Source organism: Ruminococcus sp. 5_1_39BFAA (assembly GCF_964240875.1).
GTDB lineage: Bacteria > Bacillota > Clostridia > Lachnospirales > Lachnospiraceae > Blautia_A.
Window position 1 is genome coordinate 173,015 of record NZ_CAXSVO010000003.1, and the last position, 57,671, is coordinate 230,685.

Genomic DNA, 57,671 nt, shown 5'->3' on the forward strand with positions numbered 1-57,671 from the left:
TCTCACCGTATTTCAGGGTGATATGGAGTGTTTTGATAACTCCATCTTCGATCAAGTCATATTTTGCAATATATCCTTCATCTACAAGGATGTTTGCAATAGCAATTTTCATTTTGGATGCCGGAACATCTACTGTGTCGTGTTTTGCAGTGTTTGCATTACGGATTCTTGTAAGCATATCTGCAATCGGATCGCTCATTGTCATGTTAGTTTCCTCCTCAATCAGACTTTACATGTCATTTATAATTTGTAATTTGTGTAAATACAGGTTTTTCAAGTCACTACACATCCCTCAACTAAATTCGCACTGCGCCTTTCGGCTTGCGCTCATTAAGGTTCGGGATGAACCTCGCGCTAAATTCGCCCGGCGCGCAAGCGCTTGGGCTCATTAAGCTGCTTTCGGTTACCAGGAAGCCTTCTTAACTCCCGGGATCTGGCCTTTGTATGCTAATTCACGGAAGCAGATTCTGCAGATTCCGTATTTTCTTAAATAAGCATGTGGACGTCCACAAATTCTGCAGCGGTTGTACTCTCTTGTGGAGAATTTAGAACCGCGCTGCTGTTTGATTTTCATTGCTGTTTTAGCCATGAACCGTTCCTCCTATCAGAATGGTATGCCTTTGCAATTATTTAGCAAAAGGCATATTGAATAATGTCAGTAATTCACGAGCTTCTTCGTCAGTCTTTGCTGTTGTAACAAAGATAACGTCCATACCTCTTACCTTGTCAACCTTATCGTACTCAACTTCCGGGAAGATCAACTGCTCTTTAATACCAAGAGCGTAGTTTCCTCTGCCGTCGAATGCGTTTGGATTAACGCCGCGGAAGTCACGTACACGCGGAAGAGCCAGGTTGATCAGACGATCAGCGAACTCATACATCTTTTCGCCTCTCAGTGTAACTTTACATCCGATCGGCATACCCTCTCTGATTTTGAAGTTAGCGACAGATTTCTTTGCCTTTGTAGCGATTGCTTTCTGTCCTGTGATCAGCTCCATATCTGCGATAGCGGAATCCAGAAGCTTAGCGTTTTCTTTGGCTTCACCAACACCCATGTTGATAACGATCTTATCGAGTTTTGGCACTTCCATAACGTTTTTATATCCGAATTTTTTGGTCATGGCATCCATGATCTCATTTTTGTAAATTTCTTTTAATCTACTCACTTACGTCTGCCTCCTCTCTCGATTAATCGATTACCTTTCCTGTTGCTTTTGCAACACGGACTTTCTTGTCTCCATCCATCTTGAAACCAACTCTGGTAGCTTTTCCGTCAACCAGCAGCATTACGTTGGAAATATGAAGCGGTGCTTCTTTTGTAACGATTCCGCCGTTCTGGTTTGCAGCAGATGGTTTGCTGTGCTTGGTAACCATGTTTACATTTTCAACTAATACGGTACTGTCTTTTGCATTAACGGCAAGTACTTTACCTTCTTTGCCTTTATCTTTACCAGCGATCACGGTAACTGTGTCGCCTTTTTTAATTTTCATAGCTGACATTAGGCACCCTCCTATAATACTTCCGGAGCTAAGGAAACGATCTTCATGAATTTCTTCTCACGAAGCTCTCTGGCAACCGGTCCAAAGATACGTGTTCCTCTCGGAGTTAAGTCGTCTTTGATAATTACGGCAGCATTTTCATCGAAGCGGATATAAGAACCGTCTTTACGACGAGCGCCTTTTTTTGTTCTAACTACAACGGCCTTTACAACGTCACCCTTCTTTACAACGCCGCCTGGTGTTGCATCTTTAACAGTAGCAACGATGGTATCGCCGATATTTGCATATCTTCTTGTAGAGCCGCCCATAACACGAATACAAAGGATTTCTTTTGCACCAGTGTTGTCGGCAACTTTCAGTCTGCTTTCCTGCTGAATCATACTGGTTATCCTCCTTATTTCACTTTCTCTACAACTTCAACCAGTCTCCATCTCTTATCCTTGGACAGCGGTCTGGTCTCCATAACTTTTACGGTATCACCGATATTGCACTCATTGTTTTCATCATGAGCTTTTAATTTATATGTTCTCTTCACGATTTTTTTGTAAAGAGGATGTTTTACATGGTCTTCAATTGCAACCACGATGGTCTTGTCCATCTTGTTGCTGACAACCTTACCCACACGGGTTTTTCTCAGATTTCTTTCCACGATTGTTTCCTCCTATATTCACTATTTGGAAGCGTTAGCCTTCTCAGTGATTACTGTCTGGATTCTGGCAATATTTCTGCGAACCTCTTTGATCCGGCCTGTATTGTCTAATTGATTGGTTGCATTCTGAAATCTCAGATTGAAAAGTTCTTTCTTAGCAGCTACTAATTCATCATTTAATTCTGCAGCTGATTTTGCCTTTAAATCTTCTACGAATTTATTAATTTTCACTGTTATCACCGCCTTCTAACTCTGCACGAGAAACTATTTTACATTTACACGGTAACTTGTGCATTGCAAGACGTAATGCCTCACGGGCTACCTCTTCAGATACACCTGCGATCTCGAACATAACACGTCCTGGTTTAACAACTGCTACCCAGTATTCCAGGGCACCTTTTCCGGAACCCATACGAGTTTCTGCTGGTTTTGCTGTTACTGGTTTATCTGGGAAAATCTTAATCCAAACCTTACCACCACGTTTGATGTAACGGGTCATAGCAACACGGGCTGCCTCAATCTGGTTGGATTTGATCCAACAAGGTTCGATAGCAACAAGTCCATACTCACCATAATTGATCTTATTACCTCTCAGGGCTTTACCTCTCATGGAGCCACGGAATTGTTTACGACGTTTTACTCTTTTTGGCATTAACATTATTTATCGCTCCCTTCCTTAGTTCCTTTTGTTGGAAGTACTTCACCGTTGTAGACCCATGCTTTTACGCCAACCTTGCCGTAGGTTGTGTCTGCTTCAGCGAATCCGTAATCGATGTCTGCACGAAGTGTCTGCAGCGGAATAGTTCCCTCGCTGTAAAACTCTGTACGAGCCATATCAGCACCGCCAAGACGTCCGGATACAGATGTTTTGATTCCCTTTGCTCCGGCCTTCATGGTTCTCTGCATTGTGGATTTCATTGCACGTCTGAAGGAGATACGGTTCTCCAACTGTAATGCGATATTCTCAGCAACTAACTGTGCATCTTTGTCCGGTCTCTTTACTTCTTTGATATCAACGATAAGCTTCTTGTCTGTATATTTAGCAAGCTCAGCTTTTACTTTCTCGATTTCAGCGCCGCCCTTACCGATTACGATACCAGGCTTTGCGGTGTGGATGATAACTTTCACTCTGTCAGATGCTCTCTCGATCTCAATCTTGGAAACACCTGCGCTGTATAATTTCTTTTTCAGGAATGTTCTGATGTTGTAATCTTCTACTAAGTAGTCTGCAAAAGAATCCTCTGCATACCATCTTGAATCCCAATCCTTGATAACACCGACTCTAAGGCCATGTGGGTTAACTTTCTGTCCCATGCTTTTCCTCCTTATCTTTCATCCAGCACGATGGTGATATGGCTTGTTCTCTTCTCGATTCTGTAAGCCCTGCCCTGTGCTCTTGGCTGAATTCTCTTCATTGTAGGTCCTTTATTTGCATAGCAGGCTGCAACGTAGAGATTGTCTGCGTTCATTCCGTTGTTGTTCTCAGCGTTTGCAATGGCTGATTCCAGTAATTTCTTCAGCACGCTGGAAGCGTATCTTGGGTTGTATGTCAGGATACCAAGTGCTGTCTGCACGTCTTTGCCACGGATCGCATCTAATACGTAGCATGCTTTCTGAACAGAAATTCTTGCGTAAGACAATTTAGCAGACGGTCTTTTCTCTCTATTCTCCTCGTTTCTGGCTCTCTTAATCTGGCTTCTATGTCCTTTTGCCATTTTAAAGTGCCTCCTTTCGTCATATTCGATATTATGGGAATCACCTTGGTCACTGAATTCGCCTTAGCTCATCAAGTGACCAGGTGGATGTTCTCACTAAATTCGCCCTTCGGCTCATTAAGTGTTCACAATCAGCGAACACCGGATTTCTTTTCGTCTTTTCCGTGTCCTCTGTAGGTTCTGGTTGCTACGAACTCACCGAGCTTGTGCCCAACCATATCCTCAGTAATATATACCGGCACATGTTTTCTTCCGTCATGGACAGCAATTGTATGTCCTACGAAGGACGGGAAGATCGTGGAACGGCGTGACCATGTTTTGATAACGGATTTGTCATTTGCAGCGTTCAGTGCATCTACTTTTTTCAGTAAGCTCGCATCTGCAAAAGGTCCTTTTTTCAGTGAACGAGACATTCTTAATCCTCCTTATTATTTCGATAAAGCTTTTCCATCGCGTCTTCTTACGATGAGCTTGTTGGACGGTTTGTTTTTCTTTCTGGTCTTCAGACCAAGAGCTGGCTTGCCCCATGGTGTACATGGACCTGGACGACCGATACCGGTCTTTCCTTCACCACCACCGTGTGGATGGTCATTCGGGTTCATAACGGAACCGCGAACAGTAGGTCTGATACCCATGTTACGTTTACGTCCTGCTTTACCGATGTTAATCAGGTTGTGGTCACCATTTCCGATAATACCTACAGTAGCACGGCAGATGATCGGAACCATTCTCATTTCGCCGGATGGAAGACGAAGGGTAGCATATTTTCCTTCTTTAGCCATCAACTGAGCGCCGTTACCAGCGGAACGAACCATCTGTCCGCCTTTTCCCGGATGAAGCTCAATGTTGTGAACCATAGTACCAACCGGGATCAGCTCTAATGGAAGGCAGTTGCCTACACGAACTTCAGCTTCCGGTCCGTTCATAACCTTCTGACCAATCTTGAGTCCTTCCGGAGCAAGGATGTAAGCCTTCTCGCCGTCTGCATAGCAGATCAGTGCGATGTTAGCTGTTCTGTTCGGATCGTACTCAATTGTCTTTACAGTTGCCGGGATACCATCTTTTCTTCTCTTGAAGTCGATGATTCTGTATTTTCTTCTGCTTCCGCCTCCGCGGTGTCTTACAGTGATCTTACCCTGGTTGTTACGACCAGCGCTTTTCTTTAAAGACACAACGAGGGATTTCTCTGGGGTAGAAGTTGTGATCTCAGAGAAATCAGAACCAGTCATATGTCTTCTTGACGGTGTATATGGGTTATAGGTTTTGATTCCCATTTTAGTTCTCCTTTCAAATTTGTCATCACGCTTTTGAATGCGTATAATCAGCTATCAACCAATGCTTCCGATCAAAGTCCCTCGAAGATCTCGATGTCCTTGCTCTCTTCTGTCAGAGCTACGATAGCTTTTTTGGACTTAGCAGTTTTTCCAACTACCATTCCACGGCGTCTCTTCTTACCATCCAGATTCATGGTATTAACGCTCTTTACTTTTGTTCCTTCGAACATTTTCTCTACAGCTTCTTTGATCTGAGCTTTGTTTGCTTCCGGATGAACGAGGAAAGTGTATTTCTTCTCACCCATAGCAGCCATGGATTTTTCAGTAATCACTGGTCTTTTGATTACATCATAGTATTTAATGTCAGCCATTATGCGTATACCTCCTCGATGGATGCTACTGCATCTTTGGTTACAACTACGGTGTTGTGTCTCATAACATCGTATACGTTGATAGTGTTAGGAGTTGCTGTCTGTACATCCTGAATGTTTCTTGCGGAAAGGATAACATTTTTGTCATCTGTTGCAGTGATCACAAGAGGTTTCTCTGCTTTCAGGTTTGTAAGAACCTTCTGCATCTCTTTTGTCTTTACCTCTGCAAGTGCCAGGCTGTCAACAACTACTAATTTATTGTCCTGAACCTTAGAAGTCAGAGCGGATTTTAATGCTGCTCTTCTTTCTTTCTTGTTCATTTTTACTTCGTAATCTCTTGGAGTCGGTGCGAAAATGATTCCGCCGCCTGTCCACTGTGCAGCACGGATGGAACCCTGTCTTGCATGTCCAGTTCCTTTCTGTCTCCACGGTTTTCTTCCGCCGCCGCTTACTTCAGAACGTGTCTTAGCTTTCTGAGTACCCTGGCGTTTATTTCCAAGCTGACGAACAACTGCAAGATGAACAAGATGCTCGTTGATCTCTACACCGAACACTGCATCGTTCAGCTCCATTGTTCCAACTTCATTGCCTTCCATATTATAAACAGTTACGTTTGCCATTTGCGTGCTCCTCCTTTCTCATTATAAGGACTTTACTGTTTCTTTGATCGTTACCAAAGATTTCTTAGGTCCTGGAACAGCACCCTTAACTAACAGTAAGTTATTTTCTGTATCTACACGTACGATTTCAAGATTCTGAACGGTTACCTGCTCGCTTCCCATATGGCCTGGCATATGTTTGCCCTTGAATACCTTGCTTGGGTCAGAACAAGCGCCGTTGGAACCTGCATGACGATGGTATTTAGAACCGTGAGCCATAGGTCCTCTGGACTGTCCGTGTCTCTTGATCGCGCCCTGGAAACCTTTACCTTTGGAAACAGCAGTTGCATCGATGTGATCGCCTGCTGCAAAGATATCAGCTTTAATTTCCTGTCCTACTTCATATTCAGCAGCGTTTTCAAAACGGAATTCTTTTACGAATCTCTTAACTGCAACGCCTGCTTTTGCAAAGTGGCCTTTTTCCGGCTTATTTACCAATTTTTCTCTGATGTCGCCGAAGCCAACCTGAACTGCTGCATATCCGTCGTTTTCTTCACTCTTAACCTGAGTTACGACACATGGACCTGCCTGTAAAACGGTTACCGGAATCAACATTCCTTCATCATTGAAGATCTGAGTCATTCCGACTTTTGTAGCTAAAATAGCTTTCTTCATTTTTCTTCCTCCTATAGCGGATTACCCGTTTCGGGCAATCATATAATAATAGCTAAATGCTTAAAGCATTTCTTAATTAATCACCTGCGAAAACTTATTTGGTTTTCATTTTGATGTCGATATGAACACCAGCAGGCATTTCCAGTCTTGACAGTGCATCAACTGTCTTCTGGGTCGGTGCAATGATATCAATCAGTCTCTTGTGAGTTCTCTGCTCGAACTGCTCTCTGGAGTCTTTGTATTTGTGAACGGCTCTTAAGATTGTAACAACTTCCTTTTTAGTAGGAAGCGGAACCGGTCCACTAACAGTTGCTCCGTTTTTCTTAACAGTGTCGATGATTTTTGCTGCGGAAGCATCTACCAACTGATGCTCATAAGCTTTTAATGTGATTCTCATTACCTGATTTGCCATAAAAAAAGTCTCCTCCTATTCGTACTCGTTATCAGTACGACAAGCGGCGACTGTACACATCTCCGTGTGTGTCCTAAGACATCTCTCCACACGCCCATCCCTAGATGGTCTATTGAACTTGTACAGTGACTTGTCGTCAGTTTCCTAACTTGACATTCGCTCCACGGAAAACCTGCCATTGGCAGCAACCTCACGCTTCATAGCTATCATGTCACAGCAGTTATTAGTATACACAAAGATTTTTCTTTATGCAAGGCTTTTTTTAGATTTCTTGCATTTTTTTTAATACAAAAAGCACACTTTCCGGCATATACCCGCGCCGGGACGCGCTTGTGCAAATAACGCAAAACGGGACTGTCCGGCGGACAGTCCCAAAATTGTTTCTTAGTCTTCGTCATACAAATCGTCATCATCCTCATCATCTGCAAAGATATCAGAGTAATCAAACAATGTGACCTTTGTTATTTCATCCTTTACGATGTCAGGAGCATCTCCGGCTCTCTTCGCACGCTCAGCAAGCTGTGCCGGTGAGTATCTGGGAACCGCCATTCTCTTGATCTCTACCGGTTCCTCCTCTTCCTCCACATATCTCGGCTCTGCTGCTCTTTTCTTTGCAGGCGCCTTCTGCGCTGTCTGACGGCTTCTCTGTGCTTTTCGTACAGGTTCCGCGTCCTCTGCGGTGGCCGCTGCAATTTCCTTTTTCAAAAGCTCATGGGCTTCACTTGTAGCGGTCTGGACGTTTCTCTGAGGACGTCTTATTTCTTCCTCTTCATAATCATCCTCTTCGTCAATCTCATCCACAAAACCGCCGGTTCTTACCTTACGCTTTTCTTTCTTTTTCGGGCGTTTGCCTTCCGCCTTGATTTCCCGCTCTTCTTCTCTATACTGACGCTCTCTTCTCTTTTCCTCACGTTTCAGCTCTTTTTTACTCTTTACATAGCCTCTCTCCGTGTCCTCTGGAATATCATCGTCATCCGGATCCTTTTTCCAAAGCTCTGCGATCACATAGAGAATAATCAGGAACAACACCGCAAGTCCCAGAATGATAAGCCCCTCAATGCTCTTGGTCGCAACCATCAGGTATCCGATAAAGCCAATGGTGATCACAACCTTAGGGACATACGCACCGATTGCAACGTTTACCGGCTGCGCCTGGGAAACAGTAGGATCGATCGCCGTACCGGTACCATTTTCCATATTTATAGTGGAAATGTTGTAGCGGTACACTGCTTCTCCCTTATTTACAAGAACAGGATCGCCTATAGCTATTTCTTCTGTTTTCACCGGAATCGCATATGTAACGGAACCCATAGGCAGATTCGTTTCTGTGCCGGATTCATCTCTGATCTCCGTAGTCACTCCGAAAAACGGAGGCACTGCTAATGCAACCACACAAAGGATGGTGCATATTACAATAAAATGTACAATAAACTTTAAAAATTTCGACATTGGTAACATTCCTCGCTTCTTATTGCTTCCATTACTGGTTGCTTAAATACTGTTCAATGCTTGACATGGCCGCTTCTTCATCATCACCGTTTGCAGAAAGAGTGATCTCCTCTCCTGCATCCAGGCCCAGAGTCATCATACCCATGATACTTTTGGCATTGACTTTTTTCTTTCCAATCTCGACATAAATTTCACTGTTAAACTGACTTGCAACCTGTACCAGTTGTGCTACCGGCCTGGCTTCCAGTCCAGTGGATAAATGAATTGTGATTGGCTTTTTAATCATAATAACTCCTCCTTGTTCTCCCTCAGTTCATCTGCAAGTGTGCTCAGCTTACGCAACCGGTGATTCACTCCCGATTTGCCAACCTGAGGGTTCAACATCATTCCTAATTCTTTAAGTGTAGCCTCCGGATACTGCAGCCTGAGCCTGGCGACCTCCTCCAGTCCTTCGTTCAGGCTTTGAAATCCCATCGTCTCTTCAATAAGCCTGATGTCTTCAATCTGCTTCACTGCTGCATTCACCGTTTTGTTGATATTCGCAGTCTCGCAATTCACCTTACGGTTCACTGAATTGCGCATTTCCTTAAGGATCCGGATATTCTCCAGATCCATCAGCGCCACATTCGCTTCCATGATTGCAAGCATATCCACAATCTGCGCGCCTTCCTTCACATAGACCACATATGATTTCTTACGCAGAACAATCTTGGCATCAATGTGGAAGCTGCGGATAATCTCCTGTAGCTGCAATGCTTTCTTCTCATCCGTGCACACAATCTCAAAGTGATAGCTTTTTCTGGGGTCACTGATCGATCCGGATGAAAGAAATGCTCCACGGATGAATGCCCGCTTGCAGCAATTCCGCTGATATACGATGGAATTGTCAACCTTAAGCATTCCTCCAGTGTGTTCCTCCGCAGAAAGCTTCGCTGCTTCCTGAAGCTCCCTGACCTCCGAAGGGTCAGTGAGAGAAATACAATAAACACTGCATTTCTTCAGATAGCTGCTTTCGCGTAGGGATATATCTGTTTCTATATTAAATGTTTTTTGCAATATTGTAAAGCACTTTCTTGCAACTGCCTCATTTTCTGTTTGAATCCGAAGCTCTGAACCGCCATCCGGCAGTTCTTCCATGCGGCCGCAGCAGCTCACAATAGCTGCCAGCTCTGCTATCTGGCAATGTCTGGCAGCTGCAATACGTTTGGAAAGTTCATCTTTCACCATCCCTGAAAAAGACATTTCCGAACCTCTTTCTTCTTATTTTTTTAGGAGTCTGTCCTTCTCCACATCTCTGTGTTCTAAGCGGAAACCATACTCCGTGTTTTTAGTCAGCCTACCGTAAAGCTCTCTGGCAATAGTCACGGAACGATGCTTTCCTCCGGTACAGCCTATGGCGATCACCAGACTTGTCTTTCCCTCACTCACATAGTTTGGGATCAGAAAGCTGATCATATCCTCCAGCTTGTCTGCAAAGCTGCGGGCGACCTCATTATCCATAACGAAATTAAAAACACTCTCATCAAGTCCCGTCTGAGGCCGAAGCTCGTCCACATAATACGGATTCGGCAAAAAGCGCACATCAAATACAAGATCCGCGTCAACCGGAATTCCATATTTAAAGCCAAAGGACAGCACGGATATCATCATATTATGAAACTTTTCATTTTTCACAAAAATCTTTTCGATTTCCTGCCGAAGCTCTCTGGTGAGCAGGCGGCTGGTATCGATGATATAATCCGCTCTTTTCCTCAGGAACTCCATTTTTTCCCTTTCCAGGCGAATGCCGTCATCCACTCTGCCGGAACGTGCCAAAGGATGGCTTCTCCTGGTTTCCTTGTAACGCTTTACCAGCACCTTATCCTCCGCATCCATGAAAAGGATCTGAAAATCATAACCTGAGTCCTTCATACGGTCCAGCACCACTTCCAGTTCACCCAGGGCGCGCCCGCTTCTGGCATCAATTCCCAGCGCTACGTTCTGCACGTCCTCACCATGGATTTCAGGCATCAGAGACGCAAATTTCTCTAAAAGCGCAATGGGAAGATTATCCACACAAAAGTAATGGGCATCCTCCAGCATTTTCAGCGCAGCAGTCTTTCCTGCTCCCGATAGTCCGGTTACAATTACAAATCTCATTTTTTATCTCCTGTCAAAAGTTTCCTAAAAATTTCACTTCGGGTTCTAATCGCACGCCGAATCTATCCATCACCCGCTCCTGCACATCCTGCATCAGTCTGTATACATCCTGTGCGGTAGCGTTTCCGGCATTGATCACAAATCCGCAGTGTTTTTCCGATACCTGGGCGCCGCCTACCTGATAGCCCCTAAGTCCTGCATCCATGATCAGCTTTCCTGCAAAATATCCTTCCGGCCTTTTAAAAGTGCTTCCGGCGCTTGGGTATTCCAACGGCTGTTTACTGATCCGCTGTCTGGCAAGCTCCCGCATCCGTTCACAGATTGCTGTCTGGTCGCCTTTTTCCAGAGAAATCACTGCCTCAAGGACAATATAATCCAGCCTTTTGACCACACTGGTCCGATATCCCATCTCCAGTTCTTCCGACAAAAGCCTTTTTATTGTCCCGTCTTTGGTCAGTACCGTTACCTCTTTCAGTACGTCTCTCATCTCTCCGCCGTAAGCTCCAGCGTTCATGACCACGGCGCCTCCCAGAGTCCCGGGAATTCCTGCTGCAAATTCAAACCCTGTCAGGGACGCCTCTCTGGCTGCCGCCGCAATCCCCGAAAGCAGCGCGCCAGCCTGGGCACGGATAAAAGTTCCTTCTGCCTGAACCGCTCCCAGATTTTTATACATCTGGATCACGACTCCCCGGTAGCCCTCATCGCTTACCAAAAGGTTGCTGCCGTTCCCCAGAATAAAATATGGAAGGTTTTCTTCGCGGCACACCTTTATCACCGCTCCCACAGCTTCCACAGTCGACGGCATCAGAAATAACTCCGCAGGACCACCGATACGGAATGTCGTATGACAGCTCATAGGCTCCTGTAAAAGCACTTTTTCCTCTCCCAGTATCCCGCAAAATTTCTGTATGATTTCCTGTTTCACAGATCCAAATCCTCAAACTTTCTTATTTTATGATCTATCCTATTTATTTTCCAGCAGGTCGCGGATCACCTCTCCGGCGATCAAAAGCCCCGCCACACTTGGAACAAAGGAAATGCTGCCCGGCACAGGCCGTTCCGTATTCCCCTTTCTCTCTCCATTATCAAACAGGGACTTCGCTGGCTTTTCCTTTGAATAAAGGACCTTCACCTTACGGATTCCCCGTTTCCGCAATTCCACCCTCATGACTTTTGCAAGAGGGCAGACGCTGGTCTTGGCAATATCCGTAATCTCAAACTTGGAAGCATCCATCTTATTTCCTGTACCCATGCAGGAAATGATAGGTGTCCGGCACTCCTTTGCCTTCTCGATCAGCAGAAGCTTCGAGGTCACCGTGTCAATGGCATCCACCACATAGTCGAAAGCCCCCAGGTCAAACATCCCTGCCGTATCCTCATTATAAAAAGTCTCATAGGTATTTACCAGAATATTCTCATCAATATCCCGGATCCTCTCTTTTGCCACCATGACCTTGCTCTTTCCCACGGTGGAACGCAGGGCATAAAGCTGGCGGTTAATATTGGTAACGGAAAAACTGTCATTATCCACAAGCGTCAGGCTGGCTACACCGCACCTGGCAAGCGCCTCCACTGTATAAGAGCCTACGCCTCCAATGCCAAATACGGCAATCTTTGCTTTGCTCAAGCGGTCCACTCCATCATGTCCCAGCATAATTCCCATTCTGGAAAACGCATCCTGCATATCCTAAGTCCTCCTATTAAGTGTTCCTATTATATCATGTCCGTTCCCCAAATGTACAGGGTTTCATAGTTTATTTAGAATTACACATAATTTTTATTTTTTTCCAAATACTAATCTTACGACAAGAAAGGAGTGGCAGCTTATGTGGCAGCAGATTTTTCTGGCAGTAGTTGGATTCTGCAGCGGCGTCATCGTAGCCGGAGGTGTGGTAGGCCTTCTGATCGGACTCTCTATTGTACCACGCTATGCAGGAAACACGCACACCGGCAAACATATTTTATTATATGAAGACATCACCCTTTTGGGAATAGTTCTTGGAAACCTGTTTTTCCTCTATCAGTGGCCAATCCCTGGAGGAGCGCTTTTTCTGGCAGTCAGTGGACTCTTCTTTGGCATCTTTCTGGGCGGCTGGATCATGGCTTTAGCGGAAATGGCTGACGTATTTCCCATTTTCTCCCGACGTATTAAATTCAGCGAAGGAATGCCAAAGGCTGTTATGGCAATAGCCCTGGGAAAAACCATCGGCTCTCTCATATACTACTATCTCAGTTGGCTTCCCTGATGGATTTCTTTCTTTATAAAAGGTGCGCAGGAATTTCCTTTTCCTGCAATCCTGTTTTCCTGCCGGAAGCCCCGGCTTCTTCCGGGCATTTAAGCGGACACTGTTCAAGGTCTCCCCTGTACCATTTCCGGTAATCTCCGGGCGCGCATCCCATCTCCTTTTTAAAGGTTTCCGAATAGTAGCTGGAACCGTTAAATCCATGCTTCAATGCTACCTCCGCCATGCTTCCCGTTTTTTGCAGAAGATCGTCCATGCTGCGCTCAATCCTGCATTTCTGCAGATATTCAAAAGGAGTAAGGCCCATATGCTTCTTAAAGAATCGGCAATATTCGCCGCTGCTGACACTGCTCTTTTCTGCCAGGCAGCTTAAGGTCAGCTTTTCATTATAATGTGCATTCAGATAATCCACCATACCTGTAAGCTTTTCCCTTTCCCGGAGAACTGCTTTTTTACAGGAAGGTGAAAGCTGGATAAATTTTTTATACAGACTTCCCCACGCTGTAAGAAGCCAGCTTTTCAGGTCGAGCTCATAGGCAGCATCCTGAACTCTGACCGTTTCAGCAGCAGCCTGGATCGCCTGGATCAAAATATCTTCATCCCCGTCGCCCTCCGGTGAGGGGACAAATTTATATGCAGCAAATGATAAATCCTGCTCCACGGCAGTCACATATTTTTCCCGCAATTGCGCAGGGAAACCTCCTCCCAGATATTCAGCCGTAGCTTCTAAGAGGTAAATCTCCAGATCTGCCTCCCCGCTTTTTATAAAACGGTAGATATGTCCTTTATTGATAAAAAGGGCTTCCCCATCGGAAATACTTTCCACATTTTGATCAACCTGACATTCAAGCTTCCCATCCGCCACGCAGAGAAAAGTCATGGCACCTGTGCTGCGGCAAGCCATGTGACCCACTTCCTGCCGCTCCAGCTTCATATGCCATATTTTAATGTCCTTTTCTTCGCCATCGGTCAGAAGTTCCACCCTGCGTCCTACAAAATAATTCCCCATGCGGTTTCCCTCTCTTTTGCATTTTTTCTGTTGCCCGCCATACGGCACTCGCAACTATTCTTCACTATAATAATGGAAAATTTCAAAAAAAGAAAGTATATTCCCGGATTTTTTTCGCACACTATAGGGAAAAGCCGGTAAAACGCTGTCTGTTTTTGGAAGGCGCTGCCGGGGAAAGGACGGTTTTCATGGAAAATACAAAGCAAAAGGAAAAGCAGAAAAAATACGAACAGTATGTAAAGGAAGTCACTCCTACCCACAGTCTGCCGCTGAACATGCTGAAGGCTTTTTTTACCGGAGGGATCATCTGTGTCATCGGTCAGGCCATCCTTAATTTTGCAAAGAGCCAGGGGCTTGATGCAGACATGTCAGGAACCTGGTGCTCTGTCACACTGGTACTTCTTTCCGTGGTTCTTACAGGTCTTAATATTTATCCCAAAATCGGTAAATTCGGCGGTGCCGGAAGTCTGGTGCCCATTACCGGCTTTGCCAATTCCGTGGCTGCGCCTGCCATTGAATATAAGGCGGAAGGCCAGGTTTTCGGCATCGGCTGCAAAATCTTCACCATTGCAGGACCTGTGATCCTATATGGAATCATGAGCTCCTGGGCACTTGGACTAATCTACTATCTTCTGAAAATCATGGGGGTGATGGCATGAATCAGGCAAACACACAGCAGCTCACAGGCTGCGCAAGCATTACATTTGCGCAGCCTGTTTACATCAAAAGCTGCGCTTCTATTGTAGGCAAAAAGGAGGGGGAAGGCCCTCTCGGAAAGGAATTTGATATGATCTGCGAGGATCCCATGTTCGGAGCAGATACCTGGGAGGCCGCAGAAAGCACCATGCAAAAGGAAGCCGCATCCCTTGCTCTGGGAAAAGCAGGGTTGTCCCCCTCTGATATCCGAATGGTTTTTGCAGGCGATCTGCTGGCTCAGACGACTGCTTCTTCCTTTGGAATTGCCGGGATGGGTATTCCCTTTTATGGATTGTTCGGGGCATGCTCAACCATGGGGGAATCATTGTCTCTTGGCTCCATGGCAATTGCAGCGGGGTATGGCGACCATATACTATGCGCCACTTCCAGCCACTTTGCAAGCGCGGAAAAAGAATTCCGTTTTCCCCTGGGCTACGGTAACCAGCGCCCCCTGTCTGCTACCTGGACCGTCACAGGAAGCGGCGCCTGTGTGATCGGAAGCACCCCTCCTGCAGAAGAAATCCCTGAAAAAACAGCTCCTCTTCTGGACGGGAGAGGCTGTGTAAAAATCACAGGAATCACCACCGGAAAACTGGTTGATTACGGCTTTAAGGATTCTTTTAATATGGGAGGCTGCATGGCTCCTGCTGCCTGCGACACCATTTACCGGAACCTCTGTGATTTTGACAGAAAGCCCTCTGATTATGACAGGATCTTTACCGGAGATCTTGGCGCAGTGGGACGGCGGATCCTTATGGATCTTCTTTATGAAAAAGGTATTGATATTGAAAAGCAGCACCAGGATTGCGGTCTTTTGATCTTTGACGGGGAAACGCAGGATACCCACGCCGGAGGAAGCGGATGCGGATGTGCAGCCTCTGTTCTGGCGGCCCACATCCTGCCAAGAATTGCCGCAGGAGAATGGAAGCGCGTGCTTTTTGTTCCCACCGGAGCGCTGCTTTCCAAAACCAGCTTTAACGAAGGCGATTCCATTCCGGGAATTGCGCATGCTGTCGTGCTGGAGCATATGGAGGTATGATATGGATTATATAAACGCATTCTGGGTCGGCGGTCTGATCTGTGCCCTGGTTCAGATTTTACTGGATAAAACAAAACTGATGCCCGGACGTGTCATGGTTCTTCTGGTCTGCACAGGTACGCTTCTCGGCGCTTTGGGGATATACCAGCCCCTGATCGACTATGCCGGAGCCGGGGCCAGCGTTCCATTGCTGGGATTTGGAAACACCTTGTGGAAAGGAATGAAGGAGGCAATTGACAGCGACGGCTTTATCGGACTTTTTACAGGAGGCTTTACCGCCTGTGCTGCAGGCGTGTCTGCCGCTCTGATATTTTCTTATATTGCAAGCTGGATCTTTAAGCCGAAAATGAAGCAATAATGCCCGTTACACCATTTAGAAAGGATGTGGAACTATGAGCGACACCCTGCATATCCAGTTAGAGGAAAATGTAGAGGTACATCATCCTCACATATATCTCCAGGACATTGCCAAGCTTTCCTGCAATAATCCCAAGGTATTGAACCGCGTTCGGGTAATGCCTGTCACCAATCTGAATCCGGATAAACCGGGACGATATGTGATGTCTGTTATGGACCTTGTAAAAGAGATCCAGCAGAAGGAGCCAAACCTGGATATCAATACCATAGGGGAACCTGATTTTATCATCACCTACCAGAAGGAGCCCATGCCTAATCTGGTCTGGCGGTGGTGCAAGGTAATCTTTGTCTGCCTGGCAACCTTTTTTGGAGCGGCTTTTTCTATCATGACCTTTAACAATGACGTGGATGTCCCGGCGCTGTTTCGGCAGATCTACCTGCAGGTCACAGGACAGACCTCAAATAATTTCACCATTTTGGAGATTTCTTACTCTGTAGGGATCGGCCTGGGCGTTCTGTTCTTTTTCAATCATTTTGGCCGCCTGAAGCTGACCGATGATCCTACTCCCATGCAGGTGCAGATGCGGCTTTACGAAAATGATGTCAACACCACTATCATAGAAGATGCCGACCGCCTTATGGAAAATCAGGAGCAGAATAATAATTGATATGCTGTCCTACTTGCTTTTCTATTCAAACTATGCTATACTCTCCTTCGTTGCAAAGCCCACTACACGCAGCCTGCCACTGGCAGCCAGCTTTGTATGCTAAAGCAAAAAATAAGGTCTTTTCGGGCTTGCCGCCGATTCCCGGCGTTAAATGAATCGAGTGTTCGAGACCTTCCACTCGTAAAACAAAACTAAAGGAGACAAATGAATATGAAAAACAAAAGTACCCTGTTCCTTGTGCAGGCGGCTCTGATCGGGGCTGTCTATGTAGTGCTGACTCTGGTGTTCGCGCCGTTTAGCTACGGCGAAGTGCAGGTGCGCGTCTCAGAGGCGCTGACCATACTGCCCTACTTTACGCCAGCGGCTGTTCCCGGACTGTTTGTAGGATGTATCATTGCAAATATTCTGGGCGGCGGCATTCCGGTGGATATTATCTTCGGAAGCATTGCCACACTTATTGGTGCGGTATTCACCTACCAGCTCCGTAACTCCAGCAAATGGCTGGCACCTGTTCCGCCAATCGTGGCAAACGCGGTGATCGTGCCATTCGTGCTGTATTACGGCTACGGCGTGAACCTTCCGATCCCTCTTATGATGCTCACAGTAGGAGCAGGAGAGGTCGTATCCTGCGGAGTCTTCGGAATGATCCTTCTCACTGCCCTGTCCAAATACAAGGATACGATTTTCGGCAGACAGGTGTCTGCCAGATAAATGACTGGTATACGTAAAAAAGTGCTGTTCCGCAACGAATCTGTTATGGAACAGCACTTCTCTATTTTTCCAAAAACTCTACTCCATATGCTTCCAGTCTTCCATCGGACATCTCTCCGGTAACCAGAGACCTTCCGGCATATGAAGTCTGCACCTCATGATCGTTATAATTCAGCAGAATCGTACAGTTCTCCCGGCGGATTACCTCCACACCGGAGGGAACATCCGGCAGAATGATACCTGCATCCGCAGAAATATGGCGTACCAGCGCTTTCAGAGCGTCCTCATCCAGATCGCATCCCACATAATATACCTTTCCTCTTCCAAAGGAGTTTACTGTAATTGCTGCCTTTCCTTTAAAATAGCGGTCTGCATAGGTACACAGGGTCTCCGCTGTCATCGGTTCTATCACATCGCACCACTGGCTTGCCGTGCCGGATACCAGACCTGTAATGTGCGTCTGCTTACGCAGGGCATCAAACTCCTCCACCCGGATTCCCGCCAGCTCCCGGAAGGCGCATGGAAGCGTTGTTGTATAGAGATTGTTATAAGTATCCCTGGTTCCGCTTCGAAATGTCGTAACAAGGACTCCTCCTTTTTTTACATATTCCGTCACCTTCTCCATTTCCTCAGGCTTCACAATATTATAGCCAGGCATATAAACAACCTTATAATCCTCATAGCGGCCAAAGGATACTGCCGTATTCACATTTAGCTCTGTGTTTGCTTTGTAATACGCATACAGCAGATTCCGGTAATCAAAATTCCTGGTGTGACGGCGGATCTCATGTCCCCATATATTGTCATAATCCTTCACGATCAATGCGTCATAGCAATTCCGTACACCCGCAATGTATGGCTCCAGTTTTCTTAATTCCTGTCCTGTTCTCTGTATTTCGTAATACCGCCTGCGAGGAATTCCGTCATGGTCCAGGATTCCATACCAATACTGTTCCATTCCGTAATGCAGTGCTTTAAAACGGAAGTAGATTATCCCTTCCCCACCGTGCGCCAGCGCCTGATAGGTCCACAGACGAAGCTGGCCCGGCTCCGGTGTTGCTCCCAGGACATCCCAGCCGCAGGGGCCGGATTCCTGTTCTGTCACTATAAAATTCTTATTTTTCAAGCCCCGCATATTTTCATGAGCCATAGAGACATAGGAATACTCGGAATCCCCCCACTGGTTATCCGGATAATTGTCCCACGATACAAAATCCAGCTTCTCTGCCAGCTTATAATAATCAAGATCAGAGAAATGTCCCATAAAGTTATGCGTCACCGGCTTATCGGTATAGGAACGGATGATATCCGCCTGCATATTCTGGTATTCTACCCAGGAATCCGACGCAAAACGGCGGTATTCCAGATCCAATGACGGATTGTGCGACCAGCTCTGGGCATTTTCCGGCTCACAAGAGTTATAAACCGGAAGAATCACGTCATCAAACGACTCATACTGCAGGCTCCAGAACACAGTTCCCCAAATCTTGTTCAAATTCTCAATGGTTCCGTATTTTTCCGAAAGCCACTTCCCGAATTTTCTTCTACAGTTTTCGCAGTAACAGCGTGTGGAATTATGACAGCCAAATTCGTTGTCAATCTGCCACGCGATCACATTTGGATTATCCCTGTAATGCTTCACCATGGCTTCCACGATATTCCTGCTTGCTCTCACATAATCCGGACTGTTGGCACAGGCTTCCCGCCTGGATCCCCAGTTTTCCTTCCGTCCGTAACGGTCCCGCTGCAGAATATCATACCGGTTTGCCAGCCACTTAGGCGGTCCGGCAGTAGGACTACAGAGAATCACCTGTATTCCTTCCTCTGCCAGAACCTCGATCGCTTCATCCAGAAAAGAAAAATCAAACTTCCCTTCTTCCGGCTCCATCAAGCCCCAGGCAAAATCACCGGTCCGAATAACGTTAAAACCAGCCTCCCGCATCAGTCTGGCGTGCTCCGCCCACTGGCTTTTCTCCCAATGCTCCGGATAATAACAAGCACCAAAGATCATCCGGACTTCCTCCTTTTATTCTCCAAAAACAATGTCTCTCATTTTCCATATCCTGTCCCAATGCTGATAATCACTGACCTGCACCATGAACAGGAACACCTTCTGCTTGTTTCTGTCCACTGTAAAATAAGGTCCGGTCCATCCATCCCAGCCAAATTCCCCAGGGCACTCTGTGCTGAAGCTTTCTCCGCGCCCCAGATTTACCCGCATGAGATTTCCGTATCCATACCCCTTCATATGTGCAAAGGATATTGTCCCAAGCAGCTCTGTGGGCAGCATATTCCGTGAAAAGGCCTCTACTGTCTCCTCCGACAGAATCCTTTTTCCCTTCCACACGCCGCCTGCTGCCAGCATACACGCAAAATGTGAATAGTCCTCTATGGTAGACACCAGTCCTGCTCCACCCGACTGAAAAGCCGGAGGCTCCAGGCACATAGTCAGCCCCAAATGCCGTTTCCTGTCAATCCCGCATGCTCCCGGACCGGTCCGCTTGTATAGCTGCGCAAAACGTCCTTGCTTTTCCTCCGGAACATAAAATGCCGTGTCCCTCATCTCCAGCGGTTCAAAAATTTCCTCCAGGAAAAACTCCGCCAGTGACTTTCCTGACACCTCCTGGATAACGCCGCCCAGAACATCTGCAGACAGCCCATAGCGCCACTGTGTCCCCGGCTGTGCGCAAAGAGGCACGCCTGCAATCTTTCCCAGCACCTCCCTGGTGCTGAATCCACGGCCAGCCCGGATTGCGTTTTCGATATCTTCGAACTGTTCCTCCATCCGCCTTCCGGCCTCATCTGCATCAGGATAAACAAGACCGGATGTCATAGACAGCAGATCTTCTATGAGAATGGATCGTTTCGCCGGGACGACATGTGTTCCCTCAAGCACCTGCATGTGGGCGAACTCCGGAAGATACTTCTCCACCGGCATGGAAAAGTCCAGCAGCCCTCTCTCCTTTAGGATCCAGGCTGCAGCCGCAGTTACAGGCTTTGTCATGGAATAGATGCGGCAGACGGAATCTCTGCCCATAGGAATGCCCCGCTCCCGGTCAGCCATACCGTATGCGTCATAAAAAATTTCCTGACCCTTCTCATAAACCGCAGCCTGCACACCTACGGAATAGCCTTCCTCCACATCAGCCCGCAGCTCCTGCTTAAGCGCTCTTTTCTTATCTTCTGTCATGTTCCTCATTCTCCTCCAGGACCGCTCCATTGCTGTCTATCACCTGTCTGTACCAGAAAAAGCTCTTTTTCTTTGTTCTGGCAAGGGTTTTCCGATCCACATACACAAGCCCGAATTGATTTTCATAACCTGTATTCCACTCAAAATCATCCATCAGCGTCCACACAAAATATCCCGCAAGGGGTACGCCCTCTTCCACGGCCTCTGCAGCCTTCTGCAGATGGGTATGGACATAGTCGATGCGCGCGTCATCCTGCACTTGTCCGTTCCGGTCAGGGTGCTCCTGATAGCTGGCTCCGTTTTCCGTGATGTAGATTTTAGGAGGATGGTAGTCATTATGGACACGTACCAGTATCTTTTTCAATCCCTCCGGGATTACCGGCATCTGATAATGAGTCATAGGATTTCCGCCGGAAAAACCAGTCCGGAATCCAATGGGCCACACAGACAGATCCGATACGGTATAATCAATATTGTAATAATTGATTCCCAGAAAATCCACAGGCTGCCGGATCAGCTCCATATCACCGGGACAAATCTCAGGCAATACAACCTGCTGTCTGCCATACCATTCCCACATGTCTTCAGGATAACTTCCCACAAAAAGCGGCTCCAAAAACCAACGGTTCGCATAGCCATCGTGGCGCACCGCTGCCTCCAGATTCTCCGGCGTGTCTGTCAGAGCTTCCTTTGGACTTAAGTTCAGGGTAACCCCGATCTCGCCGTCAAGCCCCATAGAACGGAAAAGGCGCACTGCCATCCCGTGTGCCAGAAGCTGCACGTGGGAAGCTGTCAGGGCAGCGGAAAAATCCCGCAGGCCCGGTGCCATTTTCCCTGTATAATTCCCTACAAACGCAACCACCCACGGCTCATTTAAAGTGATCCAATGACGCACCCGACCGCCGAAACGCTCAAACAGCACGCCGCAGTAATCGCAAAAATACTCCGCTGTTTTCCTGTTTGTCCATCCGCCCTCGTCCTGGAGCTTCTGCGGCAGATCCCAGTGATAGAGTGTGACATACGGCTCGATCCCTGCCTCCAGAAGACCATCGATCAGCTCCTCATAATAGCGCAGCCCATCCTCCGACACCTGCCCATAGCCACCCGGAAAGATCCTCGGCCAGGCAATGGAAAAACGGTATGCTTTTACTCCAAGCTCTTTCAAAAGCCGGACATCCTCTTCTGCCCGGTGATAGGAATCACATGCAATATCTCCATGGTCATCATGCAGAACCCTGCCGGGGATGTGGGAAAAACGGTCCCAAATGCTCTCTCCTCTCCCGCCGTCTTTTACGCCGCCTTCAATCTGATAGGAGGCTGTGGTAACGCCCCAGACAAAGCTATCACAAAATTTTTTCGTATTCATATAAGCCCTCCACTGCCAGTCATATCCTGTTGTTACAGATCCATTACCTCCTGGTCATACGCTTCAATGGTAAAAGTATGAACGCCTTTCTGCGTCCTGACACTTGTTGTCTGTGTCTCGCCGGAATTGTTTATCACCACAAGTCTGCCGATTTCCGGATAATATGTACATTCCGTATGCAGATTATCCGTAAGATACATTCCGTCCAAAGCCTGTCCCCCCGTATAAAGAAGGAGGTTCAAAAGCATCCTCGTGTTTTCCAGATTATAGGAAAATCCGCCCATATAAACGCCACAGCCCTTTCCAAAGCTGTGCAGAGTCAGATCCGGCTGCCCGTCATGCGCCAGCAGAACCCTGGTGGCGCTGTCTGTCAGAAAGCGGTTTTCCCTCTCAGGAACAAAGCTTCCCTCCGGCAAAAGTCCCGGGATTTCTTCTGTCTCAAATCCCCACCTTCCATGGCACACCTTTGCTCCCGTATCCTCGTCAACTCCAAGCACCGGGGCCATACGGAAATAAGAATCGTATCCCTCCACTGCAGACGGCTCATTGATGCCAATAAAGGTTCCCCCTTCATAAACCCATCGATACAGCATGGAAACCATCTCATCGTCTTTCCAGGAGTCTCCGCCGCTCCATGCGCTTCCCGCACGGCCTGCATTGATCACAATGTCATATTTTTCCAGCCCGCCTGCCTTTACATCCTCAAAGCTGATGAAATCCACGTCCACCGGAAGCCCTGACAATGCCTCATTCACATGGATCAGGTCGTGCATATAAGTTTCATGGAAATGACCGGATAAGGTCCAGGAGCGCAGTCTGCCCCAGTAATGAAGCACTGCCACCTTGGGACGGATCGCGTAAGGATGTCCGGATCTGTGGTATTCCTGTATCATGCGGAACTCATCGGAAATTTTCTCAATATAATCCTGGAAGTCCGGAAAATCTTCTGTCAGATGCAGATATCCGCCAAGACCGATCCTCTGGATCGGCTCCCTAAGAAGCGCTCTGCGCACATTGTTCCAGTATTTTTTTGCGTCCAGGGTGGGATTGCCGCCCTCCATAAAGGTAGGCGCTCCGCCTAAGCCCACCGGGAATAAATACGGATGCAGACGGATTTCATGGGTTTCCACAGGTACGCCTGCACAGAGACGCACCTCATAGCCTGAAAATACGCATTTGATCAGGCCATCAAAACCAAACTCCCGGAATCGTTCCTTGTACGGCTCCAGTCCTACCCAACTGTCGTCATAAAATACGTAAGCCTTTTTGCCGTACTGATGTGTAATATCAATAAGCTTTCTGCCGAATCCCACCACAAAACGATTGATAAAATCCATCCAATCCAGCTTTGCCTTTGTAGCAGGCATATGGGTCACCTGGCGGTTTCCCTGGTTGACAAAATCCTCAGCAGTCATGGAATATCCGTATTCCTCCGCAAAATCATCCAGTGCTTTTTCGCTCACTGTAAAGTCATAGGAACCCCAGTCAGTAAACAGATTACGGTTTCTCTCGCTGGCTCCCCAGATCCACACGAAATTGTAAAACAGGGAGGTAAAGCGCACAACCGTTGTATCGGGATGTGTCCGGCACCAGTTTTCCATCCAGCCAAGCAGATACTCCTGAGTCTCGGGATAGCGTGGATCGATCTGCATCAGATGCTCCTTGTCCCAGTTATTTGTGGTATGGTTGTACATGGAAATCTCTTCCCAGATACGGTAGGCAAGAAAGCTTACCGTATAGGTGTGAAACGCAGTGATTCCAGCTATTTTTACAGTCTCCCTTTCAGTGTCGTAAACCCATTTATCCCTGGGGACCTCCTCATTTACTGTACGGTCATAGACCTGCCAGTATTTCATGGCAGCCTCCGAGGCATTCACAGCAAACTGCTCACGGAAAAATTCCTCCATGATGGAAATTTCCAGGGTGTCCCCTGCTGCAAGCTTCGGACTTGTCATAAGGAATGTCTGCTGGAGCTTATCCGGATTTTCCTTCGCCCATGCATTGTGGTCGCGGATGATACAAATAGTAGAATAAATACCGTAGCCTGCATTCAGGATCTCATCCGACAGTACGGTTCCGTCGCTGTCACGGATCACGTCAGCCCCCCATTTTTCCGCCATTTTTAATGTCAGCTCTTCATAACCAGCTTCTCCCGGAAGCGTAAAGCCGCCCTTTAACTTACTCATATCTTTCCTCCTCAATGTAACAACCTATGCACGGCCGCAGATTTCTTCAATCCTTCGAATCTCCTCTTCTGTAAATTCTGTATTTTCCACAATGGAGATATTTTCAAGGATCTGCTCCGGTCTGGATGCTCCGATCAGAACAGAGCATACCTCATCATCCTTTAAGATCCAGGACAATGCCATCTGAGCCAGGGATTGTCCGCGCTCCTTCGCCAAGGCATTCAGACTCTCGATCTGACTCAGACGCTCCGGCGTCAGGGCATCCGCTTTAAGGAAGCGGTGATCTCTGGCGATACGGCTATCCTCCGGGATTCCGTGCAGATACTTGTCCGTCAGGAGGCCCTGAGCCAACGGACTGAAGGCGATAATGCCCATACCGATCTCCTTGCAGCATTTTTTCACCCCATCCTCCTCGATGGTGCGGTCAAAGATGGAATATCTTCTCTGATTAATGATCAGCGGACAATGAAGCTCCTTCATGATAGCTGCGGCTTTTCTTGTATACTCCTCATTGTAATTGGAAATTCCTGCATAAAGGGCTTTTCCGCTTCTTACGATTGAGGCAAGCGCCTCCATGGTTTCCTCCAGAGGTGTCTCCGGGTCCATACGATGGTGATAAAAAATATCTACATATTCAAGCCCAAGGCGCTTCAAACTCTGGTCCACACTAGCAGTCAGATATTTTTTACTGCCCCAGTCACCGTAGGGTCCCGGCCACATATCGTAACCGGCTTTTGATGTGATCACAAGCTCATCACGGTATGGTCTGAAGTCTTCCCGCAGGATCCGTCCCGCGTTTTCTTCCGCACTTCCGTATACGGGGCCGTAGTTGTTTGCAAGATCAAACTGGGTGATCCCCACATCAAAAGCGGTGCGGCACATGGCTTTCATTGTGTCATAATTGTCTTTGCTTCCAAAATTGTGCCAGAAACCCAGGGATACGGCCGGGAATTTCAGGCCGCTCTTTCCCACACGGTTATATACCATTCTTTCATAACGCTTATCGCTTGCTACATATACATCTGCCATTTTGTGTTCTCCTTTTTCTACTTATACACAACTATCCCCTTCTTGCTGATTTCCCTCCGCTCCAGCTTCTCAAAAGCATCCAGAATTTCATCAAAAGCAAAATAATCTGAAATATAATCCTTCAGATCAATGATTCCCGAACGGATCCAGGAAAGTACCTGGTTTGTGGCCTCTCCCTCTTCCACCTTGCTTGGGAACTGCTGGAACTGAAGCTGCCAGTTATACGGTGCTTTTGACCAGTCAAGCTCCATGCTGCACTGGGGTGCGATTCCATAACAGCACATCTTTCCGCCGTCACACACATATTCCATGGACTGATTAATCAGCGGCAGCATTCCCACCGCGTCCAGCACAAACTGCACGCCATCCGGACAGATTCTGCGGATTTCTGTCTTCGGATCACAGCTTTTGCTGTTAAAGGCATAATCCGCGCCTTTTTCCAGCGCTTCACCGATTTTCTCATCCTTCACGTCAAATGCAAGAATAGGATGTACTCCGAGAATACTCATAAATCGGATAAAAGTCAAGCCCACAGGTCCGCATCCGAAAACAGCCACGCTGTTATTCGCCTGGATCCCAAAACGTTTGATGGAACTCAACACCTCTCTTAAGGTCACGATCATCGCTGCGTCCACAGGATCTACATAATCGGGCAGTACAGTCTGTGCGTAAGCACATTCCGGGGCCTTTCCATCTCCGAAGGCTTTCACATCATTTACCACTGCATATTCGCTGTAAGCACCCCACGCACTTCCAAGTTCCCCATACAGCTTCTCGTCAGCATCCACAAAAGGAAGCAGCACCTTGTCGCCTACCTTATATCCGGTAACCTCTGCGCCGATCTCCACAACCTCTCCCACCGCTTCGTGTCCCAGCATCAACGGATACTGGTCCATCTCCACGCCTTTAAAGGTCCTGTGGATCAGCTTTGCGTCTGTCCCATTGCAGATACCGCAGCTTATTGTTTTTACAAGCGCCTGTTTTTCATTATAGGATGGCTTCGGGATCTCACAAACCTCCAGGGAACCATCCTTATTTACAACCAATGTTTTCATCCTATTACGCCTCCAATCTCTCAGACCGGAAATCCTGCAGCCGCCATACGTTTTGCCACATAACGCATGCTTTCCAGATACTCCTCTTCTGTTCCCAAATGTTCAATATAAACAGGCATATCCGGATCGATCTCCAGCATTTTTTCCACATAATATTCCAGATTCAGAGCGCCCTTTCCACATGCCACCTCCTGTACCTGGAAGGTAAATTCTTTTTTCAGCTTTACATCCTTCAAATGACAGCTCTTGATACGGCTTCCCAGTTTTTCCGCCACCTCATCTATGAACCGCTCCGGTGCAAAATACCGTTCATAGCTGCACATCCAGTTTGCAATATCCATATGTACGGCAAAACGCTCCCTGTTTACATCCATCAAAAGCCTTTCGTATTGCTCTGGTCCCGCAGGCACCATCCACGGCATAGGCTCTATGGTATAATACGTATTCACGGGCTTTGCAGTATCAATAATGTACTGAATGGATTTCACGATCCTCTCGTAAAATTCCCTGCTGAAATTCTGCGCATAAGCGCCGTCCCACTGCTCTCCCGCCGCTCCGGTCACATTCACGCAGCATCCGGCTTTCGTATAATCTGCCAGCCGAAGCTGCTCCACGCACCGTTCCAGCGATGCCTCTCTCACCTTTCGGTCATCAGCTAAAGGACTGCACCATGCCCCTACTTCCCCGATCACCCAGTTTTCTTCCCGCGCGATCCGTACATATTCATCAATCCGGTTCACATCTGCACGATAGTCTGTGGGAAATACCACGCAGGTACAGCCAAACCGTTTTATCTTTTCCCTCCATTCCTCCGGAGAGGAATGTGAAATTTCCGCTGATATCCCAAGTCTCATCAAAGCCACCGCCTTTCGTCATGCAAATACCGGAACCAATGCCTCATACACTTTATCGAACTGCATCCTGCGCTCCCGGTAAACTTCATAATTCGATGTTTCCGGCTCCACTCGCTGCTGAACCCGGATAAATTTTTCAATAGCAGAAAAATCCTTATAGATTCCGCTTCCTACTCCCGCGATCACAGCCGCGCCCATGGAGTTGGCTTCTTCCAGATACTCCGGAACAAGCACCCTTGTGCTAAAAATATCCGCGATCCCTCTCTGCCACTGACTGCTTCTGGCAGCGCCGCCGATCAGAAGTATTTCCTCTATGGGTGTCTGCTCCTTTAGAATGTCAAAGCAGATTCCCAGATTCATCACGATTCCTTCCATCACGCTTCGCAGCATCTGCTCCCTGGTGGTGGTAGCTGTCATTCCAAAGAAAACGCCCTTAGCATCCGGGTTCCACCGCGGTGCCCGCTCTCCCAGAAGATAAGGCAAAAACAGTACCCCGCCTGCTCCCGGCTGGCAGGATGCGATCTTCTCATTGATCACATCATAAGGGGAGCACCCTCTTTCCTGCGCTGTACGCATTTCCTCCAGACAAATGGTGTCCTTCATCCACTTATAGGAACCGCCTGCATACTGCATGGTCCCGTTAGGAGAATACATCCCCGGCACAGCATGAGCCCAGCAGACAATTCTCCGTTTCTCATCCAGCACCGGCTTCTCAGAGGTACCTGCAACCCAGGCAGAGGTTCCCATACAACAATATGCCTTTCCCGGCTCCACGCAGCCTGCGCCCACATTTGCCGCCACTCCGTCGCCTGCCCCTATGATAACCTTTGTATTGACTGACAGCCCGGTCTGATTTGCTGCCTCCTCAGTCACGTTTCCTGCACAATGGGTGGAATATACGATCTTGGGAAGCTTGTCAGGATCCACGCCCGCTGCCTCCACGATCTCCTCCGACCACTGCTGCCTTGCCAGATCAAAACAGTCCATGCTGTTTGCATCAGAACAGTCTGTAAAAAATTTCCCGGTCAGACGGAATACGATGTAATCCTTGGCATTGAGAAATTTATATGTATTTTCATAGATTTCCGGCTGGTTTTCCTTCACCCACATTGCCTTCTGGATGCCGTAGGAGGCTGTGTTGCGGTGCCCGTTGATCCGGTAAAAACGCTCATCTTCAATTTTTTTCGCCAAAGCAGCCGACTGCTTCTGCGCACGCTGGTCTGCCCAGATAATGGAACGGCGCAGGGGCTTTCCCTGCCGGTCTACAGGCAGGCAGCCCATCATCTGCCCGCTGAAGCTTACAGCTCTTACGTCCCCGGCATTTATCTGATACGCCGAGAGAAGCTCTTTCGTAGAGCCGCACACCGCATTCCACCAGTCGTTTGCATCCTGCTCCGCCCACAGAGGCTTATCGTAAAAAACCTCATACCCATAGGTGCGGCTTCCGATCAGCCGTCCATCCGTACTAAAGAGCGTTGCCTTATTGCCGGAGGTTCCCAGATCATGAGCTAAAATATACTCTGCCATCATTTTCCTCCCACACCGCTTTACGGTTCTAAATCAAGCTCCGCCATCGTTGCAGGCATCTCATGCTGTGTGTTTACTTTTGTCTCATCCGTTACCAGGTCAAAACAGCTTGCCACAATCTTTCCCTGCCAGATGATGGGCTCGCCCGGCTGGTCCAGCTCTCCGTGAAAACCATCGCAGTCCGGAGACTGGGCGATCCTGCGGACATTGCGGTCCTTGTCAACCATTACAATGGCATTGTTGTTAAAGTCTGCAATATAGAGATTTCCGGTCGCCTCATCCATGATCATTCCGTCTGTGGATACCAGCTCATCAGGATTCCTTGCATAAACCTCTTTGTCAATCATGTCGCCGTTTTCGTCCAGACGGATCTTCCAAACCTCTCCGTCTCCGAAATTTCCCACATACATATTTCCCTTTGAATCAATCTCAATACCGTCAGCTCCGTACTGGCAGCGCGGATTGTTTGTCACAAAGGTGGTAAAGATATATTCATCTTCAAGTGTATTGGTAATGGCAATATCTCTTGCATCCAGCGGGAAGCGGTAAACACAGCTTACCAGATTGCCGGATTCATCCTTTACCTTTGTCAGATAGCTCTGGGTCACATACATATAGTTTTTGTAGATCCGCACACCGTTAGGATGCTCCATTCCATCAGCAACGGTATACCAGTCCTTTACCTTGCCTTCCTCGTCAAAGATCACCTTCAGCATACGTCCCTTCCATGCCAGCTCTTCTTTTCCGCTCCACGGCTGGTTATCACAGATAAACATGTTCCACTGGCTGTCAAAGGCAATTCCCATATTGCGGGCGATCCCAGTCTCAGGATGCACAGGCACGTCAAACCATTTACTGATGTTTTTTTCTTTGTCAATGCGGATCACGCAGCCGGACATGTTATCGTCAGCATAATTCGGGCAGGACACGATCAGATTCCCGTCCCTGTCAATTTCCATTCCATCCGGTGTGCACACATATTCCTCTGGCAATAATGCAAATAATCTGGATTCCTGCATAGCTTATCCCTCCATCTCAAACTGTTCACAAATTGTAATACTGTTGCTGGTTCCGATACGCTCAGCCCCTGCATCGATCATCTGTCTGCAGGCTGCCCAGTCACGAATGCCGCCTGCCGCCTTTACTTTTACATCATCTCCCACGGTTTCCTTCATAAGGCGCACATCCTCCACTGTTGCACCTCCAGTGCCAAATCCGGTACTTGTCTTGATAAAGTCAGGCTTTACTTCCTTTGCGATCTCTGCAGCACGTCTGATCTCCTCTTTTGTCAGATAACAGTTTTCAAAAATAACCTTTGACAGTACGTTATGCTTTCTGCAGATTCCCACAATCGTTTCCATCTCTTTGCGGATATAATCATCATGGCCCATTTTCAGCTCACCGATATTTAGTACATAATCGATTTCATCTGCACCATCCGCAATGGCTTTTTCTGTCTCAAAGGCTTTTGTCTCAATGGCAGTCTGCCCCAGCGGGAATGAAATGGCAGCGCCCACATGCACCTTAGTTCCTTCCAGCAGCTTTTTGCAGAGCTTCACAGGGCTGGAATTAATGGCAACCATGGCAAAGCCATTCTCCCTTGCTTCCCCGCACAGTTTTTCAAAATCTGCCTCTGTTGCAAATGCCTTCAGAAAGGTATGGTCCATCATACCTGCAAGCTGTTCCCTCGTAAGTTCTTTACTGTTCATTTCTGGCCTCCCTGGAATTTCTGTTTTTTGTCTCTTTCTTATAAGGAACTGTCATAATGACCTTTGTTCCCACATCTAACTCACTTTCAATGATAAGACTATAAGGCTCACCGTAAATCTCACGGATACGGTTTTTGACATTCGCCACCCCGATCTTTCTCATACCGCCCTTCTGGGTATGGTCAGGCTTCATCTGCTCCTCCAGAGTTTCCTTTGACATGCCGATCCCATCGTCCTCCACGATAAGCTTCAGCGTCTCGCCCTCACGGTAAACAGAAATCTTCAGCACGCACGTTTCCTCCTTGGGAGCAATACCATGGAAAATGGCATTCTCCACAGCAGGCTGAAGCATGACGTTGAGAATCTGACAATCCATCAGCTCCTCATCACAGTCTATCATATAGGTAAATTTCCCATCATATCTATATCTCTGCAGATACAGATAGTTTTCGATCGTTTTCAGTTCGCTTCGCACTGTATTGAAAACAGAATCCCTCACATCCAGCGTACTTTGCAGCAGGGAAATGAATGCGTTGGCAAAATCCGCAATCTGCGGGTTTCCGCTCATACGAGCCATATATACGATCGAGTTCATTGTATTGTAAATAAAATGCGGATTGATCTGCAGCATCAGATTTTCAATTTCCATACGCCGCAGTACCTTTTCATGCTCTACCGACTCGTGCATCAGCCCGCGGATATCCACGACCATCCGGTTGAACACGTCTGCCAGCATTTCCAGCTCATCGTTTGTGTGGATCTGTACAGTGACATCAAAGTTTCCGCCGCCTACGTCCATGGCAGCCTCACTTAGCTGGTTAATTGGCTCCACGACTTTCCTGATAGAATTCCGCAGCGTTACCAGGAGCACAGCAATAATAAAAACGAAGATCAAAAGCAGATAGCCGTATGCCACTACCGATTTCTCCATCAGTCTCGTTCCCGATATTTCCAGTGCCAGCATCCAGTTGTCCACCAGCTCCGTGGAAAAAATGACCACATCCCCGTTATTTAACTGGATCATCCCGTCTTCGCTTTTATCCGAAATCTCCTCATATCCATATTTTAGCTCTCCGTAGGTAATCAGCTCCTTTTGCTCCGAATCAAAAAGCGTGTACCCTTTCAGCATGGAGGTATCCACTCCCGCCATCTCCTGAAGCTCCGAAAAATTGATCTCCACCATCAGTTTTCCGATCTCCTCTGTAACCACGCCCACGGAATAATAGCTCATAATAAAGCTGACCACCTCCGTGGTATATCCGTTCGCACTTGGCTCCGCCAGATGAACCTTGCTGAAGCCCGAGCTTCTGCCTGATTCCAGGAATTCCTCATACCAATCGTTCTTCTCGGGATAAAACGGTCCTCTTACATCCCTGCTGGAAATGGTTCTTCCATCATTGGTATAGATATAGATTTCCGAAATTCCGTCAATAATATGGGAATACTTGGATAAAGTCCTCTGCGCATTCCGCTTGGAATAGAGATAATCTCCTGTGGACACCTCCGGCGTGTTGATCACCTTCTGTACCACATCATCATATATGATCTGCTGTGCCATATTGCTGGTCGTCACCTGAAGAGTACGTATCTGCGCAGCCGTTTTATCAAGCTGGTACCGCTGATTATTGATCTCCTGCTCCCGGTAATGGTTATAAGAGGTATAGAGGACGATCGCAAAAACCAGAAAAAAGGCTGCAAAAACAACAGCCAACACTGTCCATGTCAGCTTGGGCTGCAATTTTCCGTTTTTATCTCCTCTTCTTATCCTCATATTCTCATCCGTTTCTTATTTTCTTTGCATAGTCTTTGGGCAACATTCCCTCTTTTCTCTTAAATACATAGCTAAAATACTGGGCTGAGGTAAAGCCCGTCCGCTCCCAGATACCACTGAGACTGTTTTCTCCGTTTTTCATCAAAAGCTTGGCACATTCCAGCCGGTATTCTGTCAGGTAATCCACCACCTTCATGTTCAGCTCCTGCTTAAACAGCCTGCGCAAGTGGCCCTCAGAAATTTTTACCGCCTGGGCAATATCCGGAACAGATATGTTTTTACTGTAATTTCTCCGGATGTACTCAATGGCCTGCTGCACATAAAGTGAACAACCTGACTGCTCGTCCTGCTTTGCTTCCTCAAATATCAGCCCCAAACACTCTGAAAGAGTCGTTTCCGCAGCCTCAGTATCCGGATACCATTCCGGGATATCGAGAATAGCGGAACGAAGATGGCTCTTCTGAATATATGATTTCAGATACCGTAATACGCTTTGAAGGCATTCCGTGTATTCCCACACATTCAGATTCCTGCGGCAATTCTCAAAGAAATCCTGAAGGACCTCCCATGCCTCCTTCGACTGCTGCTTTTCAACCTTATCATTCAAAGCTTCCAGCCAGGCGTCTGACATGATTTTTTCCCTGTTCTGCTCCCGGATCTCCGATGCCCGGAATACTTTCTTTCCTGTACAGGCATACAGATACTCGGCAAGGCCTTTCAATTCCCGGTAGGTATTCTGCAGCTCCAGAAAATGATATTTCGTATCCGAAACAAGACAAGCTCCATCAAATCCGCATTCGCTTAAATACTCTGCGATCTGCTCTCCGGCTTGTTTCAGCAACACTTGTCCATCTGTCACCTCACCCTGTATAAAAAAGATCCCGCACAGCTCGCCGCTGCTCATTTCCGTAAATGCACTGCACACAATTCCATCCGGGTATACAAGCGTCTGAAGCTCATAGCTGTCTACCTTTGGAATGCTTCCCTGGTTCCTGTGCTTCATACAGATCCCTGTTCTGCGCACCGCCTCGATCAGAGCATACCGCTGCATAGGTCTGTGTTCGTATACATGATCCTCAATATCCATGGAATTGCTGAGAAGAAATTCACGGACATTGTGTTCCAGGATCAAATGCTGCTTTTTCTTTTCCACCAGGATATCTCCCACTGTTTTTGTAAGCAGCTTACCCAGAGTTTCTTCATTCAGCTCATTCTTCAGTATATAATCGGTAATGCCGATCTGTATTCCTTTTTTTACATAATCAAAATCTCTGTAGGAGGTCAGCAGAAATATCTTCGTTGTTATCTTCTTCAGAACCTGCTCGGACAACTCCAGTCCATCCATCACCGGCATATTGATATCCACAAATACGATATCCGGTTTCAGACGTATGATCTCAGGAAGCGCTTTGACACTGTTCGTAGCCTGTCCCGCTACTTCATACTCCAGGTCTGTACTTTCCAGCAGATATTTCAGATATTTGATGGCCATCTGTTCATCATCTACAATGAAGATCCTGACCTTCATAAATTACACCTCCGCACACACATGGGCAGCAAAGCTACCATATATGTTATTATATCATGTATGCCCTCATACATCTATCCTCAACCTTTTACGGCTCCCGCCGTCAGACCGCGGATCATACTCTTTGAACCAAACATAAACAGGATCAGCACAGGTATGGTAGAAAGAGTCAGACCTGCAAGCTGCGCCCCATAATCAGTACGATATGCACTTGCAAGACTCTTGACAAAAATCGGAATCGTATAATTTTCCGCCTTGTTGACAAATACCAGCGGGTACATGTAGCTGTTCCAGGACCATAAAAACTGAAGCAGACACAGGGTAAGAATGCCCGGCTTGATACATGGCAATGCAATTCTGCAGAAAATTTTCGGTTCGCTGGCTCCATCAATTCTGGCGCTTTCCACCAGCTCCAATGGCAGGCCGCTCTTAAAGAAGGAAATCATCCAATATGCGCCGAGTCCGCTTGCCAGCCATACTAAGATCATTGGCAAAAGAGTATTGTTGATCTTCATGTTCCTCATTTCGATCATGTAACCAATAATTCCAATCTGTGTCGGTACCATCATGGTCATCATGATAAACATGTTTACGATCTTTTTTAGCTTGAATTCATAAACATTCATGGCATATCCCGCCATGGAACAAATGATCACACTGAGCAGCATGGCGGAAGCAGAAATGATAAAGCTGTTTACGTAAGACTGTACAAAATTTGACGCAAAAATAGTCTTCAGATTTTCTATAAAATAATCCGAAGGTATCATAGGATTATTCTGGAAGATCATTTCACTTTTATAAGTGGACATGGAGAACATCAGCCAGAATGGAATCAGGGAAATAATGGAAACAAGCCCCAGAATAATGCTTGTCACAACGGTTCTTGTTTTATTCATAGATCAATCTTCCCCCTTTCCATTCATAATGCGCAGACCGATTATTGATACTACAGCAATGATCACAAACAGCACACAGGACATTGCCGATGCGTAGCCCATACGTGGATTTCCGCCGAATGCCTGGTTATAAAAGTTCCATACGATCGTCAGACAGCTCTGCTCCGGACCGCCAACTGTGCTGCTGGACTGATTGGTAAACAGCAGATTTGCTTCATCAAACATCTGGAACATGTAAATAGTACTGGTAATTACCAGGAAGGTGGTCACCGATTTCAGCAGAGGCACTGTGATCTTGAAAAAGCACTGCAGCTCTGAAGCGCCATCGATTTTTGCCGCTTCATACAGTTCATCGGAGATGGAGGTGATTCCTGCCAGATACATGGTCATAAAGTATCCTGTATTTCTCCAGATGATCATAAAGGAAATGACAAGCGGCGCCCATTTAGCCGTACCGACGAAGTTCACCGCATTGCCGCCAAAGAACTCAATCAGCTTATTCAAAATACCAACGTGCTCCTCAAAAATAAACGTAAAGATCATACCGATCGCAACAGGTGTTGTGATATACGGCAAGAAATTCATGGTCTGCAGAGCATTTTTAAATTTTTTCACATTGCTCAGCAAAGCAGCCAGAATCAGGCCCAGCACAATGGCAATGGGAAAACCTACAAGGCCGATGCGAAGTGTATTCAGAACAGATTTCCAGAATAGCTTATCCTTCGTGAAAATATTTACAAAGTTCTTAAGACCAACAAAAACTTTTTCGTTATAACCAGCCCAGTCCAATGTACTCATGTAAAAAGAATACAGAATCGGGAACAGATTAAACAAGAGGAAACAGAGACAGAATGGCGCCAGGAAAACAAACGGCCATACTGTTCTGTATTTTTTCATACTGTTATTCATATATTAGTCCCCCGGAAATTGGAAAGGGACTGCCCCGCCTGGACAGGGACAGTCCCTTTATAATTCTTTTTAATTATTTGATTGTTACTGTATCGTCAGTTACAAGCTGTCCAAGCTCTTCTACTGCTGCAGCAACAGCATCGTCCAGAGTCATAGCAGAATCGTTCATGATCTGCTGAGCAACGTCATTACGAACGCTTACGATATCGTTATCGTATGCAGACGGAGTTGCAATGGAGATACCGGAAGCGATATCTTTGTAGTACAGTGCAGAAATATCCTGTCCGCCAAAGAATTCTTCATCAGCACGTTTGCAGAATTCTTCTGTAGCGATGGTGGTATCATGTGTGATGTAACCAGCCTGATCTTTTGCTACAGTTGCACCTTCCTCAGAGGAGATAGCCCATGTGATAAAGTCATAAGCTGCCTGCTTCTGCTCATCAGATGCAGAGGAGGTGATGCCCATTGCGGTACCGCCGTGGCTGTAGCCTGTAGGAGCTTTAATAAGTCCCCAGTTTCCGGAACCTTCCGGATCGTTTGTTTCAATGTAGTAGGTCAGAGCCCAGTCAGGACACGGATAGAAGATGTGGTTGGAGCCTGCATATGTTGCATTTGCTTCTGCCGTACCATTCTGATATGTATCAACTGCGCCTGCATCTCTCAGGTCAATGAGCTTGCCCATAACGTCTGTCATTTTCTCTGTCATGTTGATGGTGTCATCTGTTACATTTGCAATATCACTTGCAAAGTACAGCCATTCAGCAACTGCCTGTCCGGAATGGAACAGATATACTTCACCGTTTGATGCTTCTGCTACTTCTTTTCCTTTCTCAACATAAGCGTCATAGCTGCTGAACATTTCTGCCAGCTCATCCGGATCATCTGTTCCTAAATATTCTTTTGCCAGATCGCGTTTGTAAGCAATACCAGCCGGGCAGATATTTTCAAACAGACCGATCACTTTGCCTTCGTCATCAGTCGCCGCTTCGATCAGAGCCGGGCTGTAAACGCTTGTATCAAGGCCATAGTCTACCAGATTCTCCATGATTCCCATCTTTTTCCAGTTTCCGATCAATGTGATGTCCATCGGGATAATGGTCGGAAGCTCAGAACCGGATGCCAGAGCCTGCTGTGCTTTTGTAAGCATATCGCCCCATTCTGTTGCGGTTGCCTCAAAGGTCACGTTTGGATGAGTCTCTGTGTAAGCATCCATAACCGGCTGATAATAGTTGGAATCCCATCCCCAGTAAGTAATGGTAACAGGCTCTTCCTCTGCTGCTACAGGCACTGCAAATACGGATGCTGCCATTGTTGCCGCCATCAATGTGCTGATCATTTTTTTCTTCATAATCCGTTCTTCCTCCTTTATTGGATTTCCTTTGATAATATTATCTTATCATCATCTTTCACATATAACTTGACCTTATTTCGCACAATTTTTAAGAATTTCGAACATTTTTGCAGCATTTTTCCATCATAAGGACATGGGCCTGGCATTCCACGGAGGTTCCCGGCCTGTCAAATGCAGGGGATGAGGCGGCATCCAGGACAAGCCCCTGCGCTGTGACCTTTTCCAGCAATGCTTCCCGTATACTATCCGCCCGCTCCAGATAAGACGGATCCACCATTCCCTCCGAAACGCCCCGATAAATGGCATATGCTACCATGGCGGCAGTTTCAGACTCCTGGAACGTGGAATCGTCATCCAGAATATCATGGAAGCCATGCTCCTTTGTTTCCATTGCAAGCATATTGTCCAACAGCTCATGGAAGCGGGCTTCCATACGGATTTTTTCCTCCCTAAACCCCTCGTTCCAGACCAGGAGCGTGCGGAGAAGTCCTGTGAGGATCCAGCCATTTCCCACACCCCATGCAAGAGGACGGAGATACTCTTTGCGCCCTTCATCCCACATATGGTAATACAGACCGCTTTCCTTATGGTACAGACGGCTGCAGATTCCCTCCATCTGTGTCCACGCCTCTCTCCAGTGCCCGGCAAGCGCCAGGGAATAAGGAAGAAAGGCAGCAGAATCCGCCCAAATCTCCTGGGTGTGGATCATATGAAACAGAGTATGGTCCAAAGCATGCTCCGCATCCTCCAGAAGAAAGCGGATGTTTTTCTCCGCCGCTGTCTTATATTCTCCGCAGCAATATTTTCTCCCCGCTTCCAGCACAGCAGGAATGCAAAATGCACTGTCTGTCACAGCGGGCGTATTTTCCACATTGCAAAGTCTTCCATCACTGCTCTGGCGCAGCACCATATCATAGGCTGCCAGCTTATAAAGCTCCTCATGTCCGCATTCCATCAATGCCTGAGCCGCAATTCCCTGCTCCCAGCACTGTCTTGTCATACAAAGCATTGCCTGAAGTACTTTTTCTTCCATATTTCTCATAATATTCCCTTTCTCATTATATAGGCTGTCCGTTTTCCATCCGTCCCTCACTTAAATCCTTCTCGATCTGCGGGTATAAAGCATCCAGGTGATAGCACATCATCAGAAGGATAATACAGATTCCCAGTACCATAGGCAGTCCGCAGAACAGAAACTTAATGGATAAAAGTGCATTTTTCCCTGCCTCCTGGTTTGCCACGTAGCCGCCAGCCTGCAGCACCTGAGAGCATACGACTCCGGCGCAGGCGATCCCCATTTTCTGGACAAAGGACACCAGGGAAGTGAACAGTCCCTGGGGACGCTTTCCTGTTTTCCACTGGCCATAGTCAATGGTCTGAGACAGGATCACAAAAACAATGCCGGTAGCTGTGCTCCAGCCCATACTGCCTGTAATGTGGAACAGCAGGACAAGAACTGTATTTTTCCCTGAAAACCAGGTAGCAAGCATGGAAAGGCACCAGATCAGATTTCCGCCAATGACACAGCTTCTCAATCCCCAGCGTTTTACCATTCCCGGCAAAAGGAAGGAAAATGCCAGTGCTATGACAGAGAGGATGGTCAGCATGAAAGAGCTGATATTTTCGTTTCCCAGATAATACTTTGCGTAGTATATGGTTCCCTGACTGCGGATGATATACATCAAAAGAGTCAGAAACTGTACGCCGCAGAATATCTTCCAGGGTGTGTTTATCCGAAGGACCTTAAGGGATTCCCTGACGGGGACAGCGGCGCTGCTTTTTGCGGTGACCCGCTCTTTTGTGTTGACTACGCACAACAGGACTCCAATGAAAAACAGGAGGGCAAACAGGACTGCTGCCCGGGAAAATCCGTTTTTATTTCCTTTTGAAAAGTATTCCACTGCTTTCAGGGAAACGGCTGTCACAAATACTGCTCCCAGGTTTGCTCCCAGTGTTTTGTATAGATTCAGGGAGATACGCTGGGTGTTGCTGGCGGTCAGAACGTTTATCATTGTGGAATACGGTACGTTCATAAAAGCGTACAGCACGCTGAACGCCGCGTAGTTAGCTATGGCAAGGATCGTTTTCGCACCGGGTGTCATCCCGTCAGGAAGGGCAAACAGCCCGATCATAAGTATGCAGGAGGGTAGGATTCCCAATGCAAGGTAAGGACGGCATTTTCCGTATTTTGTATTGGTCTTGTCTACGATCAGTCCCATGACAGGACTGAATATGGCATCTATGGTGCGGCCCAGCATCAGGATCAGGCTGATAGATGCCAGATCCAGGCAGGCAACGTCTGTGTAATAATACATCAGGTAGGTGGATACAAAGGTGAAGATTCCATTGTTGGAAAAATCACCGAGTCCAAAGCTTATTTTTTCTTTTCGTGTTAGGTTCATTCTTTTGTCTCTCTTTATAAAGATGTGAAAACAGACTACTGGTAATTATATTCTAACAAATAAAGGTTTACAGCGAAAACGTAAAATTATGGGCATTTTAAAGGAAAATCGAATATAATACTGCCGTACCAACGGTGAAAAGCCCGATTGGTACGGCAGTATTATTATAACCTCTCCCTCAATTTTTTCAAAGTCCTTTTTTCCATCCTGGAAACCTGCACCTGGGAAATTCCCAGGCGCTCTGCGATCTGTGTCTGGGTCATGTCCAGGAAATAGCGCATATAGATCAACCTTCTCTCCTTTGGCTCCAGAGTTCCCAGGATTTCTTCCAGCAGGATCTTATCCAGAAGCGCTTCCTGCTGGTTTTCCTTTTCCGGAAGCTTATCCATCAGGGAAATTTCATTTCCATCGCCCTGGTAAATGGTTTTATGCAGGGATTCCACCTCAGTGCCGGCTTCCATGGTCAGGACCAGCTCCTCCATGGGAAGCTGCATAGCCTCTGAAAGTTCCGAAAGGGTTGGCTCCCGACCAAGACTGCGTTCCAGGTTCTCTCTTTCCTGGTAGATTTTATAATTATTCTCCTTAAGGGAGCGGCTCACCTTTAAAATCCCATCATCACGGAGATACCGTTTAATTTCTCCGGCTATCATGGGGACTGCGTAAGTGGAAAATCTTACCTCAAAGCTCATATCGAATTTATCGGCTGCTTTCAATAAACCAATACTTCCAATCTGAAACAGATCCTCCATATCCACGCCTCTTCCCAGGAAGCGGCGCGCAACGCTGTAGATCAGACCAACATTTTCCTCGAATAAGGTATCTCTTGCCTCTTTATCACCCTGGTGTATGCGCCCGATCAGGGCAAGAGTATGGTCCATCCTGCCTCCTTATCTGCCTATAGTCTTTTTCATGCGCACGGTAGTGCCCTTTCCCACCTCCGATTCCACCAAAACCTCATCCATAAAGGCTTCCATAAACGTAAAGCCCATGCCGGAACGGTCTTTATCCGGCCGTGAGGTATAAAGAGGTTCCATGGCTTTCTGAATATCGGGGATGCCTGCTCCCTCATCTGAGATTGCCACTGTGATTTCCCTGCCCTTTAAGGTGCAGGCCATCTTAATCTTATGTATCCTGCCCTCGTAGCCGTGGATAATACAGTTGGTGACAGCCTCTGAGACAGCCGTTTTAATATCTGCCACCTCCTCCAGAGTGGGATTTAGCTGGGTGCAGAAGGATGCCACTGTCACCCTTGCAAGTCCTTCATTTACAGGACGGCTGTCAAAAATTATCGTCATTTCATTGGTGTTTTCCATCATACTCTCCTCCCTTCTATTTCTCTGAGACTTCTGCCGTGCTGCTGATTTCCATGTATTTATGCACACCTGACAAATGGAGCAGCTTGGTGATATAACTGCTTACATTGACAGCCCTGATGCAGCCCGGTCTCATTCCCATGGCACGGTACCGCCCCATGATCAGCCCGATCCCGGAGCTGTCCATAAAGGTGGTCCGCTGAAAATCAAAGCTTATGGTTTTGATATAGATCTTTGCCATGATCCGGTCAGATTCCTGTCGGATAAGATCCGATGCAGGATGATCCAGCTCTCCCGGAAGCAAGATATTCAGGCAGTTCCCCTCAGTCTCAAAAACAGGTTCCATAGATAGAATTCCCCCTTATTTTACAAAATATTCCTTTTTCTCCGTGCCTCCTCTGAAACCAAAAAAGAGGACGTGCCTGCGCACATCCCCTTTTTGGAGGTTCATCCTCTGTCTATATCAGTATTCAATATAATTCCCGTCTTCGTCGTAATAACCATCGCTGTCGTAATCCGAGTCGTCATTATAGGAATCATCATAATTCGAATCATCGTTGCCGTAATCATCACCAGACGAATCATCAGAACCGCTGTTATCCTGGTCCGGATTATCCGAAATCCCGCTCACTCCGGTCTGCTCACAAATAACATCGTAAATTCCTTTCACATCATCTGAAAGTACATCCTCATATACATTCTGGATCTCCAGCGCAGCCGAATCGTAATCATCCTGCCTATATGCGTAATACGCTTTCAGCAATGACTGATAACTCTGGCTGTTTTTCTTCTCCGCTTCCAACTGCTGTGCGATCTCCTCAGCCGTATCCCCGGACTCCCGGGCTTCTCCCTGCGCCTTGGACAGCTCCGCACCCTGGCTTGCCAGAGACTCGCTGTATCTTACGATCTGCTGATTCGCCTCACGGTAGATCCCCTGCCTGATGGCAGGCACTGCAAGCAGCCAAAATCCCAGCACACCGGCACCCACACCCAGCATCAGCGTGACAAAAAGGGAAATCCTGGAATTCTCCCTGTAGGCAGGTGCGTGAACCACCATGCTTCCCACTCCCTCATCCCCTGAGGAATCGCTGTTTTTTCCATGGAAAAGCCCTTTTTTCTGTTTCTCCAAACGGGTGGTAACGCCTGTCTGCTCGTCCACCTCCCTGAGAAAACGCAGGGTCGTGGTGTTGGTCTTGTCAATGCGGGCAGCTTTTCTTAAGGTTCTTCTCGCCTTGCTCCACTCATGGTTCTTCATCTGGATCAATGCCAGCAGATGGTAACCCTTGATCAGCTTAGAGTTCTGGGTCAGGATCTTGCGAAGCTGGATCGCCGCCATATCCTCATGGCCTTCACGGCAGAGCGCAAGGGCGTTATTATATTTCCGTATCGTCTCATTGATAGCATCCAGCTTATTGGAATTTGCCTGGAGACGGCTGATATATTCGTTTGCCAGGTTTTTGGTAGGCTTCAGGTTTTTGCTGATAACCCATTCGCTGAGGGCAGCGACCACCTCGCCGGTTTCAAAATAAACCAATCCCAAAAGGTTTCTGGCCTGGATATTTCTTTTATCATAGGTAAGGCTTTGCTTTAAACAATTGATGGCTCCTGAAAGGTCACGGATGCTGGCTTTTTCCAGGCCCTGATTGTAATAAAATTTGGACAGGTAATCCACTTTTTTCTGAATCAGGACGTTGCAGCCGCAATGAGGACAGTAATCCAGATCCTTGTCCGTCAGGAACGCGCCACAATTCATGCAGTTCATTCGTATCTCCTTATTCTATTTTATGCGGCGTCCGCTCTTGGATTCCCGCAGCATCTCCTGGAGAATATCCAGAATGTCGGTCAGTTCTCTGTCGTAAATAGCACTTTCTGCGTCTGTTACATCCAGACAGGGTTCAAACTTCTTCAGTTCCTCTTCGTAATCTATCATGTCAATTCCTCCCTGGGAAATCCCCCGTCCGTCGCGGGAAGGGATCCTTCCTCAATCAGTCAGATACGTTTATCAAAGCTTTAATCTCTCCCACCAGATAAAGGGAGCCTACGCAAAACAAAAGCCCATCCTCGCCTTTTGATGCCCGAGCCATGGAAAAAGCCTCTCCGATGTCCTCTGAAAACGCTGTGGAGGCACAGCCTGCATCTTTGAAAATCTGTGCCAGCTCCTCTGCCGGAACCTCGCGGTAGCCTCCCACCTGGGTGGTCACCACATGACGGAACCTGATCTTATCACAGATCGTACGGATCATGTCCACATAGTCCTTATCATTGACTGCGGAAAACAACAGTGTCAGAGGGTACTCCTCCTGAAAATGTGCTGCTGTTTCCACAAACTTACAGATTCCATCCTCATTATGCGCACCGTCCACAATGACTCCCGGCAGGATCGTCTCCATCCGCCCCTGCCATCTGGTCCTGGCAATTCCTTCCTGAAGGATATTTACCGGAACTGTCAGCATATCGCCCAGGACCTCCATGGTTTTCAATGCAAGGGAGGCGTTCATTACCTGGTATCTCGCAATAAAGGGAATATGAAACGTTGTTTTCTCATGGCGGATGCCGCTTTTCTTCTCATAATACCCATTATTCAATGAAAAATCAATGCCCTCCCTGGTATTTCCCAGAACATTTGCATCCTGGCGTACCACCTCATAGGCCGGGCTGTTCAGTTCAGCAGCCCTTTTTCGGATCACCTCTGCGGCTGCTCTGTCATTTCCATCGTATATCACCGGAACTCCCGGGACAATGATTCCAGCCTTTTCTCCTGCAATTTCCTCCACGGTATTTCCCAGATACTGCATGTGGTCCAGGCTGATGGAGGTAATTACACAGGCAATCGGATCCTCCACGGCTGTGGTTGCATCCAGCCTTCCTCCCAAACCGGTTTCCAAAGTCAGGTATTCTACGCCTGCATCGGCAAAGATCACCATTCCCATGAGAAACAGCATCTCAAAATAGGTAGGATGATAGCTGCCCTCTGCCACCAGTTCATCGGAAAGTGCCTTTACCTTTTTAAAAGCTGCAAGAAAGGTATCATCATCAATGCTTACCTCATTAATTTGAAATCTCTCATTGATCTTTACAAGGTGAGGCGAGGTAAAAAGTCCGCAGGAGTATCCTGCTTCTCTCAAAATAGAGGTAAGAAATGCACAAGTGCTTCCCTTTCCATTTGTTCCGGCCACATGGATGACCTTAAATTTCTTTTCCGGACTTCCCAGTCTCCTCAGACATTCTTTTGTATGCTCCAGACTGTTTTTCTTCGTAAACTTTGGAGTCTCTTCAATATAAGCAACTGCTTCTTCGTAATTCATAAAAATTCACCACTTTTATCTAATGTATTGTACAGCGGCCGTGAAAACGGCCGGCTGTACTATATCATTATATAATAGTGGCGAAAGATGTCCAGTACCAATCGTAAGTTTTTATACGACACAAAGCTACAAATCCGGGTTATTCCCCTTCATCCTTTGGTGTCAGCTTCCACTGGTTGCTTTCATACAGGGCATAAACCGCTCTGTCATAGCTTTTGCTGAGAGCCTTTCTGGTAGAGCTGTTACTCCGCACTACAACAGAAAGCCTGTCAAAATCATCCAGTTCGGTTCCTGTGATCACCAGTGTTGTGGGGCTTATATAAACCGTATCATACCATTCGCCGTTCAGCTTGATCTGGCAGGACGGCGTAAAGTTCGTTCCCTGGATATAATATGTATAATCCGTATCCGATACAAGACGGATGGAATCCAGGGTCACATCATAAAGCCCCAATTTCATCTTAGTCCGGGTAAATGGCTTTTCCCCGTCATAAGCATATTTCTCACCATACAGCAAGTCATACTGCAGGGTTTCCAGATCCACCTGGTAATTCTTTGTACTTCTCCTTGCCTGGTGGTAACGGAAGATCTCTCCCTCGTGGATCCCCACACGATCCAGCACCTCGGCTGCGATCTGATAGGATGCCAGATTTTCATCCTTTTTCGCCAGCCCCATGTTATCCCAGATCACATACTCGGTCTGGAAAAGATATTTATTTTCCAGATCCTCCACAGTCAGTCCCATAGTAGGCAAATGATCCCCGTACATAACCAAAATCACATCCTCAGGATAGTCAGCCAGTGTTTCTGTAAGCTGCCGCACAAACTCATCCATTTCATGGATCTGGTTCACATAATACTCCCATTGATTATTGGACTCCTCAGTGGACGCGCCCGAAACGGTAATCTCCGGTTCTTCAATGAGAGGTTCCTCCGGATAATCCCCATGACCCTGAACCGAAATAGTATAGACGTAATCCGGCTCTTCCGTAGATTCCAGGCATTTCATAATCTCATCCGTAAGAATGCTGTCCTTTACCCAGCCCAGGGGATTCGTCAGATTTTCCTCCGGCATATATTCCTCAGAGGTAAAGGTGTCAAAGCCCAGATTTGGGAAAATCGTCCTTCTGCCGTAAAAATTCGCCTCGTGATTATGGACGGCATGGGTGGAATACCCCAGCTCCTTCAATATATAAGGCGCACTCTCACAGGTCGTCTCCGTCAGGATGCTTTTGTATGGATACTCTCCCGGTCCAAAATAGTGAAGACTCATTCCTGTGATACACTCAAATTCCGTATTGGCGGTTCCCGCTCCCACAGAGGGTACTTTGAAATATCCTGATGAATACTCCTCCATCAGCTTTCGGAAAGTAGGAATGGGATCCTCCGAAATCTCCAGATACTTCACAAGAGTTGGGTCAAAAAAGGATTCAAGCTGCAGAAACAGAATGTTTGGATAATCCCCTTCCTTTGTTTCCGGAAGGTTTTCCTCCGTTTTCTGTATTCTTTTCACCTCTTCATCGGAATAATCTCTTGGGCAACCGATTCCCGTATTGAAAATTGTTGTCACAAGGCAGTAGGGATAGCCGTAATCCTCGTAGGCAAAGGCGATGTTTCCGAAATAATTGGACAGCACCCTCTTTTCCAGAGCCAACTGGGTCACTCCTCCAAAGGCAAGGACTCCTACAATGATCAGCGGCACCACATAGCGGTACCGGATCTTTTCCTTATATTTCGGCCCTTTAATGAACAGAATAAGAAGTCCCAGCAGCACAGCGCCGATCACGATACATCCTACTACCACGCCCCAGGCAGGCAGGTATTTCTCCATCATCTCAATTCCGTCCCCGAGGATATGCAGGTCAGGACCAGTAAATGGGGTCACTCTGTTCATCAGCAGGATTCCGTTTACTGCCCCCAGAAACAGCCAGAATACAGACACCACCACTCTCCAGAAAAAACGCCTGTGAAACAGATAGACGATCAGCATAGTGGTGAAAATAAAAGCTGTATTATAAGCAAATACCAACGGCCTTCCTGTCATATATTCCCAGGCTTCGCCAAAGGAATGGCGGCTGATGGCCTCTATGATAAAATAGAGGACCACGCACCACATTGCCTGTAGAATCAGGGATATCTTATTGCAAAATTTGCTCAGTTTCATTTAAACGCTCCTTTTACTTCTACAGTGCGCCAACACATTTTTTTCAGCGCGCAAGCTGTTCCAACTGTGTGTTTACTTTCTCTTTCATCTCTTTGTATTTTGCCAGCTTTTCTCTTTCCGCGTCAACCTTTGCTGCAGGAGCCTTATTCACAAAGTTTGGATTGTTCAGCATTCCCTCGCAGCGGGCAATCTCTTTTGTCAGACGTTCCTGCTCTTTTGTCAGACGCTCCAGTTCCTTTTCCCTGTCAACCAGATCCTCAAGCGGCAGATAAACAACAGCATTGGAAACAACAACAGATACTGCGTCCTCACCGATGCCGGTCTTATCCTGCTGAACATGGATCTCCTGGGCAAAAGCAAGGTTTACAAAGGATTTCTTGCTCTCCTCGTACATGGAGCAGATGCTTTCATCCTTTCCCACAATGATCAGGTGGGTTTTACGGTTCTGTGGAACATTCATCTCATTTCTGGTATTACGGATTCCCCTTACCACTTCCTTAAAGCTCTCAACAGCAAGCTCTGCCTGCGGGAAGCTGTATTTCTCCTGATATACCGGCCAGTCAGAGATCATGATGGACTCCTCTTCCGGCAGCAGTGTGCAATAAATTTCCTCTGTGATAAACGGCATAAACGGATGGAGGAGCTTCAAGCCCTGGGTCAGCGCTGTGCGCAGAGTCCACAGAGCATCGTTTGCAGCCTTCGGGTTTTCCTCTGCCTTCCACAGACGTACCTTGGCAATCTCGATATACCAGTCGCAAAGCTCATCCCACAGGAAATCATAAACCTTTGAAACAGCAATGCCAAGCTCATATTTGTCCATGTTCTCCGTCACTTCACGGATCACGGTATTTAATTTGGAAAGGATCCATTTATCCTCCGGGCAGAGAGCGCCTATATCCTCCGGCTCCTCTACCGTCTTTCCTTCCAGATTCATCATGATGAAACGGGATGCATTCCAGATCTTGTTTGCAAAGTTACGGCTGGATTCCACACGCTCCCAGTAGAAACGCATGTCATTTCCAGGTGCATTTCCAGTGATCAGGGTGAGACGAAGGGCGTCTGCACCGTATTTATCGATCACCTCCAGCGGGTCGATACCGTTTCCAAGGGACTTGCTCATCTTGCGTCCCAGAGAGTCACGTACCAGACCATGAATCAGTACATGATGGAAAGGTGATTTTCCAGTCTGCTCAAGAGCGGAAAATACCATACGGATAACCCAGAAGAAAATAATGTCATATCCGGTTACCAGCACATCCGTAGGATAGAAATACTCCATTTCCGCAGTCTTCTCCGGCCAGCCAAGAGTGGAGAACGGCCATAACGCGGAGCTGAACCAGGTATCCAGGGTATCCTCGTCCTGATGGAAATGTGTACCGCCGCATTTCGGGCATTTCTGGGGCATTTCTGCTGCAACTACCGTTTCCCCGCATTCATCGCAGTAGTACGCCGGGATGCGGTGTCCCCACCAGAGCTGACGGGAAATACACCAGTCGCGGATATTTTCCAGCCAGTGCAGATAGGTTTTGTCAAAACGTGCTGGAACAAATTCCAGTTCCCCGTCCTCAAGCGCCTTGATTGCAGCCTTTGCCATCTCATCCATTTTTACAAACCACTGCGGTTTGATCATAGGCTCTACGGTAGTACCGCAGCGGTCATGGGTTCCTACGCTGTGATTGTGGGGAACTACCTTTACAAGAAGGCCCAGCTCCTCCAGATCCTTTACCATGGCTTTTCTCGCCTCATAGCGGTCCATGCCTGCGTATTTGCCGCCCAGATCATTGATGGTGGCGTCATCATTCATAATATTGATCTCCGGAAGGCTATGGCGGCGTCCCACCTCAAAGTCGTTGGGGTCATGAGCCGGAGTGATTTTTACACAGCCTGTTCCGAATTCTTTGTCAACATACTCATCCGCGATCACCGGAATCTCTCTGTCTGTCAAAGGCAGCTTCAGCATTTTGCCGATCAGGTCTTTGTAGCGCTCATCCTCCGGGTTTACGGCAACAGCCGTATCGCCCAGCAGTGTCTCCGGACGTGTAGTGGCGATCTCCACGAATTTTCCTTCTTCGCCAACGATCGGATAATTAATATGCCAGAAAAATCCGTCCTGATCCTCATGCTCTACCTCTGCGTCAGAAATAGAGGTCTGGCAAACCGGACACCAGTTGATGATACGGGAGCCTTTGTAAATGTAGCCTTTTTCGTACAGCTTGATGAAAACCTCCTGTACTGCCTTAGAACAGCCCTCGTCCATGGTGAAACGTTCTCTCTCCCAGTCTGCGGAAGCGCCCAGCTTCTTTAACTGATTGATAATCTTTCCGCCGTACTCCTCTTTCCATTCCCAGGCATATTCCAGGAATTTCTCACGACCAATCTCGTTCTTATCGATTCCTTCTTTTTTCAGCTTCTCGGTTACCTTTACCTCTGTGGCAATGGCTGCATGGTCTGTGCCGGGCTGCCAAAGAGCCTCGTAACCCTGCATTCTCTTGAAACGGATCAGGATATCCTGCATGGTTTCATCCAGCGCATGTCCCATATGAAGCTGCCCGGTTACGTTTGGCGGCGGCATTACAATGGTAAATGGCTTTTTATCCGGGTTTACTTTTGCATGAAAATAACCGTTGTCCATCCATTTCTGGTAAAGGCGTTCCTCGATTCCTTTCGGATCGTAGGTCTTTGCAAGTTCCTTGCTCATACTCGTTTTCCTCCTGTCGCGCATCTGCGCATTCTATAAATGATCCTGTCAGCAGGGGACTCAAAAAAATCACGCCCCTCACACTGACGTGCGAAGGGCGATTGTCGTCGCGGTACCACCTTCATTATGAGGAAATGCCTTCCCCATATCTCCTTGTCCCTTAACGCGGGATACGTGGAAACCTACTGTCCTTTCAGTCTCCCGGCTCCAAAGCTACCTTCAGCGGACGTTTTCTCTGAAAATGCCTTCCAGCGCGGTACCCCGCAGCATTTCTCTCTGTCAGAACGGACGCTTACTCCTCTTCTTCTCTGCCTTTGCTATGAAATCTAATATAATTGCAAATCAAAATCTTGTCAAGCAAAAGTGCGGTTTTTCACCAGGTTTTCACACTTATTCCACACTCTTTAACGACTCAACCATGTCGATCTTCTTCAATTTCGAGTGCATAGCAAGATTTACAAATAAGGAGAAGCAGCAGGTTATCACTCCGCTGTAGCAAAAGCTTATGGGTTTGATATTTCTTCCAAACATTACAGAGTCCACCTCTACCGTTGTGATAACGTATCGGTGCAGCAGAATTCCAAAGAATATGCCGCACACGATTCCGATCACAGTGAGCAGGATATTTTCCCTGAATACATACTGTGAAACCTCGCCGTCATAGAATCCCAGCACCTTTAGGGTGGCCAGCTCTCTCTGGCGCTCCGTAATGTTAATGTTATTCAGATTATAGAGTACCACGAAGGCAAGCATTCCCGCCGAAACGATCAGAACCACGATAACAGAGCCAAGGGTACTCAGCATTCTTTCCAATCTTCCCACAAGGCTGCTGGTATAGCTGATACTCAAAGCCCCGTGATAGGTAAGGACCTCTTCTCCCACCGGATCCAGATCTTCCTTGTATTCCTCTTTCATGGTAAACACAATGTTCTCATAATCCGGGCTTTCCCGGAAGGTTGCTTCATAAACCGCCGGAGTCATATAAACATAATGGCTCATATAGTTTTCTGTGATAACCGCAACCCGGACCTTGTATTCCTTTCCGGATTTTTTCAGCGTGATCTCATCGCCCACCTTCAGTCCCAGAAGGTTTGCCGTCTTTTCGCAGATTGCAGCTCCCTCATCGGTAAGCTCATACTGTTCTTTTGTTTTCCGGTTCTGCAGCGTCACATCCTTTTTGAAATTCTCCAGACTTTCCGGCACATAAACATAGACGCTGATATTGGATCTGCCTCTGGGAGCCTCCATTTTTGTAAACTGTACTCCGCTGCTGTGATCCACCTTTTCGTGACTTTCCAAAAAGGCACTGACTTCCTCTTTCTCCTCTGCCGAAGCGTCCTCGTCAAGAATGACCATTGCCTCATAATGCTGCAGCTCATCATACTGGCGCAGCGCAATATCCATAATGGAATCCCGCAGCCCAAAGCCTACCAGCATAAGCCCCATACTTCCTGCGATACCGAAGATCGTCATAAAAAGCCTTTTTTTGTATCGGAACATATTTCGAAGGCTTGATTTCCAGGAAAAGCTTAACCGTTTCCAGATAAAGGTGATCCTTTCCACAAGGACACGCTTTCCTTCCTTTGGCGTAGGCGGCCTCATCAGGGAAGCCGGAGTTTCCCGAAGCACCTTGCCGCATGCAAACAAGGTGGCTCCTACCGTACATACTACAGCCGCCACCGAGGCGATCATTGCAAACTGAAATTCATATTCCACCATAATGCTGTTTGACACATTATGGTACATAATACCATAGGCTGTGATTATAATATAAGGAATGATTTTTTCTCCGATGAGAACGCCCAGTACACTGCCGCCCACCGTGGCTAAAAATGCGTAGCCGATATATTTCAGGGCAATGGCTCCTTTGCCGTAGCCCAAAGCCTTCAAGGTTCCTATCTGGGTACGCTGTTCTTCTACCATTCTCGTCATGGTGGTCAGACTTATGAGCGCTGCAACCAGGAAAAAGATAACAGGAAAGACCCGCCCGATATTCCGGATCCGGTCCGCATTATCACCGTAATCGGAATATTCCGGAAGATCCCCGCGGTCTGTAACCATCCATTCCGGAAGCTTCAGATCGTCCAGCTCCTTCTGTGCATCCGCAAGCTTCTGCTCATTTTCGGCAATTTCCTCGTTTGCTTCCTTTTCGGCATCCGCATATTCTTTTCTGCCGTCTGCCAGCTCCTTTTCTCCGTCCTCTATATCCTTTTTCGCATCCTCCAGCTTTTTCTCGTTATCCCTGATCTCCTGTTCGCCGTCCGCAAGCTTTTTCTCATTGTCCTTGATCTCCTGCTCTCCGCTTGCCAGTCTCTGCACATTGCTGTCTATCTCTGCCTGTGCGGAGGCAAGCTTTGCTGCGTTGGCATCAATCTCTGCCTGGCCTGCTTCCAGTTTTTTCTTTGCTTCGTCAAGCTGTGCCTGACCATCTGCGATCTCCTTTTCGCCCTGGGCGATTTCTGCTCTGGCAGGCTCCAGCTTTTCCTCCTGTACCTTTAACTCAGCCCATCCCTGATCGATCTGTGCCTGACCATCTGCAAGCTGGCTCTCCGCTGCATCGAGCTGCGCCTCCTGCTCCGGAAGCGCAGCAATTCCAGCGTCAATAGCTGCAATATTGGCTTCCAGCTCGCTTCTGGTCGCGGCAAGCTGCTGGCGGTTCGCTTCTAACGATGCTGCGCCTTCGCTCACCTGCGCCTGCACCTGAGCTGTCTGTTCCTGAAGAGCAGTAAGCTGTGCAAGCAATGCCGCAAGCTCCTCCTCTGTAGCCTCTCCGGAGTTTACTGCCGCCTCATACTGCGCCGCCGCACCTTCCGTCTGAGCGGTAAGGGCATTTAACTGTTCCTGCGCCTGGGCAAGTGCTGCCTCAGCCCCGGGAAGCTGCGCCTCCCCTGCCTCCACAGCGGCAAGCCCCTCCTGGCACTGCTGGCGTTTTGCATTCAGATCTGCCCTGGTGCTTTCAATCTGCTGCCTTCCTGCCGTGATTTCTGCCCTGGACGCATCCAGTGCCGCCTGATTTGTATTTAATTCAGCCTTTGCCTGCTCGATCTGTGCTTCGCCGTCACTGAGCTGCTGCTTCGCCTCTTTCAAGGTTTTCGAACTTGCCTTCAGCTTTTTCCGATTGGCTTTTATTTCCGCCAGACCGCTGTCTACCTCCGCCTGGGCGCTGTCGAGCTCTGCCTGTCCTGATGCCACCTGATCCCTGGCACTGGCGATCTGACTCCATCCGCTGGCAACTTCATTTTTCGCATCCGCAAGCTGCTGTCTTCCGTCCTCCAGTTCTTTTCTTGCATCTTCAAGCTGCTGTTTTCCGTCTTCGTATTCTTTCTTGCCGTCCTCAAGCTCCTTCTCCCCGTCTTCCAGCTCTTTTCGGGCATCTGCCAGCTTTTCCTCGGCCTCCTTCTTGCCATCCTCCAGCTCTTTTCGGGCATCGTCAATCTCCGCCTGCGCTTCGGCTTTCACTTCATCAAGGCGTGCCTGGCACCGGATATCTGCAATGCCTTCCACCTTTTCCATCACCTTATCGATCAGGTTATCATACCCATCCGTATAGCTGGTCAGACCCTGGGCACCGTGAACAAGAAGGTAAATCTGAGTATACACCTCCTGCTCAAAATCCTCTGGAAGAATATAAGCAAAGCCGTTGATCTCCCCTGTACCCAGAGTGGTATTTCCCCTGTTAAAGGAAATATAAAGAGGGCTTCTCCCAATTCCTGTAACCGTATACTCTGTTGTTTTTAGAAGTTCTCCTTCCTCATCTTCACGAAGAGAAAGAATATCTCCCACTTTATATTCCTGAAGCTCGGCAAATTCTTCATCCAGAAAAAGCTCCCCGCTTTTTTCCGGAATCCGTCCCTCCGAAACCGTCAGCTTATTAACCGCCTGATTGATGGACTCTACATGGAGGATTTTCTGATTCTCATTTTCCCCGCACATCACATCGGTGGAATAGGCGCCCTCCGCCATCTGGACTCCGTCTACTTCCTCAAGCGACGCTACGTCCTCCTGGGTAAGTCCCATGGTACCTACTACCTTCAGATCCATCAGGCTTGTCTCGTCATAGTAGGCATCCCCTGAATAACGCATGTCCGGGGACGATGCCTGAATTCCCGAGAAAAAGGCCACCCCCAGGGCGACTATGAAAAAGATGGAGATAAATCTTGCCTTGCTTTTGCGTATCTCCATCCAGAATTCTTTATGTATCGCTTTCATCCCATCACCTACCACTCAATTTCTTCCACCGGAGTCGGGTGGTCGTTTCTGGTCATCTGGGAAACCTTGCCGTTTTTGATCCGAATCACCCGGTCGGCCATAGGTGTCAGCGCAGAGTTGTGGGTGATGACGATCACCGTCATGCCCTTCTCCCGGCACATGTCCTGCAAAAGCTTCAGGATGGCTTTTCCTGTCTGGTAATCCAATGCTCCGGTAGGCTCATCGCAAAGGAGCATCTTCGGATTTTTCGCAAGAGCTCTTGCAATGGAAACTCTCTGCTGCTCACCGCCGGAAAGCTGGGCCGGGAAATTGCCCAGACGGTTCTTTAGCCCTACTTCCTCCAATACCTTACGGGCATCCAGAGGATTTTTGCAGATCTGCCCTGCAAGCTCCACGTTTTCCAAGGCCGTCAGATTGGGAACAAGGTTGTAAAACTGAAAAACAAAGCCGATATCATTTCGGCGGTAACCGGTAAGCTGTTTGTTGGAATAGCGGGCAATATCCCTGCCATCCACCAACACGGAGCCGCTGGATGCCTTGTCCATCCCTCCTAAAATATTCAACACCGTGGTCTTCCCCGCACCGCTGGGCCCCACGATCACAACAAATTCGCCCTTTGAGATAGAAAAGCTGATCTCATCCACTGCCACGATCTTTACTTCTTTAGATCCGTAAATTTTCGATACGTTTTCAAGCTGAATATAATTTTCTTCTGTTGAATGCAAGTGATCACTCCTGTCGTTTTATAGAATAAAAGTAGAAAATTAAAGATTAGTATTTTAAGTATAACATCGAGCCATTTCTTGTTCAATCCGTTTCTGGAGAGAAAATTATAAAAATATTATTAAAAGTCACTTTTCATTTGACTCCTGACAGCTACCCGAAAAAATCCATAAAGTGTACAAAATATTTTTAGGTGTTTTTTACAAATCTTATATTTTTTCGCTTATCATCTTGATTTTTTTGTTAATTTCGTGTATAACATAATCATACGTTATGGGAATGTTCCCATTGCATTCTCCCAACAAAATAAAGGAATATTTATTTTTAATCACTTATATTCCCTTATTTTTTTACCATTTTTTGGGAATGTTCCCATTCGAGAAAAGAAAGGAGAAATCATATGAAGAAAAAAGTTTTATCAACACTGCTTGCAGCAGCACTGATCTCCAGCTCTATGGCAGGATTCGCTACTGTTGCACATGCAGAGGAAAGCGATGTTTCCGGCAAGACCTTTGCCATCGTGATCCGTAACGCAGGAAACCCTTACGCTGAAAAGGAAGCTGCTGGTTTCCAGGAAGTGATCGAGGCTGCTGGTGCAGAATGTATCGTGAAATCCCCGGAAACTGCTACTGCTGACGCTCAGATACCGCTGATCCAGTCTCTGATCTCACAGGAAGTAGATGCCATCGCAGTTGCCAGCAATGACGTAAATGCCCTCACTGCCTGCCTTCAGGATGCAATGGCAGAGGATATTAAGGTTCTTGCTTTAGACTCCAATGTAGCTCCTGATGCACGTCAGACCTTCGTAAACCAGGCTGGTGTCCAGGAGATCGGCCAGGCTCTGGCGGACGCTGTTCTGGATATTTCAGGCGGCGAAGGTCAGTATGCAATTCTTTCCGCTACCAGCCAGTCTGCAAACCAGAACTCCTGGATCGATGCTATGAAAGCGATCATGGAGGATGAGAAATATCAGGGTCTGGAGCTTGTAGAAGTGGCTTACGGCGATGACGAGCTTCAGAAATCAACAGACCAGACTCAGGCTCTCCTGGAAAAATATCCGGACCTGAAGGTAATCTGCTCTCCTACTACCGTAGGAATCAACGCTGCCGCTAAGGTACTTCAGGATAACGGTTCTTCCGTAAAACTGACCGGACTTGGACTTCCTTCCGAAATGTCCGCTTATATTGGTGAAACAGACGAATTCCCCTGCCCATATATGTTCCTGTGGAATCCGGAAGATGTAGGCCGTCTTGCAGCTCACACTGCAATCGCTCTGGTTGATGGAACCATCACCGGCGAGGTTGGACAGACATTTGACGCAGGCGATATGGAAAACAGTCCATACACCATTACCGACTGCGATGACGGCGGCTCCGAGATCATCTTAGGACCTCCATTCAAATTTGACCCATCCAACATCGACGAGTGGAAAGACATCTATTAATATGCTGAGATTAAGAGAAGATATTCCGCTCTTTCCCGGGGGCAAAAAAAAAGCCTTTACCCTAAGCTCTGACGATGGAGTGACACAGGACGGCCGCTTGACTGCCCTTATGAGGAAGTACGAAATTAAGGGAACCTTTCACCTGAATTCCGGTCTGATGGGGGACCGTGACTGGCTGATCCAGCCAGGAATCGATGTCAGCCATTACAAATATAAAAAAGAAGAAGCGGCTGAGATTTACAACGGTTTTGAGATCGCGGTCCATACTGTGACCCACCCTGACCTGACCCGTATTCCTCCTGCTATGGCGTCTTACGAAATAGCAGCAGATAAAAAGGAACTGGAAGAATTGGTTCATCACCCTGTACTTGGAATGTCCTATCCCTTTGGAACATTTAATGATAGCGTAAAGCAAACAGCAAAAAACTGCGGTATTTTTTATTCCCGCACAATAATTGAAACCAATTCCTTTCAGCTTCCCGCAGATTTTATGGAGTGGAACCCCACCTGTCATTACTGCTCTGAATCCCGTATGGCCTTAGCGCAGACCTTCCTGGACTCAGACACCTCCTGCGAATACAAAGCGCCCCTTCTGTTTTATGTCTGGGGTCATGCCTATCAGCTTGATGCGTACAATGATTGGGATTCTCTGGAAAATTTCTTTAAAATGATTGGCGGGAATGATGAAATATGGTATGCTTCCAATATCGAGATCTGCTCTTACATGCACGCAGTAAAAAGCCTGATCTATTCCTCTACCGGAGATTATATCTTTAATCCATCCAGTACGGATGTCTGGATGCAGATCGATGGGCAGGCTTACTGCATCAGGAGCGGCGAAACAGTTGCCATAAACTGGCATCACAAGGATGATGCTGCAAAATTCAATTAAAATCATACCATGAGGAAGATGTAAGGTGAAAAAACATTATTACTCCATTCATGCGATCAAAAAAGAACAGGCCCGTATGCGCAAACGGGCCTGTCGCTCGCATTTATATGGAAAAAGAATCGCTGTTCCCACCCGGAACGGCTCAATGAGCGCACTGATCTATAATGAAAAAAATCTCTATCCTGGCTATCTGATCATTGAGGTCCACGGAGGAGGCTTTATGTACAACACGGCTGCCGATGACGATGATTTTTGCCATGCTATCCACCGTCGTCTGGGGATTCCTGTGGTCGCGTGCGACTACAATCTGGCGCCGGATGCCGGATTTCCTGTGGGGCTTCAGGATGTCTATGACTGCGTAAAATTTGCTCTTACCCTGCCGGAATTAAAAGCCGCTCCTAATAAGATCATTCTCTGGGGACATAGCGCCGGAGCTAATCTTGCAGCAGGTACCTCACTGCTTTCCCTCCAGAATAGTGGACAGGATTTCTCACCCTGCCTTCAGGTTCTGGATTATCCTTATATGGATCCTTACCGGAAGGCATCGGAACGCACACCTATCAAATATTCCGTATCAGGTACTCTCATGGATACCTTTGCCCATTACTACACAAAGGACGAAAGCACCCTTCGCGATATCCTGATCTCCCCCATTCTGTCTTCCCCATCTGAATTCCGGGGATTGCCGGAGACCTTTTTGCTGCTCTGCGGCAGGGACAATCTGAATGAGGGCGGCAAACGCTACGGAAAGCTGCTTCGCAAGGCCGGTGTGCCAGTGACATTTTACTATGTGAAGGAAGCGCTACACGGTTTTATTGAAAACCATTTTAATTATGCGTATATTACCCTTTTAACAAAAATACAGATTACCAGGAAACAGCATCGGCTGGCCGAAGAGTCTGTGGAGCATATCTGTCAGTGGATCTCAGAAAAAATCTGCAGTGCCAAAAAAGAGACAACGGAGGATTAATCCGTTGTCTCTCTTATAATTAAGTTTCCGTCAAATACGACTTTATCTTCTATTTCTTTTCCATCCAGCTTTGCAATGATGATCTCTGCTGCCTTCTGACCCATACGGCGGATCGGCTGGCTGATGGTTGTAAGAGCCGGCTGGATCAGAGCACTTAAGGCAATATTGTCAAACCCGATAACATTTACATCCTGCGGCACACGGATCCCATCCCTTTGAAGCTGCTGAACACAGCCGATGGCCAGCGTATCAATAGCTGCGATGATAGCCTGGGGCAATTTCGGAAGGCTCTCGTAATATTTTGCTGCATCCTGCCCCAGCTTGATATAGTCCGGCTCCAGGCTCTGTGCGGCCCGGTAGATATATTCCTTACGGAACGGAATCCCGCAGTCCCGAAGCCCCTGAAGATATCCCTCATAACGGTCTTCAATTACGCTGATGGCATCCGTATTGCGGATATACGCAATTTCATGCTTTCCCTTCTCATACAGATAGTGGACAGCCTTCCTGTTGCTGGCAAAACCATCGGTATAGATATAGCAGACCTCATCCTGCTCCTCAAAAATCCTGTTGGCAAAAACAACGGGAAGTTTTTTTGAAATTTTTTTCAGATATTCTTTCATATCATCACTGTTCGAATACGTGTTAAAAATGATCCCGTCCACATTTCGTTT

At 47.4% G+C, this 57,671-nt stretch carries 60 protein-coding genes (2 of these 60 running past the window's edge); 9 read left to right on the top strand and 51 right to left on the bottom strand.

Annotation, left to right across the window (positions count from 1 at the left end; all coding sequences use genetic code 11):
- The 22 genes from rpsH to ACESZH_RS05870 form a co-directional block, all read right to left on the bottom strand.
- Positions 1–205, bottom strand: the 5' portion of a protein-coding gene (gene rpsH, locus ACESZH_RS05765; protein WP_373213292.1) for a 30S ribosomal protein S8. The gene continues 197 nt to the left of window position 1, outside the view; 205 of the gene's 402 nt are visible here — the first part of the coding sequence; the start codon lies at positions 203–205; its stop codon lies beyond the left edge, outside the window.
- 198 nt (positions 206–403) lie between these two features.
- On the bottom strand, positions 404–589 hold the full coding sequence (locus ACESZH_RS05770; protein WP_294526104.1) for a type Z 30S ribosomal protein S14: 186 nt from the start codon (positions 587–589) through the stop codon (positions 404–406).
- 37 nt (positions 590–626) lie between these two features.
- A complete protein-coding gene (gene rplE, locus ACESZH_RS05775; protein WP_373213290.1) occupies positions 627–1,166 on the bottom strand; it encodes a 50S ribosomal protein L5 in 540 nt (179 codons plus the stop codon).
- 22 nt (positions 1,167–1,188) lie between these two features.
- Positions 1,189–1,500 (bottom strand): 50S ribosomal protein L24, encoded by a 312-nt coding sequence (rplX, locus tag ACESZH_RS05780; RefSeq protein ID WP_373213288.1) that lies wholly within the window; start codon positions 1,498–1,500, stop codon positions 1,189–1,191.
- An 11-nt stretch (positions 1,501–1,511) separates the two neighbouring features.
- On the bottom strand, positions 1,512–1,880 hold the full coding sequence (rplN, locus tag ACESZH_RS05785; RefSeq protein WP_118513008.1) for a 50S ribosomal protein L14: 369 nt from the start codon (positions 1,878–1,880) through the stop codon (positions 1,512–1,514).
- A 14-nt stretch (positions 1,881–1,894) separates the two neighbouring features.
- On the bottom strand, positions 1,895–2,152 hold the full coding sequence (gene rpsQ / locus ACESZH_RS05790; RefSeq protein ID WP_178732084.1) for a 30S ribosomal protein S17: 258 nt from the start codon (positions 2,150–2,152) through the stop codon (positions 1,895–1,897).
- 18 nt (positions 2,153–2,170) lie between these two features.
- Positions 2,171–2,380 carry a 50S ribosomal protein L29 gene (rpmC, locus tag ACESZH_RS05795; RefSeq protein ID WP_373213285.1) on the bottom strand — a complete coding sequence of 70 codons (210 nt, stop codon included), beginning with the start codon at positions 2,378–2,380 and terminating at the stop codon, positions 2,171–2,173.
- The gene (rplP, locus tag ACESZH_RS05800) at positions 2,370–2,807 is read right to left on the bottom strand and encodes a 50S ribosomal protein L16 (protein ID WP_373213283.1); all 438 of its coding nucleotides are present in this window, start codon (positions 2,805–2,807) and stop codon (positions 2,370–2,372) included. The genes rpmC and rplP overlap by 11 nt, the downstream gene beginning before the upstream one ends.
- The gene (rpsC, locus tag ACESZH_RS05805; protein ID WP_373213280.1) at positions 2,807–3,463 is read right to left on the bottom strand and encodes a 30S ribosomal protein S3; all 657 of its coding nucleotides are present in this window, start codon (positions 3,461–3,463) and stop codon (positions 2,807–2,809) included. Before rpsC ends, rplP begins: the two co-directional genes overlap by 1 nt.
- 11 nt (positions 3,464–3,474) lie before the next feature.
- Entirely contained in the window at positions 3,475–3,864 is a 390-nt protein-coding gene (rplV, locus tag ACESZH_RS05810; RefSeq protein ID WP_373213277.1) for a 50S ribosomal protein L22, read from the bottom strand.
- 131 nt (positions 3,865–3,995) lie between these two features.
- The gene (gene rpsS / locus ACESZH_RS05815; protein WP_015542253.1) at positions 3,996–4,277 is read right to left on the bottom strand and encodes a 30S ribosomal protein S19; all 282 of its coding nucleotides are present in this window, start codon (positions 4,275–4,277) and stop codon (positions 3,996–3,998) included.
- Positions 4,278–4,292: 15 nt separating this feature from the next.
- Entirely contained in the window at positions 4,293–5,138 is an 846-nt protein-coding gene (rplB, locus tag ACESZH_RS05820) for a 50S ribosomal protein L2 (protein ID WP_373213275.1), read from the bottom strand.
- Between the two features lie 71 nt (positions 5,139–5,209).
- On the bottom strand, positions 5,210–5,509 hold the full coding sequence (rplW, locus tag ACESZH_RS05825) for a 50S ribosomal protein L23 (protein WP_373213272.1): 300 nt from the start codon (positions 5,507–5,509) through the stop codon (positions 5,210–5,212).
- On the bottom strand, positions 5,509–6,129 hold the full coding sequence (gene rplD / locus ACESZH_RS05830; protein ID WP_373213270.1) for a 50S ribosomal protein L4: 621 nt from the start codon (positions 6,127–6,129) through the stop codon (positions 5,509–5,511). Before rplD ends, rplW begins: the two co-directional genes overlap by 1 nt.
- Positions 6,130–6,150: 21 nt before the next feature.
- Positions 6,151–6,783 (bottom strand): 50S ribosomal protein L3, encoded by a 633-nt coding sequence (gene rplC, locus ACESZH_RS05835; RefSeq protein ID WP_373213268.1) that lies wholly within the window; start codon positions 6,781–6,783, stop codon positions 6,151–6,153.
- Between the two features lie 94 nt (positions 6,784–6,877).
- Positions 6,878–7,195: a 30S ribosomal protein S10 gene (gene rpsJ, locus ACESZH_RS05840; RefSeq protein ID WP_373213266.1), complete on the bottom strand. Its 318-nt coding sequence runs from the start codon at positions 7,193–7,195 to the stop codon at positions 6,878–6,880.
- Positions 7,196–7,579: 384 nt separating this feature from the next.
- Positions 7,580–8,644, bottom strand: a complete 1,065-nt coding sequence (locus ACESZH_RS05845) for a hypothetical protein (protein ID WP_373213265.1) — start codon at positions 8,642–8,644, stop codon at positions 7,580–7,582.
- Positions 8,645–8,675: 31 nt separating this feature from the next.
- Positions 8,676–8,930: an HPr family phosphocarrier protein gene (locus ACESZH_RS05850; protein WP_373213263.1), complete on the bottom strand. Its 255-nt coding sequence runs from the start codon at positions 8,928–8,930 to the stop codon at positions 8,676–8,678.
- On the bottom strand, positions 8,927–9,886 hold the full coding sequence (gene whiA / locus ACESZH_RS05855) for a DNA-binding protein WhiA (protein ID WP_373213262.1): 960 nt from the start codon (positions 9,884–9,886) through the stop codon (positions 8,927–8,929). Before whiA ends, ACESZH_RS05850 begins: the two co-directional genes overlap by 4 nt.
- A gap of 18 nt (positions 9,887–9,904) precedes the next feature.
- On the bottom strand, positions 9,905–10,783 hold the full coding sequence (gene rapZ, locus ACESZH_RS05860) for an RNase adapter RapZ (protein ID WP_373213260.1): 879 nt from the start codon (positions 10,781–10,783) through the stop codon (positions 9,905–9,907).
- A gap of 13 nt (positions 10,784–10,796) precedes the next feature.
- Positions 10,797–11,708, bottom strand: coding sequence for a UDP-N-acetylmuramate dehydrogenase (murB, locus tag ACESZH_RS05865; protein WP_373213257.1), 912 nt, complete (start codon positions 11,706–11,708; stop codon positions 10,797–10,799).
- A 39-nt stretch (positions 11,709–11,747) separates the two neighbouring features.
- Complete coding sequence (locus ACESZH_RS05870; protein WP_373213254.1) at positions 11,748–12,467, bottom strand: ThiF family adenylyltransferase; 720 nt, start codon at positions 12,465–12,467, stop codon at positions 11,748–11,750.
- A 142-nt stretch (positions 12,468–12,609) separates the two neighbouring features.
- Here ACESZH_RS05870 and ACESZH_RS05875 point away from each other — a divergent pair, with 142 nt between their 5' ends.
- Positions 12,610–13,029: a stage V sporulation protein AB gene (locus tag ACESZH_RS05875; RefSeq protein WP_373213252.1), complete on the top strand. Its 420-nt coding sequence runs from the start codon at positions 12,610–12,612 to the stop codon at positions 13,027–13,029.
- 13 nt (positions 13,030–13,042) lie between these two features.
- Here the strand turns inward: ACESZH_RS05875 and ACESZH_RS05880 are convergent, their stop codons facing one another.
- Positions 13,043–14,035 (bottom strand): AraC family transcriptional regulator, encoded by a 993-nt coding sequence (locus ACESZH_RS05880; protein ID WP_373213249.1) that lies wholly within the window; start codon positions 14,033–14,035, stop codon positions 13,043–13,045.
- A 188-nt stretch (positions 14,036–14,223) separates the two neighbouring features.
- On the opposite strand from ACESZH_RS05880, the gene ACESZH_RS05885 reads away from it, so the two are divergent.
- The 5 genes from ACESZH_RS05885 (at position 14,224) to ACESZH_RS05905 (ending at position 17,506) form a co-directional block, all read left to right on the top strand.
- Positions 14,224–14,694, top strand: coding sequence for a SpoVA/SpoVAEb family sporulation membrane protein (locus tag ACESZH_RS05885; protein ID WP_373213246.1), 471 nt, complete (start codon positions 14,224–14,226; stop codon positions 14,692–14,694).
- Positions 14,691–15,770, top strand: coding sequence for a stage V sporulation protein AD (locus ACESZH_RS05890; RefSeq protein WP_373213243.1), 1,080 nt, complete (start codon positions 14,691–14,693; stop codon positions 15,768–15,770). The genes ACESZH_RS05885 and ACESZH_RS05890 overlap by 4 nt, the downstream gene beginning before the upstream one ends.
- Before the next feature lies 1 nt (position 15,771).
- Positions 15,772–16,128 carry a stage V sporulation protein AE gene (spoVAE, locus tag ACESZH_RS05895; RefSeq protein ID WP_373213241.1) on the top strand — a complete coding sequence of 119 codons (357 nt, stop codon included), beginning with the start codon at positions 15,772–15,774 and terminating at the stop codon, positions 16,126–16,128.
- A 34-nt stretch (positions 16,129–16,162) separates the two neighbouring features.
- Complete coding sequence (locus ACESZH_RS05900) at positions 16,163–16,795, top strand: stage V sporulation protein AA (protein WP_373213240.1); 633 nt, start codon at positions 16,163–16,165, stop codon at positions 16,793–16,795.
- A 210-nt stretch (positions 16,796–17,005) separates the two neighbouring features.
- Positions 17,006–17,506 carry a QueT transporter family protein gene (locus tag ACESZH_RS05905; protein WP_373213239.1) on the top strand — a complete coding sequence of 167 codons (501 nt, stop codon included), beginning with the start codon at positions 17,006–17,008 and terminating at the stop codon, positions 17,504–17,506.
- A gap of 61 nt (positions 17,507–17,567) precedes the next feature.
- Here the strand turns inward: ACESZH_RS05905 and ACESZH_RS05910 are convergent, their stop codons facing one another.
- The 27 genes from ACESZH_RS05910 to ACESZH_RS06040 form a co-directional block, all read right to left on the bottom strand.
- Entirely contained in the window at positions 17,568–19,517 is a 1,950-nt protein-coding gene (locus ACESZH_RS05910) for a beta-galactosidase (protein WP_373213237.1), read from the bottom strand.
- 15 nt (positions 19,518–19,532) lie between these two features.
- On the bottom strand, positions 19,533–20,696 hold the full coding sequence (locus ACESZH_RS05915) for a serine hydrolase domain-containing protein (RefSeq protein ID WP_373213236.1): 1,164 nt from the start codon (positions 20,694–20,696) through the stop codon (positions 19,533–19,535).
- Positions 20,683–22,062, bottom strand: coding sequence for a GH1 family beta-glucosidase (locus tag ACESZH_RS05920; RefSeq protein WP_373213235.1), 1,380 nt, complete (start codon positions 22,060–22,062; stop codon positions 20,683–20,685). The genes ACESZH_RS05915 and ACESZH_RS05920 overlap by 14 nt, the downstream gene beginning before the upstream one ends.
- Before the next feature lie 32 nt (positions 22,063–22,094).
- Positions 22,095–24,248, bottom strand: a complete 2,154-nt coding sequence (gene gnpA / locus ACESZH_RS05925; RefSeq protein WP_373213232.1) for a 1,3-beta-galactosyl-N-acetylhexosamine phosphorylase — start codon at positions 24,246–24,248, stop codon at positions 22,095–22,097.
- 24 nt (positions 24,249–24,272) lie between these two features.
- The gene (locus ACESZH_RS05930; protein WP_373213230.1) at positions 24,273–25,277 is read right to left on the bottom strand and encodes an aldo/keto reductase; all 1,005 of its coding nucleotides are present in this window, start codon (positions 25,275–25,277) and stop codon (positions 24,273–24,275) included.
- A gap of 17 nt (positions 25,278–25,294) precedes the next feature.
- On the bottom strand, positions 25,295–26,332 hold the full coding sequence (locus tag ACESZH_RS05935) for a zinc-binding dehydrogenase (protein ID WP_373213228.1): 1,038 nt from the start codon (positions 26,330–26,332) through the stop codon (positions 25,295–25,297).
- Positions 26,333–26,352: 20 nt separating this feature from the next.
- A complete protein-coding gene (locus ACESZH_RS05940) occupies positions 26,353–27,186 on the bottom strand; it encodes a sugar phosphate isomerase/epimerase family protein (RefSeq protein WP_373213225.1) in 834 nt (277 codons plus the stop codon).
- 18 nt (positions 27,187–27,204) lie between these two features.
- Complete coding sequence (xylB, locus tag ACESZH_RS05945; RefSeq protein ID WP_373213223.1) at positions 27,205–28,713, bottom strand: xylulokinase; 1,509 nt, start codon at positions 28,711–28,713, stop codon at positions 27,205–27,207.
- A gap of 20 nt (positions 28,714–28,733) precedes the next feature.
- Positions 28,734–29,732 (bottom strand): SMP-30/gluconolactonase/LRE family protein, encoded by a 999-nt coding sequence (locus tag ACESZH_RS05950; protein ID WP_373213221.1) that lies wholly within the window; start codon positions 29,730–29,732, stop codon positions 28,734–28,736.
- Positions 29,733–29,735: 3 nt separating this feature from the next.
- On the bottom strand, positions 29,736–30,422 hold the full coding sequence (gene deoC, locus ACESZH_RS05955; protein WP_373213219.1) for a deoxyribose-phosphate aldolase: 687 nt from the start codon (positions 30,420–30,422) through the stop codon (positions 29,736–29,738).
- Positions 30,412–32,193, bottom strand: coding sequence for a sensor histidine kinase (locus ACESZH_RS05960; protein WP_373213216.1), 1,782 nt, complete (start codon positions 32,191–32,193; stop codon positions 30,412–30,414). The genes deoC and ACESZH_RS05960 overlap by 11 nt, the downstream gene beginning before the upstream one ends.
- 4 nt (positions 32,194–32,197) lie before the next feature.
- Positions 32,198–33,721 (bottom strand): response regulator, encoded by a 1,524-nt coding sequence (locus ACESZH_RS05965; protein ID WP_373213214.1) that lies wholly within the window; start codon positions 33,719–33,721, stop codon positions 32,198–32,200.
- A gap of 80 nt (positions 33,722–33,801) precedes the next feature.
- The gene (locus tag ACESZH_RS05970; RefSeq protein ID WP_373213211.1) at positions 33,802–34,617 is read right to left on the bottom strand and encodes a carbohydrate ABC transporter permease; all 816 of its coding nucleotides are present in this window, start codon (positions 34,615–34,617) and stop codon (positions 33,802–33,804) included.
- 3 nt (positions 34,618–34,620) lie between these two features.
- A complete protein-coding gene (locus tag ACESZH_RS05975; RefSeq protein ID WP_373213209.1) occupies positions 34,621–35,526 on the bottom strand; it encodes a carbohydrate ABC transporter permease in 906 nt (301 codons plus the stop codon).
- Positions 35,527–35,599: 73 nt separating this feature from the next.
- Positions 35,600–36,874 carry an ABC transporter substrate-binding protein gene (locus ACESZH_RS05980; protein ID WP_373213208.1) on the bottom strand — a complete coding sequence of 425 codons (1,275 nt, stop codon included), beginning with the start codon at positions 36,872–36,874 and terminating at the stop codon, positions 35,600–35,602.
- 91 nt (positions 36,875–36,965) lie between these two features.
- A complete protein-coding gene (locus ACESZH_RS05985) occupies positions 36,966–37,919 on the bottom strand; it encodes a glycoside hydrolase family 88 protein (RefSeq protein ID WP_373213206.1) in 954 nt (317 codons plus the stop codon).
- 16 nt (positions 37,920–37,935) lie between these two features.
- Positions 37,936–39,279, bottom strand: coding sequence for an MFS transporter (locus tag ACESZH_RS05990; RefSeq protein ID WP_373213205.1), 1,344 nt, complete (start codon positions 39,277–39,279; stop codon positions 37,936–37,938).
- 164 nt (positions 39,280–39,443) lie between these two features.
- Positions 39,444–40,157, bottom strand: a complete 714-nt coding sequence (locus ACESZH_RS05995; protein ID WP_373213203.1) for a SigF/SigG family RNA polymerase sporulation sigma factor — start codon at positions 40,155–40,157, stop codon at positions 39,444–39,446.
- Positions 40,158–40,166: 9 nt separating this feature from the next.
- Positions 40,167–40,592 carry an anti-sigma F factor gene (gene spoIIAB / locus ACESZH_RS06000; protein WP_373213682.1) on the bottom strand — a complete coding sequence of 142 codons (426 nt, stop codon included), beginning with the start codon at positions 40,590–40,592 and terminating at the stop codon, positions 40,167–40,169.
- Between the two features lie 16 nt (positions 40,593–40,608).
- Positions 40,609–40,938, bottom strand: coding sequence for an anti-sigma factor antagonist (locus ACESZH_RS06005; protein WP_373213202.1), 330 nt, complete (start codon positions 40,936–40,938; stop codon positions 40,609–40,611).
- A gap of 117 nt (positions 40,939–41,055) precedes the next feature.
- Positions 41,056–42,354, bottom strand: a complete 1,299-nt coding sequence (locus ACESZH_RS06010) for a tetratricopeptide repeat protein (protein WP_373213200.1) — start codon at positions 42,352–42,354, stop codon at positions 41,056–41,058.
- 15 nt (positions 42,355–42,369) lie between these two features.
- The gene (locus tag ACESZH_RS06015) at positions 42,370–42,522 is read right to left on the bottom strand and encodes a hypothetical protein (protein ID WP_373213199.1); all 153 of its coding nucleotides are present in this window, start codon (positions 42,520–42,522) and stop codon (positions 42,370–42,372) included.
- A gap of 55 nt (positions 42,523–42,577) precedes the next feature.
- A complete protein-coding gene (locus tag ACESZH_RS06020; protein WP_373213197.1) occupies positions 42,578–43,897 on the bottom strand; it encodes a folylpolyglutamate synthase/dihydrofolate synthase family protein in 1,320 nt (439 codons plus the stop codon).
- Positions 43,898–44,036: 139 nt separating this feature from the next.
- The gene (locus tag ACESZH_RS06025) at positions 44,037–46,061 is read right to left on the bottom strand and encodes an LTA synthase family protein (protein WP_373213195.1); all 2,025 of its coding nucleotides are present in this window, start codon (positions 46,059–46,061) and stop codon (positions 44,037–44,039) included.
- Positions 46,062–46,104: 43 nt separating this feature from the next.
- A complete protein-coding gene (locus ACESZH_RS06030) occupies positions 46,105–48,759 on the bottom strand; it encodes a valine--tRNA ligase (protein ID WP_373213193.1) in 2,655 nt (884 codons plus the stop codon).
- A gap of 390 nt (positions 48,760–49,149) precedes the next feature.
- Positions 49,150–52,968, bottom strand: coding sequence for an FtsX-like permease family protein (locus ACESZH_RS06035; RefSeq protein ID WP_373213191.1), 3,819 nt, complete (start codon positions 52,966–52,968; stop codon positions 49,150–49,152).
- An 8-nt stretch (positions 52,969–52,976) separates the two neighbouring features.
- Positions 52,977–53,693: an ABC transporter ATP-binding protein gene (locus ACESZH_RS06040; RefSeq protein WP_373213189.1), complete on the bottom strand. Its 717-nt coding sequence runs from the start codon at positions 53,691–53,693 to the stop codon at positions 52,977–52,979.
- Between the two features lie 398 nt (positions 53,694–54,091).
- Between ACESZH_RS06040 and ACESZH_RS06045 the strand changes: the two genes are divergently transcribed.
- The 3 genes from ACESZH_RS06045 to ACESZH_RS06055 are packed head-to-tail and all read left to right on the top strand — an operon-like array spanning position 54,092 to position 56,997.
- Positions 54,092–55,135, top strand: coding sequence for a substrate-binding domain-containing protein (locus ACESZH_RS06045; RefSeq protein WP_373213186.1), 1,044 nt, complete (start codon positions 54,092–54,094; stop codon positions 55,133–55,135).
- Between the two features lies 1 nt (position 55,136).
- Entirely contained in the window at positions 55,137–56,027 is an 891-nt protein-coding gene (locus tag ACESZH_RS06050) for a polysaccharide deacetylase family protein (protein ID WP_373213183.1), read from the top strand.
- A gap of 25 nt (positions 56,028–56,052) precedes the next feature.
- Positions 56,053–56,997 (top strand): alpha/beta hydrolase fold domain-containing protein, encoded by a 945-nt coding sequence (locus tag ACESZH_RS06055; protein ID WP_373213180.1) that lies wholly within the window; start codon positions 56,053–56,055, stop codon positions 56,995–56,997.
- Here the strand turns inward: ACESZH_RS06055 and ACESZH_RS06060 are convergent.
- A protein-coding gene (locus tag ACESZH_RS06060; protein WP_373213178.1) for a LacI family DNA-binding transcriptional regulator crosses the window boundary here: on the bottom strand, positions 56,994–57,671 show its 3' portion. Its footprint extends 336 nt past the window's final position; only the last 678 of its 1,014 coding nucleotides appear in the window; its start codon lies beyond the right edge, outside the window — the gene reads right to left on this strand; it ends in the stop codon at positions 56,994–56,996. The genes ACESZH_RS06055 and ACESZH_RS06060 overlap by 4 nt on opposite strands.

Bases quoted from the DNA above. Each gene is read 5' to 3' on its own strand.
- ACESZH_RS05770 (WP_294526104.1), bottom strand. From the start codon at position 589: ATGGCTAAAACAGCAATGAAAATCAAACAGCAGCGCGGTTCTAAATTC.
- rplX (WP_373213288.1), bottom strand. From the start codon at position 1,500: ATGTCAGCTATGAAAATTAAAAAAGGCGACACAGTTACCGTGATCGCT.
- rplN (WP_118513008.1), bottom strand. From the start codon at position 1,880: ATGATTCAGCAGGAAAGCAGACTGAAAGTTGCCGACAACACTGGTGCA.
- rplP (WP_373213283.1), bottom strand. From the start codon at position 2,807: ATGTTAATGCCAAAAAGAGTAAAACGTCGTAAACAATTCCGTGGCTCC.
- rpsC (WP_373213280.1), bottom strand. From the start codon at position 3,463: ATGGGACAGAAAGTTAACCCACATGGCCTTAGAGTCGGTGTTATCAAG.
- rplV (WP_373213277.1), bottom strand. From the start codon at position 3,864: ATGGCAAAAGGACATAGAAGCCAGATTAAGAGAGCCAGAAACGAGGAG.
- rpsS (WP_015542253.1), bottom strand. From the start codon at position 4,277: ATGTCTCGTTCACTGAAAAAAGGACCTTTTGCAGATGCGAGCTTACTG.
- rplB (WP_373213275.1), bottom strand. From the start codon at position 5,138: ATGGGAATCAAAACCTATAACCCATATACACCGTCAAGAAGACATATG.
- rplW (WP_373213272.1), bottom strand. From the start codon at position 5,509: ATGGCTGACATTAAATACTATGATGTAATCAAAAGACCAGTGATTACT.
- rplD (WP_373213270.1), bottom strand. From the start codon at position 6,129: ATGGCAAACGTAACTGTTTATAATATGGAAGGCAATGAAGTTGGAACA.
- rplC (WP_373213268.1), bottom strand. From the start codon at position 6,783: ATGAAGAAAGCTATTTTAGCTACAAAAGTCGGAATGACTCAGATCTTC.
- rpsJ (WP_373213266.1), bottom strand. From the start codon at position 7,195: ATGGCAAATCAGGTAATGAGAATCACATTAAAAGCTTATGAGCATCAG.
- ACESZH_RS05845 (WP_373213265.1), bottom strand. From the start codon at position 8,644: ATGTCGAAATTTTTAAAGTTTATTGTACATTTTATTGTAATATGCACC.
- ACESZH_RS05850 (WP_373213263.1), bottom strand. From the start codon at position 8,930: ATGATTAAAAAGCCAATCACAATTCATTTATCCACTGGACTGGAAGCC.
- whiA (WP_373213262.1), bottom strand. From the start codon at position 9,886: ATGTCTTTTTCAGGGATGGTGAAAGATGAACTTTCCAAACGTATTGCA.
- rapZ (WP_373213260.1), bottom strand. From the start codon at position 10,783: ATGAGATTTGTAATTGTAACCGGACTATCGGGAGCAGGAAAGACTGCT.
- ACESZH_RS05870 (WP_373213254.1), bottom strand. From the start codon at position 12,467: ATGCAGGATGCGTTTTCCAGAATGGGAATTATGCTGGGACATGATGGA.
- ACESZH_RS05875 (WP_373213252.1), top strand. From the start codon at position 12,610: ATGTGGCAGCAGATTTTTCTGGCAGTAGTTGGATTCTGCAGCGGCGTC.
- ACESZH_RS05880 (WP_373213249.1), bottom strand. From the start codon at position 14,035: ATGGGGAATTATTTTGTAGGACGCAGGGTGGAACTTCTGACCGATGGC.
- ACESZH_RS05885 (WP_373213246.1), top strand. From the start codon at position 14,224: ATGGAAAATACAAAGCAAAAGGAAAAGCAGAAAAAATACGAACAGTAT.
- ACESZH_RS05890 (WP_373213243.1), top strand. From the start codon at position 14,691: ATGAATCAGGCAAACACACAGCAGCTCACAGGCTGCGCAAGCATTACA.
- spoVAE (WP_373213241.1), top strand. From the start codon at position 15,772: ATGGATTATATAAACGCATTCTGGGTCGGCGGTCTGATCTGTGCCCTG.
- ACESZH_RS05900 (WP_373213240.1), top strand. From the start codon at position 16,163: ATGAGCGACACCCTGCATATCCAGTTAGAGGAAAATGTAGAGGTACAT.
- ACESZH_RS05905 (WP_373213239.1), top strand. From the start codon at position 17,006: ATGAAAAACAAAAGTACCCTGTTCCTTGTGCAGGCGGCTCTGATCGGG.
- ACESZH_RS05910 (WP_373213237.1), bottom strand. From the start codon at position 19,517: ATGATCTTTGGTGCTTGTTATTATCCGGAGCATTGGGAGAAAAGCCAG.
- ACESZH_RS05915 (WP_373213236.1), bottom strand. From the start codon at position 20,696: ATGACAGAAGATAAGAAAAGAGCGCTTAAGCAGGAGCTGCGGGCTGAT.
- ACESZH_RS05920 (WP_373213235.1), bottom strand. From the start codon at position 22,062: ATGAATACGAAAAAATTTTGTGATAGCTTTGTCTGGGGCGTTACCACA.
- gnpA (WP_373213232.1), bottom strand. From the start codon at position 24,248: ATGAGTAAGTTAAAGGGCGGCTTTACGCTTCCGGGAGAAGCTGGTTAT.
- ACESZH_RS05930 (WP_373213230.1), bottom strand. From the start codon at position 25,277: ATGGCAGATGTATATGTAGCAAGCGATAAGCGTTATGAAAGAATGGTA.
- ACESZH_RS05935 (WP_373213228.1), bottom strand. From the start codon at position 26,332: ATGAAAACATTGGTTGTAAATAAGGATGGTTCCCTGGAGGTTTGTGAG.
- ACESZH_RS05940 (WP_373213225.1), bottom strand. From the start codon at position 27,186: ATGAGACTTGGGATATCAGCGGAAATTTCACATTCCTCTCCGGAGGAA.
- xylB (WP_373213223.1), bottom strand. From the start codon at position 28,713: ATGGCAGAGTATATTTTAGCTCATGATCTGGGAACCTCCGGCAATAAG.
- ACESZH_RS05950 (WP_373213221.1), bottom strand. From the start codon at position 29,732: ATGCAGGAATCCAGATTATTTGCATTATTGCCAGAGGAATATGTGTGC.
- deoC (WP_373213219.1), bottom strand. From the start codon at position 30,422: ATGAACAGTAAAGAACTTACGAGGGAACAGCTTGCAGGTATGATGGAC.
- ACESZH_RS05960 (WP_373213216.1), bottom strand. From the start codon at position 32,193: ATGAGGATAAGAAGAGGAGATAAAAACGGAAAATTGCAGCCCAAGCTG.
- ACESZH_RS05965 (WP_373213214.1), bottom strand. From the start codon at position 33,721: ATGAAGGTCAGGATCTTCATTGTAGATGATGAACAGATGGCCATCAAA.
- ACESZH_RS05970 (WP_373213211.1), bottom strand. From the start codon at position 34,617: ATGAATAAAACAAGAACCGTTGTGACAAGCATTATTCTGGGGCTTGTT.
- ACESZH_RS05975 (WP_373213209.1), bottom strand. From the start codon at position 35,526: ATGAATAACAGTATGAAAAAATACAGAACAGTATGGCCGTTTGTTTTC.
- ACESZH_RS05980 (WP_373213208.1), bottom strand. From the start codon at position 36,874: ATGAAGAAAAAAATGATCAGCACATTGATGGCGGCAACAATGGCAGCA.
- ACESZH_RS05985 (WP_373213206.1), bottom strand. From the start codon at position 37,919: ATGAGAAATATGGAAGAAAAAGTACTTCAGGCAATGCTTTGTATGACA.
- ACESZH_RS05990 (WP_373213205.1), bottom strand. From the start codon at position 39,279: ATGAACCTAACACGAAAAGAAAAAATAAGCTTTGGACTCGGTGATTTT.
- ACESZH_RS05995 (WP_373213203.1), bottom strand. From the start codon at position 40,157: ATGGACCATACTCTTGCCCTGATCGGGCGCATACACCAGGGTGATAAA.
- spoIIAB (WP_373213682.1), bottom strand. From the start codon at position 40,592: ATGGAAAACACCAATGAAATGACGATAATTTTTGACAGCCGTCCTGTA.
- ACESZH_RS06005 (WP_373213202.1), bottom strand. From the start codon at position 40,938: ATGGAACCTGTTTTTGAGACTGAGGGGAACTGCCTGAATATCTTGCTT.
- ACESZH_RS06010 (WP_373213200.1), bottom strand. From the start codon at position 42,354: ATGAACTGCATGAATTGTGGCGCGTTCCTGACGGACAAGGATCTGGAT.
- ACESZH_RS06015 (WP_373213199.1), bottom strand. From the start codon at position 42,522: ATGATAGATTACGAAGAGGAACTGAAGAAGTTTGAACCCTGTCTGGAT.
- ACESZH_RS06020 (WP_373213197.1), bottom strand. From the start codon at position 43,897: ATGAATTACGAAGAAGCAGTTGCTTATATTGAAGAGACTCCAAAGTTT.
- ACESZH_RS06025 (WP_373213195.1), bottom strand. From the start codon at position 46,061: ATGAAACTGAGCAAATTTTGCAATAAGATATCCCTGATTCTACAGGCA.
- ACESZH_RS06030 (WP_373213193.1), bottom strand. From the start codon at position 48,759: ATGAGCAAGGAACTTGCAAAGACCTACGATCCGAAAGGAATCGAGGAA.
- ACESZH_RS06035 (WP_373213191.1), bottom strand. From the start codon at position 52,968: ATGAAAGCGATACATAAAGAATTCTGGATGGAGATACGCAAAAGCAAG.
- ACESZH_RS06045 (WP_373213186.1), top strand. From the start codon at position 54,092: ATGAAGAAAAAAGTTTTATCAACACTGCTTGCAGCAGCACTGATCTCC.
- ACESZH_RS06050 (WP_373213183.1), top strand. From the start codon at position 55,137: ATGCTGAGATTAAGAGAAGATATTCCGCTCTTTCCCGGGGGCAAAAAA.